The following is a 56,189-nucleotide window of genomic DNA, read 5'->3' as shown; positions in this document are numbered from 1 at the left end:
CCGACCCGGGGCACCCTGGCGCTCCGGATCGGGTTCGTGCTCGTCGCGGTCTCCCTGTTCGCCGTCGCGGCCCCGGTCACCGCCGTGCACGACGGCGTCCCGGTGCCGCTCGCCCTGCTCGTCACCGCCGTGCTGTCGGCGAGCATCGGCCTCGCGCCCCTCTTCCCCCGGACCGCGTCGGTCGTGCACCTCGCCGCCCTCGCCGGCCTCGGGGTCCTGACGGCGGACGGGTCCGTCGGACCCTGGCCGATCTCGGTGACGAGCATCATCGGACTCAGCCTGTTGCTCGTGGTGCTGGGCGTCCGCACCACCTGGCGGCTGACCGCCGTGGTCTGGGTCGCGGCGACGCTGCTCCCCCTGGTGCTCATCGGTGTGACGCCCGGCCGGTGGGGTCAGGTCGACGTCTGGGCGACGAGCTTCGTGGTGAGCGCCGGCGACACCCTCGTCCTGGCCGCCGCGGCGGTCGTCATCGGGCAGCGCCGGTCCGTGCGCGAGGAACTCGCAGCGGCCCGCCGCGACACCGAGCTCGAGCAGGCGCGGCGCCGGACGGTCGAGGAACGCTCCCGGATCGCCCGTGAACTGCACGACGTCGTCGCACACAGCATGTCCGTCGTGCACATGCAGGCCGAGTCCGCCCCGTACCGCGTGGCCGACCTGCCGCCCGCGGCCCGAGCGGAGTTCGCGGCGATCGCCGAGACGTCGCGCACGGCCCTGCGGGAGATGCGGCAGCTGCTCGGCACCCTGCGCGGCGACGCCGACGCCGAGCGTGCGCCGCAGCCGCGGCTCGCCGACCTGCCGGCACTGGTGCAGGCCACCCGCGCGGCCGGCATCCCCGTCGAGCTCCTGCTCGGCGACGACCTCAGCCTCGCCGACGACGACGACATCGACCACGTCGGGCGGCTCGCGCAGCTCACCGTGTACCGGGTCGTGCAGGAGGCGCTCGGCAACGTGGCCCGGCACGCGCCCGGTGCGGCAACCGTCGTGACGGTCGACAGGCACGGGTCGGCCCTCACGGTCGAGGTCGCCAACACCGCACCCCCGGCCGGCAGCATGGCCGGTGCGCCGCCGGACGACGGCGGCTTCGGTCTGGCGGGCATGCGTGAGCGGGTCGCCGCGCTGGGCGGCACCATCGACCACGGACCCGACCCGGACGGCGGCTTCCGCGTCGCGGTCAGCCTGCCCGCCCAGCCCACCGCGACCACGTCGCAGCCGACGGCCGAAGGAGGATCGCGATGACGCGGGTGATGGTGGTGGACGACCAGCAGATGTTCCGTGTCGGACTGCGGGCGATCCTCCAGGCCCAGGACGACGTCGACGTCGTCGGCGAGGCAGCGAACGGCGCCGAAGCGGTCGCGATGGTGACCGTGCTGCGGCCCGACGTGATCCTGATGGACGTGCGGATGCCGGAACTCGACGGCATCGAGGCGACCCGCCGGATCACCGCGGCGCCCACGGCGTCGCCTGTCCGCGTGGTGATGCTCACGACGTTCGACATCGACGACTACGTGTTCGACGCGCTCCGTGCCGGGGCGAGCGGGTTCCTGCTCAAGGACGCCAGCGCCGAGGAGCTCGTGCAGGCCGTCCGGACCGTCGCAGCCGGCGACTCCCTGCTCGCTCCGCGGGTGACCCGGCACCTGGTGGAGGCGTTCGTCGCCGGTCCGCAGCCGGCGGCACCCCGGACCGAGGTGCTCGACGTGCTGACCGACCGTGAGCGGGACGTGTTCCTGCTGATGGCGCGGGGGCGGTCGAACGGCGAGATCGCGGCGGAGCTGTTCATCGCCGAGCAGACCGTGAAGACCCACGTCGGTCGGGTCCTGGCGAAGCTGCAGCTGCGGGACCGGGTGCACGCCGTCGTGCTGGCCTACGAGAGCGGGCTGGTCACGCCGTCGGCGTGAGGTGCGGGCGCGGGACGCGACCGCAGACGGACAGGAGGCCCGGTGCCAGCTGGCACCGGGCCTCCTGTCAGAGGTGTGGTCGCGACTCAGGCGGCGAGGTGCGCCTGCAGGAACCAGCGGTCCTTGGTCAGTGCGCGCTCGATCTCGATCGCGACGTCCTGGCTGTTGAGGTCGACCTCGTCGAGGCCGTCGACGGCACGGCGGACCTGCAGCAGCGCTGCGTCGATCTGGGCGATCACCTCGGTGACGGTGACGTCGGAGTTCTGGAAGCCCTGCGACAGCGGCGGCAGGGTGGTGTTCGCTGCGACGGTCGCGATGCGCGAGTCGACCGGCAGGCCGAGGGCGACGATGCGCTCCGCAGCCTTGTCCGCGTAGTCCTGCGCGTGCTCGACGATCTCGTCGAGGAGCTCGTGCACGCCGACGAAGTTGCGGCCACGGACGTGCCAGTGCGCCTGCTTGCCGTTGACGACGAGTGCCTCGAGGTCGATGACGACGGGGGCGAGGAACTGGGCGACCCCGGCAGCGAGCTCCGGCGTGGTCGAGAACGGGGACGTGGTGCTCGTGGTGGTCGTGCTCTGCGTGGTCATGGGACAACCATGCCCCCGTCTTTTGCACACCGCAAGGAAGAGCAGGCTGCCCTTACCCGCCGTACTCGACCTGGACCTGCTGGCCGGCGTCGGTGAGTTCGAGCTGCACCATGGACCGTGCGCGCTCGATCCACGGGCTGTCGGCGCACCCGATCCAGACCGAGGTGCGGGGCTCGCAGTCCGTCACGCACCACTCGGCGGCCCACCCGGTCAGGGCGTGTGCCAGCGCTTCACCGTGGTCGGCGAAGACCAGCGGGGCGACGGCCGAGCTGCGGGCGCTCCGGACCAGCCACGTCACGGTGACGCGCGGCGGGGCCGGCAGCAGGCGGATCTGCTCGGCGAGGGCGACCTCGACGAAGACCTGTCCGTACGCGTTCTCGGGGAGTTCCGCGAGCTGGCGGTGGATCTCGACCAGGTCTTCGGCACCGCCCGCGATGAGGATGCGTTCGCTGGGCTGTCGCCGGGTCCGTGCCATGTGCCCACGGTAAGGGAAGCCTTACCTCATCACAAGGGGGAACGGCCGGTTCCGGCGATGTCCACAGCGGGCACACTGAGTTCGTGCGACAGGAACCGCCACATCCACGACAGGGCGACCGTGTTGGTGAGGCCCGGCACGCCCTGGGCGATCTGCGTCGCGACGCCGTCGCTGTACGCGGCGAGCTGCAGGGCGACGGTGTCGGCGTCGACCGGGTCGGTGCTCCCCGTCCTGTCGCGCGCGCCCCCGAACACGCCGGCGTCCACCCCGCGCCGGATGACCCGCACCAGGCAGGCCTCCCAGACGCGGATCCGTTCGGCGTACTCGGCGGCGACCTCGGGCCGACGCACCACCGCGGTCCAGTAGTCGGACCAGATCCGCCAGTGCTGCCGGACCTGCTCGGTGTCGCCGAACAGCGGCGCCACGAGCATCCGGAGTCCCACCAGCACGTCGGGTTCGGCGTCGACGGCCGTGACGATCGCGCCGTAGAAGCGCTCCGTCTCGAGCACCACGACCTCGTTGAGGATCTCCGCGACGCTGCCGAAGTGGTACGTCACGGTGCCGACCGAGACCCCTGCCTCGGCCGCGATGTCCCGGAGTCCCGTGGCACCGACGCCGTTCCGGACGATCACCGCGCGGGCGGCCTCGACGATCATCGCGCGTCGGACCTCCGGCCGCTGCCGCACCCGTGCTGCCGCGGTCACGCCGAGGTCCTCGGCACGTCGTCGACGAAGGTGCGCTCGGTGACGAGCACCTCGGGTTCGTCGGGTCCGCCGTCGCGGGCCCAGGCGCGCACGGTGTTGACGACGTGGAAGGCGTCGGCGTCGGCGGTGACCTCGGACGTGGTCTCGAGGCGCGCGGCCCACGCGGGCTTCGTCAGCCCGATCGCCCAGCGGGAACTCGCCCGTGCGCTGGTCGGGTCGTCGGAGCGGATCCGGTAGGTCTCACGGGCGTCCTCGGTGAACACCAGGCCGTCCGGGTAGACCCGCCCGCCGCCGTACCCGGGGTCGACGTCGAGCGTCCACTCCCCCGTCTCGACGTCGTGCGTCACCGTGCGCTGCGGCAGCGGATCGGCGGGGGCGACGCGCTCGATCACCAGGGGCTCGGACCGTTCGGGCTCGGCGAAGGCCACGCCGTCGTCGGTCGTCCGGGTCCAGGTGGGCAGGGTCACGCTCGAGGCGGTCGGGTCGATCGTCACCGTGGCCTCGACGCCGTGCGGCCACACCCACGGCCAGTAGGACGACGAGACGGCGATGCGCAGCCGGTGTCCGGCGGCGAACCGGTGGCCGGTCGAGACCAGGCGCACGGGCAGCTCGGCCGGCGTCCCGGGCACGAGCACGTCGTCGCGGTCCATGCCGTCGCGTTTCGCGGCGTTCAGCACCCCGCGGGTGACGAGCGTCGACGAGCCGTCCGGGGCGACGTCGCAGAGCCGGACGGTCAGGGTGGCCCGGGGCTGGTCGCTCGTGACCGACAACCGCACGAGCACGTTGCCGAGCAGGTCGAACGCCTTGCCGACGGGCAGGTCGAACGTGACCGACCGGCCGTCCTCGGCGCGCTGGTCCGGTGGCAGGTCGGTCGCGTTGCCGAAGGGGAAGAACCGGCCGGCGTCCATCCCGGTGTGCTGCGGCGACCGCACGACGACGGGCCCGAGGTCCCCGCCCCGGAGTGCGGCGAGGGGCAGGACACGTTCGTGGGTCGCGGCGGAGGGCCACGCCTCGGCACCGATCCAGCGACCGCGGCGACCGGCGTAGTACGGCGCTGGGGCCTCGCCCTCGTTGATCCAGGCCCGCAGCGCGGGGTCGTCCTCGACACCGGTGTCCACCCCGAGCAGCCAGCGGTCCCACCAGCGCAGGGTCTCCTGCAGGAACCCGATCGACGGACCGGGCGCCAGCCCACGGTCCGGGTACTGGTGCGACCACGGGCCGACGATGCCCTTCACGGGGGCGCTGACGTGGTCGACGAGCCGGAGCACGGCGTCCCGGTAGGGGTCCGCCCAGCCACCGACGGCGAGCACCGCGGCGCGGATGCCGTCGTAGTCCTCGGCCGCGCTGCCGTGCCGCCAGTAGTCGTCGCGCTCCTGGTGCGCCAGCCACACCGGCGTCATCGGTCGGTTCGCCTCGAGCCGTTCCCGCCACCGGTCGACCCAGCCGGAGCCGACGACCTCGGGCCGGGGCGGCCGGGAGTTGAAGGCGAACATCGTCGCACCCCAGGCCGCCATGTCGATGCCGAGCACGGCGCCGCCGACGTAGTGCACGTCGTTGTCGTACCGGTCGTCGGTCGAGCAGACGGTCACGATGGCCTTGAGCGCGGCGGGTGCCCGAGCCGCGAGCTGCAGCGCGTTGAAGCCGCCCCACGAGATGCCGAACATGCCGACCGCACCGGTCGACCACGGTTGCTCGGCGAGCCACGCGATCACGGCCTCGCCGTCGAGCAGCTCCTGCTCGCTGTACTCGTCGTCGAAGAACCCGTCGGACGAGCCGGTCCCGCGGATGTCCACGCGGACCGAGGCGTACCCGTGCTGGGCGTACCAGGGGTGCCGCTCCGAGTCGCGCGGCGCGGTCCAGTCGTCGAGCCGGTACGGCAGGTACTCGAGCAGCACCGGCGTCGGGTCGCTCGGCGCCCCCGACTGCGACTGCGCCGGCGCCCAGATCCGAGCGTGCAGTCGCACGCCGTCGGGCATCGGGATCCACTCGTCGCGGACCGTCACGCCCGCGGGCAGCGAGCCGGGGTCGCCGATGGCGGTGAAGGTGGCGGCGGCGGTGCCGTGGTGGGTGCCGTCGTCGGTGGTCATGCGTCCTCCCAGTTGCGGGTGCGGTGTCCGTCGCCGTGGTCGGTCCAGCCGTCGGCGTGCCGCCAGCGCGGTACCCCGTCACCGACGTCGGGCAGGGTCGTGCTGCCGGGTTCGAGCGTCGCCGCGAGCAGCGTCGACGTGTACGGGTGGTTCGGGCCGGTGAACACGCGTTCGGTCGGTCCGATCTCGACGATCCGGCCGCCGGTCATCACCGCGACCTGGTCCGCCACGCCCCGCACCACGGCGAGGTCGTGGCTGATGAACAGGCAGGCGAGGCCCCGCTCGCGCTGCAGGTCGGCCAGCAGCGCGAGGATCCCCGCCTGCACCTGCACGTCGAGCGCGGTGGTGATCTCGTCGGCGATCACGAGGGACGGCTCCGCCGCGAGTGCGCGCGCGATCCCGACGCGCTGCCGCTGACCGCCGGACAGCTGCGCGGGCAGTCGGTCGGCGAACTCCGGCCCGAGCCCGACCTGCGTCAGGAGCGTCCCGACCCGCTCGCGCGAGGACGAGCCGCTGAACAGCCGGAGTGGCCGTGCGATCGCGGCGCCCACGGTGCGCCGCGGGTTGAGCGACGTGTCCGCGTTCTGGAACACGAGCTGCACGGCGCGCCGCAAGTCGGCCGCACGACCGGCGATCGGCACGCGCAGGTCGCCGTGGGTCGTGCCGTCGTCGTAGGTGAAGGTCCCCGACTCGGCGGGCACCAGCCCGGCCAGCGCCGTCGCCAGTGTCGACTTGCCGCTGCCGGACTCGCCGACGACGGCGAGCGTCTCGTGCGCGGCGATCGTGAACGAGACGCCGTCGACGGCGGCCGGCAGGCCGCGGCCGTAGCGGATCACCAGGTCGTCCGCGGTCACCACGGGGCGGGCTGCACGCTCGGGAGGCGCGGTGCGGGTCGCCGTGGAGCCGACCGTCCCCGGGACGGTCGCGTCGTCGGGCACGTGGCCCGCTCCTCCCGGCCGTCGCCCGTCCGGCACCGCGGCCAGCAGGGCGCGCGTGTACTCGTGCTGCGGCGCGGCGAAGAGCGCCGCCGTGGCGGCGTGCTCGACGACCTCGCCGTCGCGCATCACGGCGATCTCGTCCGCCATGGCGGACACGACCCCGAGGTCGTGGCTGACGAGCAGGACGGCCATGCCGAGCTGCTCGCCGAGGTCGGCGACCAGGTCGAGGACCGCAGCCTGCGTGACGACGTCGAGGGCGGTGGTCGGTTCGTCGAGGACGAGCACGCGCGGCCGGGCGGCGACGGCCATCGCGATGGCGATGCGCTGCTGCTGCCCACCGGACAGCTGGTGCGGGTACCGGCGGACGATCGCGTCGGGGTCCGGCAGCCGGACCAGCCGGACCAGCTCGGCGACGCGCTCCGGGCCGTCGGGCTCGCCGTGCGCGCGGAGGGCCTCGCGGATCTGCTCCCCGACGCGCATCGACGGGGTGAGCGCCTGGCCGGCGTTCTGGGCGACGACCGAGGCGGTGCCGCCGCGGAGTTCCCGGCGACCGGACGGCGACATGGCGAAGACGTCGGCGCCGTCGACGCGGACCGTCCCGCCGTCGATCGCCGACCCGGCCCGCAGGTGCGCGAGCAGCGTCCGCGCGACGGTGGACTTGCCGCTGCCGGACTCGCCGACCAGGCCCAGGGTGCGACCGGCCTCGATCGCGAACGAGACACCCCGGACGACGGGGACGCGTCGCTTGCCGGCGGCGTACGAGATGGACAGGTCGTCCACGCGGACGATCGCGTCGGGCACGGTCGCTGTCGCTGCGGACGTCGAACCGGTGTCGGTGCGGGTCATGCGCTGACTCCCTGCTTGGCGCGGTCGACACCGAGCGACTTGCTCAGGCCGTCGGCCGCGAGGTTCAGTCCGATCACCAGCGTGGCGAGTGCCACGATCGGGGCGAGGGTGCCGAGCGGCACCACGGTGAGCGCGGTGCGGTTCTCCTGCACCATCAGGCCCCAGTCCGGGGTCGGGGGGTTCGCGCCGAAGCCCAGGAAGGACAGCGACGCGACGAGCAGGACGATCCACGAGGCCCGCATCGCGTACTCGACGAGCACGACGTCGAGCACGTTCGGCAGGATCTCGCGGAACACGATCGACAGCGGTCGCTCGCCCCGGGCACGTGCCGCGGTGACGTAGTCCTGGGTGATCACGGTGCGGGCGGCGCCGCGGACGACCCGGGTCACCGCGGGGGCGTAGACGACGGTGACGGCGAGGACGATGACCCACAGGCCGGCGTCGAACACCGTGACGACGACCAGGAGCGCCAGGATCGACGGCACACTGAGCAGGGCGTCGACGACGCGCATGACGACCTCGTCGAACCAGTTGTCGGCGTACGCCGTGACGCAGCCGAGCACGGTGCCGACCGCGACGGCGATCGTGGTGGCGAGGAACGTCACCGACAGCGCGTACCGGCCGCCGTTCAGGGTGCGGGAGAGCACGTCGCGCCCGTACTGGTCGGTGCCGAGCCAGTGCGTCCACGTCGGACCGGCGAGCACGTCGCCGGCGTTCGTGGCGACCGGGTCGTGTCCGGCGATGACCGGTGCGAGCAGGGCGAGGACGACGTGCAGGGCGATGAGGCCGAGCCCGATGCTCAGCGCCGTCGACCCGCGCAGGGGTGCGAGCGCGCCGGCGAGGACGTCGCGCCCGGTGCGGCGGCGGGGTGCGGTGGCGGTCATGCGGCGGCCTTCCTGGTGCTGCGGGCGCTGCGGGTGCGGGTGCGCGTGCGCGGGCGCCGCTGGCGGGTCCGCAGCTTCGGGTCGAGTGCGAGCGCGACGAGGTCGGCGGCCAGGTTGCACACGACGTAGATCAGGGCGCTCAGCAGGGCGATCGCCTCGATCGTGGGCAGGTCGCGGTTGAACACGGACTCGAGCATGAGCTTGCCCATGCCCGGGTAGTTGAAGACGTTCTCGACCACCACGACACCGCCGAGCAGCCACGCGACGTTGAGCGCGACGACGTTGAGCGTCGGCAGCAGGGCGCTCGGGACCGCGTGCTTCCAGACCACTCGGCGCATGGTCAGGCCCTTGAGCTCGGCCGTCGTGACGAACTCCGACGCCATCACGTCGATGGTCGACGAGCGGGCCGTCCGCACGATGTAGGCGGCCATCGCGAGCGTCAGGACGATGATCGGCAGCCAGATCGTGGGCAGCAGCTCGGCGACGGTGGCGTCGCTCCCCCGCAGCACGACGGCGGGGAAGACCGGCAGGCCGATCGCGAACAGCAGCACCAGGACGGTGGCGACCATGAACTCCGGCACGCTCATCACGACCAGGCTGACGATCGAGATGACCTTGTCGCTCGGACGGCCGCGGCGGACACCGGCGACGACACCGAGCGTCAGGGACACCGTGACGCCGACGAGCATCGCGGGCACGGCGATGAGCATGCTGTTCCGGAACGCCGTGAACAGGGTCGGGGCGACCGGTTCGCCGCTGACGAGCGAGGTGCCGAAGTCGCCGTGCACGACGCCGCCGAGCCACTGCAGGTAGCGGAGCCAGACGTTCTGGTCGAGGCCGAGCGTCTCGCGGAGTTGCTTGACGGCGTCGGGGGTGGCGTTCTGGCCGAGCAGCTGCTGGGCGACGTCACCGGGGAGCGCCTGCACCGCCAGGAACACGAAGAGCGAGGCGAGCACCACGGTCAGCAGGGCGATGCCGACCCGGCGGAGGACGGGGACGAGGACGTCCGACGGTGTGTTCGTGGTCGTCATCGGCGCAGTCCGATCCGCAGGTAGTCGAACTCGAAGCCGTACTCCGAGTAGTTCACGACGTCGCGGGACAACCCCACGAGCCGGTCGCCGAACATCGGCGTCATGTCCGCTCCCTGCTCGACGACGAGCCGCTGGGCGTCCTGGTACAGGGTGAGCCGCTTGGCGTCGTCCATCTCGGCTCGGGCGTCGTCGAGCAGCCCGTCGAAGGTCTCGTTCGACCACGCGCTCTCGTTGTACGACGAGCCCGAGCGGAAGATCTGGTTGAGCAGCTGGTCGATCGGCCGCCCCGTGAACCAGTAGCTCACCATGAGCGGCTTCTGCATCCAGATCTGCGTGTAGTACGAGTCGGAGCTCGCGTTGCGGACGGTCAGGCGGATGCCCGCGTCGGCGACGGCGTCCCGGTAGGCCACGGCCATCGGGGTGAACACCGACTCGTAGCTCGACGTGTAGATCTCGGCGCGGAAGTCCGCACGCCCGGCCTGCTTGAGCAGCGCCCGGGCCTTGTCCGGGTCGTACTCGCGGTGGTCGTCGACGAACGCGGCGAGCTGCGGCGGCACGGGGTTGTCCCAGCCCGCCGAACCGGTCCCCTGCAGCGCCGTGTCGACGATCTTCCGGGGGTCGTAGGCGAGCTTCATCGCCTGGCGCACCCGTGGGTCGCTGAACTCGTCGCTCGTGGCGAGCATCGGGATCGTGTACCACTGGGCGTTCTTCGACCGGGCGACGGTGGCCCGGCCGGACGCCGACACCACCCGGGCGGTCGCGAAGTCCAGGTTCGTCTGCGAGATGAGGTCGATCTGCCCGGCGAGCAGGGCGTTCACCCGCGCCGTGGTGTCCTGGATCGAGTAGAAGTCGATGCCGTCGAGTGCTGGCCGGCCGGCGAAGTGGTCCGCGTAGGCCTCGACGCTGCCCGCGCCGGCCGGGGTGAAGGACGACAGCCGGAACGGCCCCGTCCCGATCCCGGTGCGGCCGATGTCGGCGACGGCGTCTGCCGGCACGATGTAGCACTGGTACGCGGTGAGCAGCGAGGGGAACTCGGCGTTCGGCTTCGTCAGCGAGAAGCGGAGCGTGTACGGGTCGACGGCGCGCATCGAGTCGGCGTCCATGACCTCGCCGAGCACGCCGGCCTGCGGGCTGCCGGTCTTCTCGTCGAGGATGTGCCGGATGCTCGCGATGGCGTCGTCGGCGGTGAAGCGGGAGCCGTCGTGGAAGGTCACGCCACGGCGGAGCGCGAAGGTCCACTCGGTGCCGTCGGCGTTCGCGGACCACTCCTCGGCCAGGTCCGGCACCGTTGTGCCCTGCTGGTCGAGCTTGACGAGCCGGTTGTACAGCGCACCGAGGTACTCGTAGGCCGACAGCGAGCTGGCGGAGTCGAGGGTCTCGGCGGCCGAGGCCGCCGGCCGGGCGATGCGCAGGCGCCCGCCGCGGCGTGCGACACCGGTGGCTGCGGTCTCGGGGATCGTGGGGGTGCCGGCGGACGCGCCGGAGCTGCACCCGGCGAGCGTGAGCAGGCCGAGGCCGGCCAGACCGGCGGCGCCGGTGATGAGCGCCCGACGGCTCGGACCGTGGGCACCTCGGGGTTCGGGGACGATGGGCTGCATTCGGGGTGACCCCTCCTGTAATCGTTCCGGTGAACGATAGAGGTCCCCGGCCGATCCCCCAAGCCCGCTCCCGGCGGTCGACGCGGGACCAGGGGCGCCGGGAACGGCGGACCGGTGCGGATCCGCCCCCGAGGACGACCGTTCCGTGCACGGGTGGAACGTTTACCAACCCGTTACACGGCGCGCTCCGGCACGCGGCATGATCGGGAACGCACCGACGTCCCCGAGGAGGACCATGGCCACGTTCACCCGCGGGTTCGGCGGTCGCCGTGCCGACCGCGACGACACCCGCATCCCGCCCGGGCAGACCCTGGTCCGTGACTGGCCCGTCCTGTCCGCCGGCGCGACACCCGACATCGAGCCGACCGACTGGGCCTTCTCGATCCGCACCGAGTCCGGCCTGCACCAGTGGACCTGGGACGAGGTGCACGCGCTCGGCGTCGAGGACGTCACCGTCGACATCCACTGCGTCACGCACTGGACCAAGCTCGACATGCCGTGGCGGGGCGTCCCGCTCGACCGCCTGTTCGAGGACGTCGAGACCGAGCTCGACTACTGCATGGTGCACAGCCACGGCGGCTACACGACCAACGTGCCGCTCGACGAGCTGCTCGACGGCAAGTCCTGGATCGCGTTCGAGGCCGACGGTGCGCCCCTGACGCCCGAGCACGGCGGGCCGGCCCGCCTGCTGGTCCCCCACCTGTACTTCTGGAAGAGCGCCAAGTGGGTGCGCGGCATCGTCATGCAGTCCGACGACGAGCCCGGCTTCTGGGAGAACGCGGGCTACAACCTGCACGGCGACCCGTGGAAGGAAGAGCGGTACTGGTGACGCTCCCCGACACCGGCCTGGAGGCACGGATCACCCCCGCCACGCGACCCGCCGCACGCAGGCGGCCGGCCTGGCACGCCGCCACCGTCGCGTCCGTCGTCCGCGAGACGACGAACGCGCGCCGGATCGTCCTCGACGTCCCCACCTGGCCGGGCAACGACCCCGGGCAGCACCTGGACCTGCGGCTGACCGCCGAGGACGGCTACCAGGCCCAGCGCTCGTACTCCATCGCGTCGGCCGGCCCCACGACCGATGTCGTGCTCGCGGTCGACCGCGTGGACGGCGGCGAGGTCTCCCCGTTCCTCGTCGACGCCGTCGAGGTCGGCGACGCGCTCGATGTCCACGGACCCCTGGGCGGCTGGTTCGTCTGGCGGCCGGGCGAGTCCACCAGGCCCGTGCAGCTCATCGCCGGCGGCTCCGGCATCGTGCCGCTCGTCGCGATGGTGACCGCCCACGCCGAGGCGGACGACCCGGCGCCCTTCCGGCTCCTCGCGGCCGTCCGCACGCCGGGCGACGTGTTCTTCCGTGCGGAACTCGACCAGGCGCTCACGAGCCGGGCACCGCTCGAGGTGACCCACGTGTACAGCCGCACCGCGCCTCCAGGCTCGACCGTGCCGGCCGGACGGCTGACGCGGGACGCGCTCGCTGCGGCGGTGTTCCCGCCGGACGCGGGTGCCCTGGTCTACGTGTGCGGGTCGACGCCGTTCGTCGAGCAGGTGCTGCGCTGGCTCACCGAGCTCGGGCACGACACGAGCGACGTCCGCGCCGAACGGTTCGGGGGCAGCTGATGGTCGTCGTGGACGGCAACGCTCTCGCGGGGACGCTGGCCGACAGCCTCGGTCCGGAGCCGACCGGCGTCTCCCTGCGCTGCTCCGGGTGTGGCTCGCTCGGGGTGCTCGGGCAGACCACCGTCCACCGCACCGCGATGGGGGCGGTGGCGCGCTGCCGTGGGTGTGACACGGTGCTCGTCACGGTCGTCGAGTCCGGTGCCCGGCGGTGGGTGGGGTTGCCCGGTGCTCGCACGATGTCGGCGTCTCTACCGGACGGCATCGAGTAGCACAAGGCTCGCGCGGCGGGTCGTGCGGGGTTCTTGCGGGTTCCCGCAACCCTGGATCCGGTCCCCACCCGAACGGGGGTCGGCTCCGGATACATCCTCGGAACTGCGCCGGGCCACCCACCCGGTGCGTGCCGGTGGGGGCAGGGTCGCCTCCGCGCCCGGTGGGCGCGGGTACCCGAAGCCTGCGCCCACTGGGCCCCCACGCCTTCGGCCACGGTGATCCCGCCCGCCTTCGGTGCTGCGCCGCCCCGCGACGACGGAACCCCCGCCGCTCTTCCGAGCGACGGGGGTTCCGGTCTTCCTGTTCTGAGCGGATGACGAGATTCGAACTCGCGACCCTCACCTTGGCAAGGTGATGCGCTACCACTGCGCCACATCCGCATTCCACACGCCGTGCTGGCCGTGCGGAGATGACTCTACCCGATGACGGGCGGCATCACCGGTTCCACCCTGGTTCCCGGCGTGTCCGGCGCGGCGCGGGCGGTCCGTCAGGTCGACGGAGTTCGATCAGACCATGAGCTACGTGCACGACAACCCGGGCGGGACCGAGGCCCACGGCGTCGACCTGGTCGACGGCGACGCCCCCGCCATCCGGATCCTGGTGCACGGCGACCTGCCGACCACGATCGAGCACGAGGGCCGCACCTGGCTCGCCACGGGTGACGCCCACGACGCCGGCACCGACGACACCCCGCCGATCGCGATCTACCGCCCGGTCTGAACCGACCCAGGGCGGCCCGGTCAGTGACCGCGGACGTCGCCCGTCAGGATCGCGTGCTCGACACCCGCTGACAGCTCGTCGTGCAGGGCGTCCGCGAAGAACTCGCCGGCACCCAGGCTGATGAGGTGCGCGACCGCGGCCTCCGCCGCCGGGAACCCGGGCTCCCACTCGTCGTGCAGGAACGCGCGGACGTGTCCGGACTCGTGCACGACGACCACGCCGATGTGCTCGTGCCGGGTCCCGTCCTCGAGTACGGCGTCGAAGACGATGGGTTCGGTGTCCTCGCCGAGTTCCTCGAGCAGGACGGTGCCGGTGCCCGGCCACTCCGTCCGGTACGGCGGCAGGTCGGGGGCGTGCAGGTGCCCGGCGAGCTCGTCCGACGCCGACTCGATGTGCCCGGTGGACAGGTACTCGTCGACGACGTCGTGGATGCGGGCGTGCAGGTCCGGCTCGTACTGCCACCAGCGCTGGTGCACGGTGCGGAGCCACTCCTGGGTCGCGGGGTCGGCCGATGCCGAGATCCCCACGAGCTGCGGTGCGGTGCCCGGCGAACCGACGACCTCGAGCTGTTCGTCGTGGGTCTCGACCGTGATCGACCCCGTGGTCTCGTCGGGGTGCACGCCGTGGACGTCCTCGGGCGCGGCGGCCCAGATGCTGGCGGGGAGCTTCGGTGGCAGGTCGAAGGGCACCGCGATCGCCGGCTGCGTCATCGCATGGTCGATGGCGTCGCCGAGGTGCACCTCGTCCGCCCGGGACCCCATCACGATGCCCCCGGCCGGTGGCACCAGCGACAGGCGTTCCAGGTCGTCCGGCGCCGCGTTCATCGACGTGAACACCACGGTGTCCGCCCACTGGACGAACGCACCGGCCGACCGGTCGTCCTCGCCGAACGGCACGTCCCACGCCGTCGGGTCGGCGAGCACCCACGATGCGGTGCGGCCGGCCGGTCCGTGGCGGACGGCGTCGACGATCGCCGGCACCAGTCCGGGCAGCTGCCGGTACGCCGGGCGGACCGTGAGCCGGTCGACGGCGAGCAGGTCGGGCTTGCCGAGCATCTCGGCTGCGTGGGTCTGCAGCGAGAAGAACGTCTCCCCCGTCGCGTCCTGCGCAGCGACGGCGGAGGCGAACGCCCCGGCGACGTCGGAGACCTGGTAGCCGAGCACCAGCGCCTCGAGCGACTCCGGCGCCCGGCTCGTGAACGCGGTGACCTCGGCGACGGAGACCGCCTCGGTCTCGTCGTCGTCGGTGATCGGGACGCGGACGTCGATCACCCACCGGTCGACGTCCTGCCCGGGGTAGGCGTCACCGTCCTCGTCCGAGATCGTGATGTGCACCAGGCGCAGGGAACCGTCCCAGGCGTCGTGGACGTGCTGGGCGATGGCGGCATCGGGGTCGTCGTTCACGGATGCAACGGTACCGGTGCGATCGGCAGCGCCACGCGGACGGCGACCAGCGCATCAACCCGCAGCCTCGCCGTCGGGGGCTGGCGAGGGGGGTGCGATGCGCACCACGTTGCCGACGGCCGCAGTGCTCGCTGCGGCGACGCTGCTCACGGCGACGGGCTGTTCTTCGTCGTTCTTCGAGCCGATGGCCGACCCGGTCGGGACCTGGACCCTGACGCCGGACGGGGGCAGCACCATCGTCCTGCGGCGGCAGGAGCCTCGGCTTCCGGGTCGGGGATCGTGAACGCCCCGACCCGACGTACGAGTACCGGCACGACTGAAGCGTCCGAGGACCCTGAGCGAGCGCGGGCAGCGTCGGGCACTGACGGTGCGGCTCTGCGACGCGACCCCGGGACGGACGGGAGGCCCGGTGCCGGCTGGAACCGGGCCTCCCGTCCGTCTCGCTGCCGTCACCTGCCACAGCACTCCGATCGGTCGGTCGTCAGCCCGGAGCGCTCGGCGCGCTCGGCGCGCTCGGCGCGCTCGGCGCGTTCGGCGCGCTTCGCGACGAACACCGCGACCTCGTCGGCCACCGCGACGGGCGCGTCGATCACCGGGAGCCGCGGCCTTCACCGGCGACCGACATCCTTGCCGTTGAACGGTCAGCGCATCACGGACAATCCCGGGACGGCGTCAGGGCAGCCACGCTCATGGTGGATCGACAGGAGCGACTCCGTGGTCCCGACCGGCACGATCGCGCGGTCGTCGCTCCCGTCCCGTGATCCGCACCGATGCGACTCAAGGAGGCCGCGATGGAACACACGAACCCCCGGCGGTGGGGCGCGAACGCGCCCGCTGCTGACCGACTCTTCGCTGGGACACCACGATGAGGGCCCGGAACCTCGCCGCCGCTGCGATGGTGACGGCTGCTGTCGGCATCGTGGTCTCGCGCCGCCGACGCGGCGCACCCGGGCCCGCACGGAAGGTGCTGGCCGAACCGCGTTCCGGCTGGCACGCGGTCACGGTGAACCGCGGTCGGGACGCGGTGCTGCCAGGCGGACGAGTCCCCGCGCCGCTCACGGCGTTCGGGCAGGACGTCGAGGTGGAGGCCCGTCCCGCGCCCGGCGATCGCGGCACCGAGCTCCGTGCCCGGTTCCGAGGCGGAGCCCCGGATGCACGAGGCCGGTTGCGGGCCGCGCTGCGCGAGGCGAAGCAACTCATCGAGGTCGGCGAGGTGCTCCGGGTGGATCCGGTCCCCCACGGCCGACGGAAGGCCACACCCACCGGCGCGTTGGTGGACGTGGCGACGAGACGGAGCAACGAGGAGGGTGTGCTGTGAAGGCGCTCTGTTGGACCGGGGTCAACGAGACCGCGGTGGAGACGGTGGAGGACCCGAAGATCCTCAACGATCACGAAGTGATCCTGAAGGTGCGTCTGAGCACCACCTGCGGGTCGGACCTGCACCTGCTCGGCGGGTACATCCCGACCATGCGGTCCGGTGACGTCCTGGGGCACGAGTTCATGGGCGAGGTCGTCGAGACGGGATCGGCCGTCACGAAGCACAAGGTGGGCGACCGGGTCGTCGTCTGCTCGTTCATCGCCTGCGGGCAGTGCTGGTACTGCACCCACGGGCAGTTCTCACTCTGCGACGACGGCAACCCGAACCCGGGCTTGACCGAGGCGATGTGGGGATCGTCGATCGGCGGATGCTTCGCCTACAGCCACGCGCTCGGCGGGTTCGCGGGCAGCCACGCCGAGTACGTCCGCGTGCCCTACGCCGATCAGGGGGCGTTCACGGTCCCCGACGGCGTCTCCGACACGGCCGCCCTGTTCGCCTCCGATGCCGCACCCACCGGGTGGACCGGAGCCGACCTGGCCGGGATCACCCCGGGTGACACCGTCGCAGTGTGGGGCGCCGGAGGTGTGGGCCAGATGGCCGCTCGTGCGGCGATGCTCCTCGGCGCCGAGCAGGTGATCGTGATCGACCGCCTGCCCGAACGGCTGCGACAGGTACGCGAGCACATCGGTGCCGAGACGCTCGACTACACGAGCGACGCCGTGCTCCCGGAACTCAAGGAACGCACCGGCGGTCGGGGTCCCGACGTCTGCATCGAGGCCGTCGGCATGGAAGCGCACGGTACCGGACCGCTGTACCTGTCCGACCAGGCCAAGCAGCAGCTTCGGTTGCAGACCGACCGGCCGACCGCCCTGCGCGAGGCCATCTACGCCTGCCGGAAGGGCGGCAGCCTGTTCTCGCTCGGGGTCTTCGGTGGGCTCGTCGACAAGTTCCCGTTCGGCGCGATCATGAACAAGGGCATGACGGTCCGCGGCGCCCAGCAGCACGGGCACCGCTACATCCCGATGATCCTCGACCGCATCGCCGCGGGAGAGCTCAGCACCGAGCACCTCGCCACGCACGTGATGCCACTGTCGCAAGGGCCGCGCGGGTACGAGATGTTCAAGAACAAGGACGACGGTTGCGTCCGCGCCGTCTTCACCCCCGGCATGTGACGACCGACCACGCAACGGAGCGGAGGAAGGAACGATCATGAGGGCACGACGATGAACGATCGGATTCTCTCCACGCGCCGGGCGCTCGTCACCGTGGGGATCGGGGTCCTGGTCGGGGTCGCGTTGACCCTCACCGGGGCTCCGTCCCTCGGGCCGCTCGCGGCCTGGTGCACGGCCGGCCTGATCGCGCTGGTCCAGGTCTGGCACAAGTGCTGGCGCCAGGACGCCGACGGCACCGAGCGTCTCGCACGCGAGGAGTCCGAGACACGGGTCAGTGACAACGCGCTCATCGTGGCCTGTTTCGCGAGTCTCGCCGCCGTCGTCCTGGCGCTGAGCGAAGCCAGCCAGGCGCGAGATCCGGCTTCGGTCGCGGCGGTCATCCTGGGTGTGCTCGGCACGATGGTCGCGTGGGCGTTGGTCAACACGGTCTACGCCCTGAAGTACGCCCGGACCTTCTTCCTCGACCACCGGGGCGGCGGGTTCGACGTCAAGCAGGACGGGCGACCGACCTCCAGCGACTTTGCCTACTTCGCCTTCACGATCGGCATGTCGTACGCGGCACCAGAGGTCGAGCCGGACGACAGTGAGACCCGGCGGAAGGCGTTGCCGCACGCGCTGCTGTCGTACTTCTTCGGAACGGTGCTCATCGCGGTGGCCATCAATCTGGTGACGAACCTCGGTCAGGGGTGAGCGGAGGGATCCTCGTCGACCCTAGGCTGACCGACGTGACCGACCTCGCTCCTGACCAGACCGCGCCGAACGCCGCAGGGTTCCCCGCATCGGCAGCCGTGCCGCTACCGCCCCTCAGCCTGCTTGCGGTGGTGGCGATCGCTCTCGCGTTCGTCGCGCCGATCGGCGGTCTCGTCGTCGGGTTCATCGCGCGGCGCGACGTGCGGCTGACCGGTGAGCGGGGTGACGGCATCGCGTTCGCGGCGATCCTGATCGGGGCGACGCTGACGTTGTTCGGGATCATCGTGCCGCTGTTCCTCGGCGGCGCGGGGATCCTCGACCTGGACCTGCGGCTCTGATCGCTAGCCTTCCGGCATGGGGAACCACGACGGCGCGATGCCCATCCGATCGGCGACGGTCCACGATGCCGGGGCGATCGCCCACGTGCACGCGGCCTCGTGGCGTGAGACGTACGGCCGGTTCGTCGACGATCCGGACACGAACCCGTGGTTCGACGTGGGTCGGCGGAACGACATGTGGCGGTCGATGCTCGCCGACCCCTCGACGTGCCGGGGCGTGCGTGTTGCGCTCGACGACACCGGCGTCATCGGCTTCGCTGCCGTGCAGCCGACGCCCGGACCCGAGGCCGCCCGACCCGAGGAACTGACGATGCTGTACGTCCTCGCCCGCGCGCACGGAACCGGCACCGGCCAGGCGCTGCTCGACGACCTGCTCGCCGATCGTCCGGCGTCGCTGTGGGTGGCCGCGGACAACCCTCGGGCACACGCCTTCTACCAGCGGAACGGCTTCACGCCCGACGGCGCGGAATCGGCGTTCGGACCGATCCCGCTGACGGTCCGGCTGGCGCGCTGAGGATCAGTCCGCCACGGGAGCCGACAGGTCCCAGACGGTGTCGGCCTCGTACTGCTCGGACCAACCGCGCCGCATCCGGGCGGCGGCGCGGTCGAAGGCGTCGACGACGTCGGTGTCCGGCGTCAGGAGCGCCTGCAGGCGGAGCCCGTCGAACAGTGCGACGAGCTGCTGCGCGCCGCGGATCGGGTCCATGGTCGCGGGCTCACGGCCGGCGTGGACGTCTCGCTGCAGCGCGGTCCGGACCGTCTCGCGGAACTGCAGGTAGGCCGACCGGTAGTAGTCGGCACCGTCGGTGGACGGGTCGGTGGAGACGGCCAGCGTGGCGGCGATCAAGCGCATGAGGGCCGGATCCTCGGCGTGGGCCGCGAGCAGCGCGTGCAGGAACGCCACCGTCCCCTTTTCGCCGGCGAGCGGGAGCAGCGGGGCCGACACTGCCCGGGTCCACCGCATCACGGCGGCAGCGAGCAGCGCGGGCTCGGACGGGAACAGCTCGAGGATCTCCGCCTGCCGCATCCCCGACCGGGACGCGACGTCCTCGAGCGAGAAGCGTGAGAGTCCACCGTCGTGCAGGACGGCGATGGCGCCGTTGATCGCCCGGGTGCGCGGGACTTCCTCGTCCGCGGCGTTCTGGTTCGTCAGCGGTGCCAGCGGGTGCTTCCGGAACCAGTCCAGCAGCGCACGTGCGCGGGACGCCCCGAACGCCGGGTCGGTCGGACGACCGGCGGTGAACAGGTCGCTGAACCCGGGAACGTCCTGCATCAGCGGGTCGAGCGACTGGAACGCCATCGACCAGTCCGGGAACGAGCGCCGGGCGATCGGCTCGTCGAGCAGCACCCGGACGTTCGTGTGCCGCGGGTCGGCCTGGACCTGGTCGAAGCGCTGCCGGACGACGTCGTCCTCGCCCTCGATGATCCCGATGCAGTTGTCGTCGCGGTGCGCGAGCATGCCCGTGACACCGAGTCGTGTGTTCTTCTCGCGGCCGACCGCCAGGATCTGGGCGAGTTCGGAATCCGTGATCGGACGGGTCTGGGTGCTGGTGTAGACGAGTGATCGCATGGTGCTGCTTCCTGGTCGGACGGTCCCCCGGTGTGTGGGAGGCGCCGCCGTGTCGAACCCGAATCGACTCGACGGCACCTCGTGGTCACCGTAACCAGCGGTGACCACCTTCACTGCGACGCAAGACGGTCCGTGGCTGTCCGGCACCCGGAGGATGCCGACCTCTGAATGGAACCATCCGACGGTCCTCGGCGGTACCCCCACTACGGGGAACGCTCGTTCTCCGGCGGTCGCTCGTGGCGCTCGTGGCGCACGTCAGGTTGCGCGGTCGCCTGTTCCAGGCGTCTCGACGATGCGGTCACCCGTCGTCGGGTCCCATCCGACCGTGCGGGGTTCGGCTGCTCGAGGACGCCGTGCATCCCGCGGGAAGAACGGTCGTGCGCTCGGCAGGTAGCTGAGCACCGCCGCGACGACGATGCAGACGGCGTCGACGAGGCTCCGGTCCATGCCGTCGGTGGCGATGGTGATCACCGCGCTGCAGGCGGTCAGCCCGGCGATGATCGCGAGCCAGAGTCGCGCGTTCCCGGAGCCTCGTCCCATCAGCGTCGCAAGCCACAGGAACAGTGCCGACCAGGCGAGGACGAAGAGGAGCCCGAGCGACGCCCCGATGATCGCGCCGCCGGCTTCGCGCATGGACACGACGATGCCGGGCGCCGCGGCCGCGAGGCTGATGACGACGGAAACCCACCAGAGCGCCACGGCGACCGTGACGACCCGCGGTCGTGTGCGCTGTTCGGTGCGCTGTTCCATCAGGTGCTCCCCCGTCGTGCCGGATCCGGCACGACGATCCTACGGTGACGGCTGACGCACTCCGGCCATGCGCGATCGGCGGAGGATGACCAGTCCCACGGTCAGTCCGGCTGCGAGTAAGGCGAAGGTCAGGAACGACGCGAACCCGATCGTCACCAGCCGGTCGTGCGGCGCACCGACACCCAGGAGCAGCCGAAGCGTGAGCAACGGCACCACGACGGCGGCCGTCCACGAGGCGATCACCAACACCGAGAGCAAGATGACCGAGCCCCGGTGCGGAGCCGTTCCGGGGGCGTTGGTCATGCGACCATCCAACCAGTGGCCTGGTGCGAGCCCCTAGGGGCGGTAGTCCTCACGACGCGGCAGGAGCTCGGCCGCGTGGGAATCGATGTACGGCTTCGCGCCCAGCATCCCGCCGATCGTCTTCGCGACCGTCGTGAGCAACGCTCCGAGCCCCCGTGCCACGATGCTCAAGATCCTCATGGTGCCCCCTCGTCGGACCGACCTGCGGTGTCGGACTCTTCCCGTCACACCGTACGCGGAAGGCCGTGCCCCCGCCAGGGACGGCAGACTCTCGGGCCCGTCGTCGATCGTCGTCGCGCATAGGCTGGACGCCCGACCGGGGAGGAGCCGCGATGCCGGTGGTCCGCGAGCGAGTGCCGTTGTGGCGCACGCCCTGGTGGCACCCTCGCCGCTGGGAAGCGCGCATGTGGGTGCTGCTCGTCGCTGCTGCTGCTGGCGGCGTCCTCCGCGAAGTGGCGCATCCGTTCTACGACGACGGGGTCGAGGCGATCGTGAACTGGCTCGGCCTCTGCATCCCGGGATGTGTGATCGCGTACGTCGTGGTCGGTCGGTGGAAGAAGGGTCTCACCACGCTGTGGAAGCCGTCCTGGCGCGAGCTCCGACGGATCCTGGTCGCGGCACCGCTCGGGGTGCTGGCCCTGCGGCTGCTCATCGAGGACGACGACGCGTGGTTGTGGCTGCTCGCCGGGGTGTCCGCCGCGCTGCTCGCGCTCGCAGTGGCTCGCTGGGGCGCTGCCCACCGCGATCGTCGACGTCGGACGAATGCGTACGGGACGGTGTCCGCTGACCCCTACGCGTAGCTCCCGATGGGGTTCGTCGATCCCTACGCGTCCTGTGCCGAGTCGGTCTTCGACGGCAACCGCGATGCCACGAGCGTCCCGACCAGCGCCACCACCGCGAAGGCCGCGAACCCGAACGGCAGCCCGATCGCGCTGCCGACACCACCGACGACGAGCGGTCCGACGGCGTCCCCGGTCTCGCGCCCGAGCTCCGCGGAGCCCATGGTGCGACCGAACCGATCCGGCGGAGTCGTCCCGGCGAGGTGCGCGAACGCAACGGGCGTCAGCGTGGCGACACCGGCCCCGGCGAGCAGGGCCGCGATGAAGACGGCCACCACCGAGGGTGCCACGGCGACCACCAGGAAGGCCGCGGCAACCGCGGCCGTCCCGGCCACACCCGCGACCCCGGTACCGAGGCGCCCGGCGTCGTGCAGTCGACCGGCGACGGGCTGCACGAGCGACGACGTCACGGCGAGGACGGCGACCGCGAGCGTCGAAACCAGGAGCGGGATGCCGGCCTCGGTGCCGAGCGCCGGGAGCATCCCGGTCAGCGCGCCGATCGCAGCGCTGCCGACGGCCAGCACGACGACCGGGATCAGGAACTGGCGGTCCGTGGCCGCTCGGACCATCACGGCGAGCGTGGCCCGCTGCCGGGGCAGGGGCACGATCGGCTCGACGGCGACGAACACCGCCACCGCGGTCACCAGGGCCATCACGACGAGGATCCCGAAGAGCCACTGCGTGCTGCCGAACTGCACCACGAGTGCACCGATGACCGGTCCCCCGGCGTAGCCGAGACCCTTCCACGAGCCGTACCGACCGAAGTACGTCCCCCGACGGTTCGCCGGCACGAGACGGGCGACCGCGGCGGACGATGCCGGCGAGAACGCGGAGGCGCCGGCACCCTGCAGCAGACGCGCGAGGCCGAGCCAGAACGGTCCGGTCCCGAAGACGCCGATGAGTGAGGCCGCTGCGAACACGACGAGTCCGCCGACGATCACCGGTCGCGGCCCGATGCGGTCGGACAGTGCGCCGAAGACCGGCTTGAGGACGAGTTCGGCGACGTCGTAGAGCGCCAGGAAGAGCCCGAGCCACGCGAGCGTCAGGCCGAGTTCGAGGTGCTCGCCGCCGACCGCTGCGGCGATGCTGTTTGCCCCGAAGGCGGTCACGAACCCTGCGGCGTACAGCGGCGCGAGCCGAGGGGCAGTGGTCGTCGACGGGGCGGTCACGTGCTCACCTTGGCCGACCACGGGCCGGACCGCCAACGCTCACGATCATTCCTCGTGACTGCGTGACGCTCTGCCTCGTCCACGATCGGCCATCCCTTCGCCGGTGTGTCTGCGGTGTCCACGGGGTGGCGCAGCCTCGGATCAAGCGTGTCGAAACCCTCACTGTTCGGCCTCGATCGACATGACGTTGACGAATCGTCAGCGACCGCGACGCATGATGGGTGGCATGAAACAGTGGACTTCCGCAGAGACCACCGAGCTCATCGTCAAGAGCTGGTTGTGGATGACGCTCCTCACCGCGCCGGTCGCCACCGTCATCGCCGTCGCGTGGTGGAACCCCATCGCCCTCTCCCTCTTCGTGCCGGCCTCGCTCATCTTCACCGGCATCGGAGCAGCCATCGGCGGCATCGCCTCCATCCCCTTCTCCCACGGACTCGGCCGAGCCCTGATGCGAGTCCGGAGCCGCCTCGTCCATGCCATCGCACACTCCCTGCTCGCCGGCGCGCTCGCGGCAGCCTGCCTCGCGCTCTTCCTCGTCATGAACGATGGGGACGACCTCTCGACGTGGCCGCTCATCGCGTCCGTAGCCGCCGGCATCGCCGCGGCGATCGCACGGTGGCGGCTCGACCGCACCAGGACGACGGCAGAGCCGACAGCAGCGGACGTCGTCGACGACGCCGGGGCCTAGCCGGACCACGACCAGCGCCCGTCGGGACTGTCAACGGGAAAGAGGGGTGTCGGCGCCGGTGCCGGGGGATGTACTCGAGTTCGTCTGAGGTGGCGACGGCCACGTCCGACCGGTCGATAGGGTCGGTTCGTGGGGAACTCCGTGACGCTGAACGTGCTGGCCGCTTCGTCGACGACGGCGGGAGACGACCCGGCTGTCCGCGCCGGCGAGGTCGACCTGGACGCGGTCACCGGTGAGTGGGAAGTGCAGTGGCTCCTGCCGTTCCTGTGGATGGGGCTCGTTCCCGAACCCTGGTTTGCAGCGCACGCTGACCGGCTCCTCGCAGCGCTTGCAGCTGGTGAAGACGAGAGCCCGGGCCTCACCGATGTCGTCGTGCCCTGGCCCACCGCTGCTGAGGCGTTCCGAACGCGGCTGCCAGCGGTGGTCGCCGTGTGGCCGGAGTTCGCTGAGCCCGCGAACCGGTTCCTCTCGGATGTCACCTCGGTGGCGGAGCGGACAACGAACCCCGTCATCCGACTGCAACTCGACGAGCTGGTCACGGCGTCGTGGGGCGGGTCTTCGTTGCCGCGTGACGAACCGGTGCCGTTGCCGGCTCCGAGCCGGGCGGCACCATCCGCGCCGCACGATGCACGCGTCGACCGTCAGGCGGAGACGCCTCGGGTGCCGAGACCTTCGTGGATCAACGAGCGGCAGTGGGCCGGCCGCTACGGGATCCATGGTGAGGACCTCTGGCAGGTCGCGGCCTTGGCCGCAGCTCGGAAGGCCCGAGCGCAGGCGAACGTGTGGCCGTGGCACTGGATGGTGGCGATCGCGGTGACGTTCGCAGTCGTGACGTGGCTCATCGTCGGCATGTTCTCCGACAGCATGCTGTGGGCGACCATCGCTGGAGCAGTCGTCCTCGTCAGCGTTGCTGCGATGTGGGGGCGTGCTGCTGGTCGAGCTCGCCGAAGCTAGCGCAGCGGACGTCGCTGGGTCGACCGGGCGGTGCTGATGAACCGGTCGAGTGCGTCGCCGACGTCGTCGTGCCAGGAGCCGTCGGACCAGGCGCCGGCTTTCTCGTCGGTTGCCCAGACGTGCCAGCGGTCACCCTCTTCGTCAAGCGCTGTCGCGTCGGCGGTTCCCCGCTCGCCGGGCCAGAGGACCCGCAGGCGTTCGTCGGCGACCACCGCGCGAGCTTCGTCCAGGTCGGTGAACGGCAGCGGTTTCCGCCACTGGTCGATGACGACGCCGATGCGCTTGCTGGGGGTGCCGTCCCAGTCGATGTCGAGTCCTCGGTCGGAGAGGACGCTGGCGACCCGTTCCCCTGCGGTGAGCTGGGACCGTTCGTTGACGGCTGCTTCACCGCGGGTGGAGAGCATCGACTTCGCGACCAGGTCGGGGTCGATGTCAGGCGCTGGGCGGAACGACCCGTACGCGAGGCGCAGAACGCACCGTTCCAGGGCGAGCCCGTCCGTGTCCTGCTCATGGAAGAACACGTACGCCCACTCTCGCTGTCCGTCGGGCGCTGTCTGGTCCGGTGTTCGCCGGTCACGCGCTTCCAGGAACCCGTCGCTCTGGTCGACGCCGAGGTTCATCCCGGTGACGAAGCCGTCACGGGCGAGCTCCGCGAAGGCGAACTGGAGACGGTCGTACTGGCTGCTGCGCCAGTCCCAGGTTGCCTCCTCCTGCCGGCGTGCATCCCAGATGAGCCGGGTGCGCGCGAGGACGGTGCGGCGGAGCTCGTCAACGTCCGGTACGTCGTCCTCGTACCATTCGACGACTGTCTCGACGACGTCGTCGAAGCGGCGGAACCCGGGCAACATCTGCTCGGTGACCGTTTCGTCGATCATCTGCTCGTCGGGTTCGACCTCGTCGAGGATGTCGTAGTCGGTCTGGTCGATGCTGTCGTCCGGCTTCCGCCGCCGCCACTTGTCGAAGATCCCCACGGACGGATCCTATGCGGCGCTGGTCTCGCGCCGCCGGGACGCGGACCGGTCCGGGAGTGTGGTGCAGCAGCTCGAGGTCCTGCACCGGCAGGCCGGTGACGCTGGCTCGAGACGGTCGACCGGAGCGGAATCTTGCGGTTCGCGGTCTACGTCTGCGTGAGGACCTTCGCGTGACCGTGGCCGTCGGCGAAGACGTACGCGGATCCGCCGCCGAAGTTCACGCCGAGGGGGTCCTCGTCGAGCATCGCGACGAACCGGTATCCGTCCGGAGTCTCGTCGTTCTGGATCCACGCCGGTCTCCCGCCCCACTGGCCGGCGACGGTGACACCGTCGGCGCGCGCCTCGGCCAACGCGTCGGAGTAGTCGTCCGCGGCTGCCTGGTGCACGCCGAGGAGCCACGGTGCACCGGCCATCACGGCGGTGCCGGACGATGATGCCGGCCGTCCGGCCGGGTGCAGGTCGCGTCCACCGACGACGATGGCAGCGTTGCACCCGGCGTACGGGTCCCAGGACGGGCAGGAGCCCGGGTCTGCCTGGCAGATGAAGACGAGGATGAGGCTGCCGTCGTGCTCGAGCTGCGCGGTGAACTGCATCGGCTCGTGGTGTTCAGCGCACGTCGGCCAGTCGAAGCCGTCGGGAACGCTGGGCTGCCCGCCGAGTCGTGAGGACACCAACGGTGCGGTGAGGTCCGACCGGTACGCGCCGAGGAGCCGAACACCGGCTCGGGTTCGACGTACTGCGACAGCGTCGTGACTCCGGGTCGACGACGACGCGGCGCTGAGGCGGATGCTCTCCGGCGTGCCGCTGCGGATGGCGGCGACGACGAAGGACGGGTCGTCGGTGGGGAGGTCCCATCGCAGGAGGGACTGGTAGGGCTCCTTCCCTGTCCCGGTGTACGGGGCAGGGCCGTTGTCCTCCGCCAGGAGCATCCGCTCGACCTGCCAGGCGTCCAGGAGTGGGTACCCGGCGCCAGTTGCCTCGGAGACGATCCGGGTTGCGGTTCGCCGAGCGATCGCCTGCCGGCGCTGGCGGCCGCTCCGGTACAGGACGAAATGGAGCAGGTGCGCGACGATGGGGAACGGGAGCACCCACACGGCCGCGAGGAGGGACGACTGGCTCTGACTGCGGTAGTCGAACGCGTCGTAGTACACGGAGAGGGCGATGTAGGCGATGACGCCGAGGGTGTACACGAGTGTGTACACGGCGCCGAACACCCGCAGGCCCGGCGGGGTGCGCACCGCAGCAGCAGCGCTGGTGTCGATGATGACGTCCGGCGGCAGATCCGCTGTCAACGGCGGGGACCGAGCGTGTGACGCGAGACGACGGCGGAGACTGCCACGCCGACGAACGATGCGGCGGCGTCTGCACCGGTGAGGACACCCGCGGACGGACGGTGTCGGTGTGGACGGTACGTGCTCATGCTGCTCCCCCGAGAGTGCTGTCCCTCCACGCTACCGCCATGCCGGTGGTCGCCTGCCCACCCCACTCGAGCGCTCCACCCACGCAGCCGCTGATCAGATGTCGGGAAGCAACGGGCCGACACGAGCACAACAGCTCGAGTCAGACCGATGCAGCGAAGACCGCCGACGGAGTCGCCGTCGCCGGATCCGTGCCGGGTCCGCGGACCGGCCCATCCGGCCACCCTTGGAACGACGAAAGCCCCCGACCGGACCTGGTGGTCCTGCCGGGGGCTCCGTGGTGGTGGGCGATACTGGGATCGAACCAGTGACCTCTTCCGTGTCAGGGAAGCGCGCTACCGCTGCGCCAATCGCCCAAGTCCCTGTGTGGACCGGAGTCCATCAAGGTCTTGGAGGGTGGATCTGGAGGTGGGGACGGGATTCGAACCCGCGTGGACGGCTTTGCAGGCCGCTGCCTAGCCTCTCGGCCACCCCACCATCGAGGTTCACGTCTCCGTGAGTACCCGAACGGTGGGATACCCTCTGGTGAGTCACGGGCCTTCGAGAAGACCCACACTCGAGCGGATGACGAGATTCGAACTCGCGACCCTCACCTTGGCAAGGTGATGCGCTACCACTGCGCCACATCCGCACTTGTCGTTCCGCTGTCGCGGCGACGACGTAAACTCTATACGCACCGGGGCACTTCCACCAAAATCCTTCCCGTTCACCGGGCGTGTCCCCCGAGTTCATGCGGATCGGGGCGGTTCGGCGCCCCCTGCGGACAGCGCGCCACACCCGGGCCGCGCGATGTGTTCGATGCGTCGCCGGACTTCCGCTAGTATCGATCCGCACGAACAGTGCAGGGGGCGATTGGCGCAGTTGGTAGCGCGCTTCGTTCACACCGAAGAGGTCATCAGTTCGAGTCTGGTATCGCCCACACAGCAACACGAACACCACTGACAAGAGCCCGACGCAGCAGCGTCGGGCTCTTGTCATCTCATCAGGCCGCAGCACGCGGGCCAGACCACCAGCACGATCGGACGAAGGGGCGCATGACCGACGTCGACCTCGAGTTCGCCCGGGTCCGAGCGGTCCTCGACCGTCCGACCCTGCGGCTCATGTCCCGGCCGACCAGCGCCACGGTCCTCGCCGTGTTCCGCACGGTCTTCGACCGCGACGTGCAGTACGTCCCCGCCGACCGCATGCACCTGCAGGTCGAGGAGCACGTTGCGCGCCTGCAGGCAGCGGGTGCCCGCGTGCCCGCCAGCGACCAGGCGGTGCCGACGGCCAGTAAACAAGCCGACACCGAACAGTCCGACGGTGAGCAGGAGGCCCGCCCGAACGGCCGCGCCCTGTGCCGCGAGTGGGTCGGCGCCCAGTGGCTCGTCCGCTCGAACTCCCCCGACGGCGACGAGCAGTACTCCCTTACGAGCCACGCGCTCGAAGCGCTGAGCCTCGTCGACGCCCTGTCGGCCGACCGCGCCCTGATCAGCGAGAGCCGGCTGGCGATGATCGTCGACGCGGTGCACCGGTGGGCGGCCCGTGCCGAGCCGGACCCCGACGTGCAGATCCGACGGATCGACGCCCAGATCGCCGAGCTGCAGTCCGAGCGTGCACGCCTGGAGCACGGTGACGACGTCGTGGCGGTGGACGACGACCGGATGCGCGACGGGTACACCAACATCTCCGACCTGATCCGGCAGCTCCCGAGCGACTTCAAGCGCGTGGAAGAGGCGGTCGCGACGATGCACCGCTCGATCGTCGAGGACTTCCGGCAAGAGGTCCGCCCGATCGGCGAGATCCTCGACGACTACCTGGCCCGCACCGACAACCTGATGGAGGCAACACCCGAGGGCCGTGCCTTCGAGGGTGCCTTCGAGCTCCTGCGCGACGATGCCCTGCTCCTGCGGCTCCGGGACGACATCGCGACGATCCTGGCGCACCCGTTCGCGCAGGGCCTCGGAGCTAGCGAGCGTCGGGCCTTCCGCAACACCGTGACGATCCTGCGCCAGGGCATCGAGGACGTGCTCGCCCAGCGCCGTCAGCTCACCGCCACGCTCCGCGACCAGATCGTCGCCCACGACGTGGTGCGCGACCGCGAACTCGACGCCGTGCTCCGCTCGATCAACCGCGGCCTCGCCACCCTGATGGACCAGGGCGGCGCGCGTGACCGGATCCCGCTGCCGCTCCTGCCGGCGGCGGCCGAGGTCGGCACGCTGCGCGAGCGCTTCTACGACCCGGACGCCGAGTCCGTACCGCCGCCGATCGAGGAGCCCGACGACGACGTCTTCGAGGACCTCGACGTCGAGATGCTCCGCAAGCACGGCGGGCCGCTGCTGACCGAGCTGCGCGCTGCGCTGCGCTTCGCCGAGGCCGACTCCAGCGTCGACGCGTTCCACGGGCTGCCACCCGAGCAGCGCCGGCCGGTCGAGCTGTTCGGCCTCGCGCACCTGCTGACGGGGCACGAGGACTTCGAGTCGGCCGCCCACGTCGCCGAGCACCGGACGGTGCGTCCCGACGGCACCGCGATCACCTTCCAGATGCCCACCGCTGCGCTCGACGACGAGCGCACTCCGGTCGGCGACGCACACGACGAGAACGCACAGGAGGCACGGTGAGCGACACGACGCCGGCACCGGTCGACGACACGGTCCCCTACGATGACCCCGCATCCGTGATGCAGGACGACGAGCGTGACGAGTCCAGCTTCGCCCTCTTCGAGGGCGACGAGGGCCGGCTCGACGAGCACCAGCGGCGCGCCCTGGTGGCGCTGCTCCGGCACTCGTACGTCAGCTCCCGCACGCACCCCGACGAGTGGCGTGCCGTGCTCGACGCCGAGTACCAGCTGCGGTCGCGCCTGAACGACCTGTTCCTCGAGCTGCACGTCGACCGTGACCGCGAGGTCGCCTGGAAGCGCCAGGCCCGGTCGGAGAGCCAGCGCCGCACGTTCCCGACCCTGCTCCGCGACCTGCCGTACACCCGCGAGGAGACGATCGTCCTCGTCTACCTGCGGATGCGTCTGCGCGCCGACGCCCGACCGGGCCCGGACCAGGTCGTCGTCGACCGCTCCGAGATCCTCGGGCACGTGGCGGGCTTCCGTCCGGCGACCGCGACGGACCGCACCCGCGACGAGGGCCGGGTCGCGAAGGCGATCGAGCGCCTCGTGACGGCGCGCATCCTGATCCGCACGTCAGACCCGGACCGCTTCCGGGTGGCGAGCGTCGTCGAGGTGCTGCTCCCCCTGGAGCGCCTGCTCGAACTGGACGCCTGGTTGCGGACCACCACCGCACAGGACGAGGCGACCGCCCCGGGCGGCGAGCCGACCGACGGGGACGACCCGGGCCTCCCGGCAGACGGCGAAGCCGAGACCGACACCGACGACGAAGGCGAGACGGAAGCGTGACCGACACGTTCGAGATCCCGGCGCTCTTCGACACGGTCGCGCAGTGGCGCGCCGAGTCGATGCAGGTCGTCAACTGGGGTGGGTTCCACGGCCACCGGCAGGTCGAACTGTCCGGCACGGCGACGCTCATCTCCGGTGCCTCGGGCACCGGCAAGTCCACGCTGATGGACGCCTACCTGGCCGTGATGATGCCGTCCGACGTGCCGTTCAACGGCGCCTCGAACGACGCCACCACCGGCCGCGCCCGCAGCGCCGACCAGCGCAACCTGCTCACGTACCTGCGCGGCAAGGTCGACACCCGGCGCGACCCGGAGACCGGCAGCCTGCGCGACGTGAACCTGCGCGGCGACGACCAGACCACGTGGGGCGCGGCGGCGGTCACGTTCCGGAACGACGACGAGCGACGCTTCACGGTGCTGCGCGCGTACATCGTGCCGAAGCGTGCCCGCGGGGTCGGTGACATCCAGATGACCATGGCGACGGTCGACGACACCTTCGACCTGCGCCGGCTCGAGGAGTTCGTGCCGTCGCGGTTCCACCACCTCGAGCTGACCGGCCGCGTGCCGGGGCTCGTCATCCGCGACACCTACCAGGAGCTCGCGTACACGCTGCAGACGCGGCTCGGCATCGGTGACTCCGGTGGCGGCAACCGGGCGATGCGCCTGCTCGCGCGGATCCAGGCCGGCCAGCACCTGCCGACGGTCGACGCGCTGTACAAGTCGCTCGTGCTCGAGACCCCCGGCACGTACGAGGCGGCCGACCGGGCGCTCGCGCACTTCTCCGCCCTCGACGAGGCGTACGAGGCGATGGACACCGAGGAGCGCAAGGTCCGCATCCTCTCCCCCATCACCGACCTGCACGACGAGATCTCGCGCGCGACCGAGGCCGCAGCGGCCCTGGACGGCATCGCCACCGGTGCCGAGGTGTCGCCGTTCGCGCACTGGACGGCCTCGCGGAAGCGTGACCTGCTCGACGCCGAGGTGTCGCGCAACGCTCGCGAGCGCACGGCATCGCGCGCCGAGGTGGCCGCGGCTGAAGCCCGGCACGCCGCCGTCGAGATCGAGCTGCGCGACGCCGAGGCCCGACTCCGCGACCAGGGCGGCAACGCGCTCGCCCAGCTCGAGGACCGCATCGAGCGGCTCACCCGGGAGCGCGACGGGGTCGTCCGGACCCGGGCGACGTTCGACGAACGGACCGCCGTGCTGGGCACGTCCGTCGCGACCGAGGCCGACTTCACTGCCGCGCAGCGCAGCTCGCACGAGTTCCTCGGGTCGTACGCCGACGCCCGCACCGCGCTCGATGAGCGGCGCGACGCCCTGACCCGCGAGGAGTACCCGCTCCTCGACCGCGAACGGTCCCTGCGGCAGGAGCGCCAGTCGCTCGAGCACCGGCAGGGCGCCATGCCGCTGCCGATGCACGAGGCCCGGCTCGCGATGGCGCGTGCCGCCGGCATCGACCCGGCCGAGCTGCCCTTCGTGGCGGAGCTGCTCGACGTGCTGCCCGGCGAGGAGCGCTGGCGCACGGCCATCGAGTCCGTCCTGGCGCCCGTCGCCCGCACGCTGCTCGTCGACCAGGACCGCCTCGGCGACTTCAGCGAGGCGATCGACGCACTTCGCCTGCCCGTTCGCGTGCAGTTCGAGGGTGTGCCGACCGGCCCGCACCTCGACCTCGACGGCGACCCGGCCATGGTCTCCGGCAAGCTCGCGATCAAGCCGTCGCCGTTCAGCACGTGGGTGCGCGAGCGGATCGAGTCGGACCGCACCGATGCCCGCTGTGTCGCCTCGGCATCGGACCTGGGCGGTGGTGGCCGCCGCGTCACCGAGTCCGGGCAGCTGCGCGACGGCCGTCGTGGCGCGCACGGTGACCGCCGGCAGTCGAACGTCATCGGGTTCACGAACGAGGCCCGCGTCGCCGCGGTCGAGCAGGAGCTCGCCTCGATCGCCGAGGACCTCGCGACGCTCGAGGCACGCCGCACCGACGTCGCACAGGACCTCACCGCGCTCGACGTGCTCCGCGCCGCCCACCAGCACGTGGTCGACGCCACGTGGGCGGCGATCGACGTCGACGGGTTGGGCGCCTCCCTCGCCCGGCTCGACGAGGAACGGCAGGCACTGCTCGCCGCCGACGACGGCCTCCGGACGCTCCGGGCCTCGGTCGCCCGGCTGCGCAAGTCGCTGGACGAGGCTGCCGACCGCCGCTCCGCCGCACGGCTGTCCGTGCAGCGGCTCGAGGAGCGCCACGCGGTGCTCGTCGACGGCCAGGACGCCGCCGCCGAGATCCTGGAGCGCTTCGAGTCCTCGCCCGGTTCGCTGCCGGACGACCAGCAGGCCCGCCTGCTCGAGGAGACCTTCGAGGAGATCGGTGCGCCGGACGGCGTCGACGGGTTCGACGACGCCACGCGACGGCTGAAGCGTCGGCTCGAGGAGCGGCTCTCCCAGGCCCTCGACGGCGCTGCGGCGGCCTCGACCTCGTTGACGCTGACGTTCCAGCGGTACCAGGATGCCTGGCCCGACCCGAACCTCGGCACCGGCGTCGCGTCGTACCCCGATTACCACGCGATCCTCGAACAGATCGTGGCGACCGGCCTGCACGCGCGTCGGAGCGAATGGCGTCGGCGCCTGTCGCAGTGGAGCGGCGAGGACCTCGTCCCGCTCGCCGGCGCCTTCGACCGCGCCGTCGTCGAGATCGAGGAGCGCCTCGAGCCGGTCAACGAGATCCTGCGGGAGCTGCCGTTCGGCGCGAACCGGGACCGCCTGAAGATCCAGATCCGCCGGGTCACCCGCGAGGACGTCACCGCGTTCCGCCGCGAGCTCCGCGCCCTGTCCGCCTCGGTCGACACCGAGCTGACCGACGACGTGCTCGAGACCCGGTTCCGACGGCTCCGGCGCTTCATGGCCGTCATCCGGCCCGACCCGGACGCCGCCCGTGGCCGCACCACCCAGCGCGACGCGGTGCTCGACGTCCGGCGGCACATGGAGATCACGGCGGTCCGGTACGACACCGACGGCAACGACCTCGGCGTGTACTCGTCGCTCGGCGACAAGTCCGGTGGTGAGACGCAGGAACTCGTGGCGTTCATCGTCGGCGCTGCGCTGCGGTACCAGCTCGGCGACGAGACCCGTCCCCGTCCGCGGTTCGCGCCGGTGTTCCTCGACGAGGCGTTCATCAAGGCGGACTCGGAGTTCGCCGGCCGTGCGGTCACCGCGTGGCTCCGGCTCGGGTTCCAGCTCGTCGTGAGCGCGCCGCTCGACAAGGTCACGGCGCTCGAACCGTCGATGGAGCGGCTGCTGTCGATGCGGAAGCACCCCGAGACGGGCCACTCGTCCATCACCGAGATCGCCCGGGTGGAGCCGGCGGCCGTCTGACGCGGGCGGGGGTGGTCGCGGGGTGGTCGCGGGCTGGTCGCGGGGTGGTCGCAACACCCTGCTCAGGTTGGCCGAGTGGTCATGAACTGTCGCCTGGCGGCGGCGCCGCCGACACTTCGTGACCGGCCGACGCGCTCCAGGCGGGGTGTCCTGACCACCCGGGCCGCGCTCTGGACGCGCCCAACAGTGGCCCGGAGGCGCGGCGCGGGCCCGCCACGCGCCTCCCGGCCGCCGTCCCGCCGGTCGCAACACCCCGCTCGCCTTCGCCCGCTGGTCATATACCGTCGGATGGAGGCCGCGTCGCCGACGGTCTGCGACCGCTCGGCGCTCGCACGGCGGGGTGTCCTGACCACCCGGCGGGGTGTCCTGGGGTCACGATGACGGTCTGGAGGCGCGGCGCGGGCCCGCCACGCACCTCCCGGCCGCTGGTGGGCCGGTCGCAACACCCCGCGCACCTTCGCCCGCTGGTCACATACCGTCGGATGGAGGCCGCGTCGCCGACGGTCTGCGACCGCTCGGCGCTCGCACGGCGGGGTGTCCTGACCACCCGGCAGCGGGGCCGTCAGCGTGTCGGCAGGCGCCGCACAGACGTTCCTTGACCGCCCGACGCTACGGTGATGGCGTGTTCGGACGCCACCGCTCCCCCAATCCCCGCCCCGACGACGCTGCCGGTCTCGGCATCGGTGCCCTCGTGCAGGTCATCGACACCGATAAAGGTGGCGAGCAGTGGGCCGACGAGCCGATCGGGGTGATCGTGGCTCCCGGTGGGAGCCAGATCGGCGGGACACAGCGCACGTGGACTGTCGCGTTCGAGGAGCCCGTGTACACGAAGGACGGCCGCGGCCCCTTCGAGCGCGCGACCGTCCTGAGTCGTCAGCTGGTGCCGGTCACGACCGACAGCGGCGAGTAGTCCGGGTCAGGGACTCAGTACTCTTCGGAGCCGCTCTTCATCATGGCTGCGACGGCCATGCAGCACCCGACGCCGCCGAGGACGCCGACGCCGATGATGATCCCTGCGATGAGTTCGAGCATGGGTGGTGACTCCTTGGTTGCTTCGGCGTGTGGCTCCGCTCAGGTTACCGGATGCCGCGCATGAGCCGCAGCACCGGCTTGGCCAGGATCAGCAGGACCACGCCCACCGCGACGGCGACCAGGCCGAGGATCGTGAAGTACGGGGCCTCGTTCGACGGGTCGTAGTACCGGGACAGCACCCCGGTGACGGCGGTGCCGAGTGACACCGACAGGAAGAACAGCGCGACCATCTGGGTCTGGAACTTCGGCGGCGCGAGCTTCGTGGCGACGGACTGACCGACGGGCGAGAGCAGCAGTTCGGCGAGGGTGAACACCAGCAGGATGCCGACGAGTGCGAGCAGCGGCGTGCCGTTCTCGCCCGAGCCGACGAACGGCAGGAACAGCAGGAACGCGAGCCCCATGATCCCGGTGCCGAGCGCGAACTTCGTCGGGGTGGACGGCTGGCGGTCGCCGAGCTTGGTCCACAGGGCCGCGAAGACGCCGGACAGCACGATGATGAAGATCGGGTTGATGGACTGCACCCACGACACCGGCATCTCCCACCCGAACAGGGAGCGGTCGAGCCGCTGGTCCGAGTAGACCGTCACGACGGTGAACTGCTGCTGGTACAGCGACCAGAACACGGCGCTGCCGATGAACAGCGGGATGAACGCGAAGACGCGCGACCGCTCGTCGCGGGTGATGCCGCTCGACAGGATGACGACGAAGTACCCGATGGTGGCCAGCACGACGACGACCACGACGACGGTGGGCAGGTTGCCGACGTTCAGCAGGCCGGTCAGCACGGCGATGACGATGACGACGAGTGCGACGATGACGCCCGCACCGATCAGGGGCAGCCGGCGACGGTCGACGGGGTTGGCGACGTGCCGGACCACCTCGGGCAGCTTCCTCCGCCGGATCGCGTACTGCACCAGGCCGGCGGCCATGCCGACCGCGGCCAGGCCGAAGCCCCAGTGGAAGCCGAGCGAGCTCTGCAGCAGCCCGGTGAGCAGCGGCCCGAAGAACGCGCCGAGGTTCACGCCGAGGTAGTAGAGCGAGAAGCCGGCGTCGCGTCGGGGGTCCTCGCGGCTGTACAGACCGCCGACGATCGTGGTGGCGGTAGCCTTGAGTCCGCCGGAGCCGAGCGCGATCAGGACGAGGCCGACCCCGACCCCGGCCACCCCGGGGATGAGCGCGAGGGCGATGTGCCCGAGCACCACGACGATCGCGCTGCCGAACAGCGTGCGGTCCGCGCCGATCAGCCGGTCGGCGATCCACGCCCCGATGATCGTGAACAGGTAGACCGCGCCGCCGTAGGCACCCATGATGCCGGTGGCGATGCCCTTGTCGATCCCCAGACCGCCCTGCGTCAGGGAGTAGTACATGTAGATGAGGACGATGCCCTGCATCCCGTAGAACGAGAACCGCTCCCAGAGCTCCACCGCGAACGGTGTCGACAGTTCGAACGGTTGCCCGAAGAAGGTGCGTCCGGGACGGGCTTCGCGGTCCGCGGGGGTGGTACGTGACATGGCGGCAAGTCTGCCCCCGGGCGGCCGGGCGCGCCCAATCGTCGAACACCCCTCATTTCTTTGGAGGGTTCCCACGACGCCGTGACGGCACCGACGACACCGGGTTGTGCGGCGTGCACGGCGTTCCCGCCACTGTCGGCAGGGGTGTCTAGCGTGGACGGTGCAACACGGACACCGCAGTTCAGGAGGACTCCGACCATGGTCGACACCGCACCCGCCCAGCGCACCACCCCCGCCAGCGGCAGCGACACCGCGCCGGACGTCGACGCGAAGAACGCCGCGCAGCACGCTGCACCGAACGCCGACGCCGCCGGCGACCCGGCAGCGGGCACCCCGACCGCCGGCACCGACACCGACGTCCACATCGACGTCGAACTGGTGCAGGAGCTCCTGCTCGGACGCTGGGCCGAGGACCGCCGGATCTCCCGCCGCCTGGCGCTCGACCCAGCGATGCAGAAGATCGAGGGCCAGCCGATCCCCGAGCACCGGGCACGCGTACTCGAGCAGCTCCGCACCCTGGTCGACGCCGGTGCCATCCAGCGCCCCTACCCCGCCGAGTTCGGCGGCCAGGACAACCACGGCGGCAACATCGCGGCATTCGAGGAACTCGTCGTCGCCGACCCGTCGATGCAGATCAAGGCCGGGGTGCAGTGGGGGCTGTTCGGCTCCGCCGTGCACCACCTGGGCACCGAGGCGAACCACCGTGAGTTCCTGCCGGGCATCGTCTCGTTCGAGGTCCCCGGCTGCTTCGCGATGACCGAGACCGGCCACGGCTCGGACGTCCAGAGCATCGCGACGACGGCCACGTACGACCCCGCGACCCAGGAGTTCGAGATCCACACGCCGTTCCGTGGCGCGTGGAAGGACTACATCGGCAACGCGGCCTTGCACGGTCACGCCGCCGTCGTGTTCGCGAAGCTCGTGACCGCGGGTGTCGACCACGGCGTGCACGCGTTCTACGTGCCGCTCCGCGACGTCGAGGGGGCGTTCCTGCCCGGTGTGAGCGGTGAGGACGACGGGCCGAAGGGCGGCCTGAACGGCATCGACAACGGCCGGCTCGCGTTCGACCACGTCCGGGTCCCCCGCACGAACCTGCTGAACCGCTACGGCGACGTCGCCGCGGACGGCACCTACTCGTCACCGATCGCCTCGCCCGGCCGCCGGTTCTTCACGATGCTCGGCACCCTGGTGCAGGGACGGGTGTCGCTCGACGGCGCCGCGGTCGTCGCGCAGAAGATCGCGCTGCAGATCGCCCTGACCTACGCGATGCAGCGCCGCCAGTTCCCGACCGGCGACGGCACCGAGGGCGTCCTGCTCGACTACGGCCGACACCAGCGTCGTCTGATCCCGCGCCTGGCGACGGTGTTCGCGCAGTCGTTCGCGCACGAGAAGCTCCTGCGCACCTTCGACGACGTCTTCAGCGGGCGGAAGGACACCCCGGAACGACGCGAGGACCTGGAGACCCAGGCGGCCGCGTTCAAGTCGATGTCGACCTGGTCGGCGCTCGACACCCTGCAGGAGGCCCGTGAGGCCTGCGGCGGTGCCGGGTTCCTCGCCGAGAACCGTCTGACCGGGCTCCGCGCCGACCTCGACGTCTACGTGACGTTCGAGGGCGACAACACCGTGCTGCTGCAGCTCGTCGGCAAGCGCCTGCTCACCGAGTTCCGCGCGAAGGCCCCGAAGGACCCGGCGTCCACCGCGAAGTTCGTGGCGGCCGTCGCCGCGTCGAAGCTCGCCGACGCGTCGGGCATCCGTCGGCTCGGCCAGACCGTGGCCGACCGCGGCTCGCTGGCCGCGAGCGTCGCCGACCTGCAGGACCCCCGGACGCAGCGGGAACTGCTCGCCGGTCGGGTCGACACCATGGTCGCCGAGATCGGGATGCGCCTGGCGTCGGCCGGCAAGGACCGCGCCCGCGCGGCCAGACTGCTCAACCGCTCGCAGCACGAGCTCATCGAGGCGTCCAAGGCGCACGCCGAACTCATGCAGTGGGACGCCTTCACCGAGGCGCTCGACGAGGTGACCGAGGGCGACACCCGCCGCGTGCTCGTCTGGCTGCGGGACCTGTTCGCGCTCGGCCTGCTCGAGCAGCACCTGGACTGGTACCTGCTGCACGGCCGGCTGTCGGCGCAGCGTGCCCGTGCGGTGTCGGCGTACGTCGACCGGCTCGTCGCCCGGGTGCGTCCGATCGTGCCGCAGCTGCTCGAGACCTTCGGCTACGAGCCGGGTCACGTCCGTGCGCCGATCGCGCTCGGTGCCGAGCAGGCCCGACAGGACGAGGCTCGTGCCTGGTTCGCCGCCGAGGCCGCCGCCGGCCGCCTGCCGGAGCAGGAGAAGAAGCCCCGTCCGTGACGGACGCGCAGCCGCGCCCGTATCGGAGGAGCGGCCGCGCCCGTGACGGGCGTGGCCGCTCCGGACGACTAGGAGTCGGCCGGCGCGGAGTCGGACGGTGCGGACGAGGCCGGGCCGTCGGCGGCAGCCCCGCCACGTGCCCCGAGCGCCGCGCGCAGCTGCGCCTCGGCGTCGTCGCCGGCGGCAGCGGCCTCGGCGTTCGCCTCGGCGACCGCACGCACGACCTCTTCCCGCTGGATCTTCACGCCGCGCGGGGCGTCGATGCCGATCCGGACGCCGTCGCCCCGGGAGTCGAGCACCGTGATGACGATGTCGTCGCCGACGAGGATCCGCTCGCCGACCTTCCGCGTGAGTACCAGCACCCGTTCAGCCTAGCGACACGACGGGGAGCCCCAGCAGGTCCGCCGACCCGGGCGTGGCGGTCTCCCCCGCACCGATCGCGACCACCCCGACCACGGGCAGCCGCGACGCCACCGCGGACACCATCGCGGCCGAGTCCTCGGGCTTCCGCCCGACGTCGACCACGACCCACACCTGGTCGGCCTGCAGCCCGTCGCTCGTCGCGAGGTCGTCCCACGCGGCGACCGCGAGCACGGCGTGCCCGTCACGGACGCCGTCCGCCCGCGCCAAGATGGCTGCCCGGCGGTCGGCGGCGTCCGTCGGCCGGAGCGCGTGCCGCACCGCGAAGAGTCCGGCGGCCGCGTCGACGTCGTTCGGCCGCCCGACCAGGAGCACCAGGTCGCCGTCCGCGGACCGCACCGCCGGTGCGGTGGGCCGGGCCACCGGTGCCGGCGAGGGCGTGTCGAGGACGCGGGACGGGCCTCCCGACCGGGTCTCGGTGACCGCGTCGACGGCGGCCTGGAGGCGCGGGTCGACCCCCGCGGGCACGTCCGGCTCGGACGGGGCGCGCGTCGGGCGCGGGGCGCTCGTCGTGATGCCGTCCGCCTGGAACCCGTCGAGCACCGACGCGAACGCGTCGGCCCGCGTCGCCCTGGTGCCGTCGGTGCCGGCGATGCGTGCCTCGGCCGCCTCGGCGTCGGCGAGCAGCGCGGCGATGCCGACGCGCTGCTCGGGCGAGTCGGCGATGACCACCCGGGCGGTGGGCTGGTCCCCCGGTTCCGGCACCTCGACGGTGGCCTCGACGTGCGCCTTGCGGAACAGCCCGCCGAAGCCCGGCGTGGTCACGCGTTCGGCCGCGACGATCCGTGCACCCGCGCCGAACTCGGTCCGGACCGCGTCGCGGAGGGACTCGAGCGTGGCGCCGCTACGCTGCAATCGGGTCGGCGGCACGGACCACTCCCACGGTCTCGATGGTGGAGCCCGCGGCGGTGGCCTCCTGGTACGACAGCACCGGGAGCCCGTTCGACTGGGCGGCGACCATGCGGTGCACGGCCGGGCGGAGCTGCGGGGCGCAGACCAGGACGGCGGAGAGCCCCTGGTCCTCCACCGAGCGCACGGCGTCACGGACGGAGCCCAGGACCTGCTCGATGCGGTGGGCGTCGAGGACGATCTGGCTGCCCTGCTCGGACGGCCGGAGCCCCTCGAGCATCGACTGCTCGAGCATCGGGTCGATCATGATGACGCGCAGCGTGCCGGCGTCGGTGTGGCGGGCGGCGAGGGCCGGTCCGAGGGCGGCGCGGGCGGACTCGACGAGCCCCTCGGGGTCGGTCGACACCTTGGCGCGGAGCGTGAGGGCTTCGCAGATCCGGCCGAGGTCGTTGATCGGCACGCGCTCGGCGAGCAGGCCCTGCAGCACCCGCTGCAGTTCGGCCATCGAGAGCATGCCGGGGACGAGTTCCTCGACGGCGGCGGGGTTGACCTGCTTGACGCCCTCGGTCAGGACCTTGACGTCCTCGCGGGTGAGCAGGCGTGCGGCGTTGTCGCCGATGACGGCCTGCAGGTGGGTGACGAGCACGGAGACACGGTCGATCACGGTCGCGCCGGTCATCTCGGCGGCGTGCCGGAGTTCGGCGGGCACCCACTTGCCGGTCAGACCGAACACCGGCTCGACGGTCGAGGTGCCGGGCAGGCCGTCCAGGTGGTCGCCGAGCGCCAGGACGCTGCGGGCGGGGGCGGTGCCCCGACCGGCCTCGACACCGGCGATGCGGATGGCGTAGGTCGACGGCGGCAGGTCGATCGAGTCGCGGGTCCGGACCGGCGGGAGGACGATGCCCATGTCGATCGCGATCTTGCGGCGGAGTGCCCGCACGCGGCCGAGCAGGTCGTCGGACGCGCCGGACACCATGTCGACCAGGTCGGGGGCGAGCAGAATCTCGAGGGCGTGGACGCGCATCTGCTCGAGCAGGTCCTCGGGGGTGTCACCGGTCGGTGCCGCCGCCTCGAGCGCCTGCTGCTGGGCGGCGTCGGCCTCGGCGCGGGCGGCGTTCCGGCCGATGCGCCAGCCCGTGAACAGCAGGGTGGCGCCGACGAGCAGGAAGGGCAGGATCGGCATGCCGGGGATGAACCCCATCGCGATCGCGGCGACACCGGCGATCATCAGGGCGTTCCGCGACTGCGACAGCTGCGTCGCGGCCGAGGACCCCATCTCGGACTCCGCGCCGGAACGAGTGACGATCATGCCCGTCGAGACCGCCATGAGCAGCGCCGGGATCTGTGTGACCAGGCCGTCGCCGATCGTCAGGATGCCGTACTTCGACAGGGCGTCGGTGGCGGACAGTCCGTTCTGCAGCATGCCGATGGCGATGCCGCCGATCAGGTTGATGATGATGATCAGGATGCCGGCGATCGCGTCGCCCTTGACGAACTTCGACGCACCGTCCATCGCGCCGTAGAAGTCGGCCTCGGCGGAGACGGCGGCGCGGCGCTCCTTGGCTTCCTGGTCGGTGATCAGCCCGGCGTTGAGGTCGGCGTCGATCGCCATCTGCTTGCCCGGCATCGCGTCGAGGGTGAACCGCGCCCCGACCTCGGCGACGCGTTCCGCGCCCTTCGTCACGACGACGAACTGGATGACGATGAGGATCAGGAAGATGACCGCGCCGATGATGATCGACCCGGAGACGGCGACGTGGCCGAACGCCTGGATGACGTCGCCGGCGAAGCCCTCGCCGAGCACCAGCCGGGTCGACGCGACGTTGAGGCCGAGCCGGAACAGCGTCGCGACGAGCAGCAGCGACGGGAACACCGAGAAGTCGAGCGGCTTCTTCACGAACAGCGTCGTGAGCAGGATCACCAGCGCCAGCAGGATGTTGATGATGATCAGGAAGTCGAGCAGGAACGACGGCACCGGCAGGATCAGCAGCAGGATGATGCCGACGATGAACACCGGGACGACGAGCTTCGGCAGGTCCTTGCGGTTCATGCGGGGAGTCCTTCGGTCTGGTTCTCTGCGATGCGCGGTGGGCGGAGCTTGCGGGGGCGGAGGTCACCGGTCAGGGTGGCCGGGTCGATGACGCTCGCGACCTCGTCCGGAGTGGTCGGCCGCGGTGGAGCGTGCGTGCCGGCGGCAGTACCGCGGGCCTTGAGCGCCATCACGAAGGACAGGACGCGGGCCACCGGGGTGTACAGGTCGACGGGGATCTCGTGTCCGAGCTCGCAGGCGGCGTGCAGCGCTCGGGTGAGCGGGACGTCGCGGACGATCGGCACCCGCTCTTCCTCGGCACGCGCACGGATGACGTCGGCGACCGGGCCGGCGCCCTTCGCGACCACCCGGGGCGCGGACTTCCCCGGCTCGTACTTGATCGCGACGGCGTAGTGGGTCGGGTTCGTCATCACGACGTCCGCGGTGCCGATGGCCTGGATCATCCGGTTGCGGCTCATCGCGAGCTGGCGGGAGCGGCGCTGCGACTTCACCAGGGGGTCGCCGTCGCTCCGCTTGTTCTCGTCCTTGACCTCGCGCTTGGTCATCATCGTGCGCTTCCGGTTGCGGCGGATGACGACGAACACGTCGAGTGCCGCGAGGACGAGCCCGGCGACGATCGCGGCGCGCAGCAGGGTGCCCGAACCGGCTGCGGCGGCCTCGAGCACGGCCGACAGCGGCAGCGAGCCGCTCGACATCAGGACCGGCATGAGTCCCTGCACCGCGAACCAGAGGACGAGCCCGACGACGGCGGTCTTCAGCAGCGCCTTCGCGCCGTTCCAGAGCGCCTGGGTACCGAACACGCGCTTCAGTCCGGCCACGGGATCGAAGTGGTCGGGCTGCGGTGTCATCTTCCGGAAGTGCACCCCGCCCTGGGTGACGGCGGCGGCCAGCACGGCGACCGCGACCACGGCGAGCATCGGGCCGAGGGTCGCACCCATCGAACCGAGGGCGTCGGCGAGCAGGGCCCGCACGGCACCGATCTCCGGGTCTTCGATGACCCGCTGCACGGCGAGCAGCTGGTCTTGCCCGGCGGCGGCGGCGTTGCCGATCGCGGCGGGGATCATGAGCGCCGCGACGGCGATGCCGATCCACGCGCCGAGGTCCTGCGAGCGGCCGACCTGGCCCTTCTCGTGGACCTCGCGCATCCGCTGTTGGGTCGCCTGTTCGGAGCGTTCTCCGCTGTCGGACACGTCGTCACCCCCGTCCGGTGATCGCCTCGACGGCGTCGCCGGTCAGCGACGACACCACCGACGGCAGGGCCATGAAGAGCGCGCCGGCGAACAGGACGGTCAGACCGATCTTGATCGGGAACCCCATCTGGAACGCGTTGAGGGCCGGTGCGACGCGGGTGAGCAGCCCGAGGCCGACGTCCGCCAGGAACAGCACGACGACGAGCGGCCCGGCGATCTGCAGGGTGGCGAGGAACATCTGGGACATCGCCGCGACGAGCATCGAGGCGAGCCCGTCGACCGCGAACGTGCCGGTGAGCGGCACGGCGTCGAACGACCGCACCAGCCCACCGACGATGAGCTGGTAGCCGCCCGAGGTGAAGAGCAGTGCGAGTGCGGTCATCTGGAACAGGCGGGTGAACTGGGCGCCGTTGACCTGCGACTGCGGGTCGAACGCCTGCGCGAGCGTGAACCCGCCGAACAGGTCGATGAGCGCACCCGCCGACTGCACGGCGGCGAACACCAGGAACACCAGGAACCCGAGGGACAGCCCGACCACGAGCTGGGTGAGCAGGGCGAGCAGGAACGGCCCCGTGTCGAGCGCTTCGTAGCCGACGGCGACGCGCGGCGCGACGCCGATGGCGAGCCCCAGGCCGAGGATCACCTTCACGGTGCCCGGGAACGCCCGGTACGAGAACGGCGGCGCGATGACGAAGAACGCGACGAGCCGGACGCCGGCGAGCATGGTCGCCTCCAGACGGTCGGCGTCGATGGCGAGCTCCATCAACCGGCCCCGAGCAGCTTCGGGATCATGTCGAAGGCGACGTGCGTGAAGGCGATCATCTCCGAGATCATCCAGTTGCCGCAGACCACCAGGGCGATCGCGACGGCGACGGCCTTCGGCACGAACGACAGGGTGACCTCCTGGATCTGCGTCACCGACTGGAACAGCGAGATCGCGAAGCCGACGACGAGCGAGGTGACGAGGACCGGGGCGGCGAGCTTGCCGGACACCAGGAGCGCCTGGAGCACGAGGTCGATGACGGCCTGCTGGTTCATGCGTGCCCCCTAGACAACGTGGTAGCTCTCGATGAGCGACGTGATGATGAGGCCCCAACCGTCGACCAGCACGAAGAGCAGGATCTTGAACGGCAGCGAGATCATGACCGGCGGGAGCATCATCATGCCCATCGACATCAGGGCCGCGGAGACGACGAGGTCGATCACCAGGAACGGGATGAAGATGACGAACCCGATGATGAACGCGCTGCGCAGCTCCGAGATGATGAACGCCGGGATCACCGTCGTCATCGGCACGTCCGCCATCGACTTCGGGTTGTCGAGCCCGGCGGCGCGGGTGATCAGGGCGACGTCCTCGTCGCGGGTCTGGTGGAGCATGAAGGTCCGCAGCGGCTTCGTGCCGATCTCGACGGCCTGGTTGAAGTCGAGGTGGCCGGCCAGGTAGGGCTGCAGGGCGTCGTCGTTGATGTGCCCGAGCACCGGTGCCATCACGAACAGCGACAGGAACAGTGCCAGTCCGGCGATGACCTGGTTCGGCGGGATCGACTGCAGCCCGAGCGCGTTCCGGGTCATCGCGAGCACGACGAAGATCTTGGTGAACGACGTCATCATGAGCATCAGCGCGGGCGCGACGCTCAGCAGCGTGATGCCGATGAGGGTCACCACGGCGGACGACGGCGTGCCGTCCGGGCCGTTCACGCTGACGCTGAAGTCACCGGTCGCGGGGGCTGTCGGGGTCGCCGGGGCGGTGGGTTCGACGACGCCGGCGGCGTGCGCACCGGTGGTCGTGAGCATCAAGAACCCGGCGACGACCGCCAGGCCGAGCAGGACGAGGGCGACGAGTCGACCCGACCGTGCCAGCCGGTGCTGCCCTGCCGCCGTCACCCGGCCCGCCGGTTCCGCAGCGCGGCCGCGGCCTGGCGCCAGGTGTCGACCGACAGGATCGAGCCCTGCAGCTGTTGCGCGCTCGGCACGGCACGCTGCGGACGACGGTTGCGCGGGCGCATCGGCAACGGCGCGACGGCGCCGGCCACCGCGGGCGCGTCGGTCGCGTCGGCAGCGGCTGCCGGGAGGCCGGCCCCACCAGCCGGTTCCGGATCGACGCGCCCGCGGCGCTCCGGCCGTGCCTGGAGGGACGTGGTGGCGTCCGACTGCAGCGCGAGTTCCTGACCGAACACGTCGGCCGACGGTGCGGGGCGCACCGGCAGCGCGACCGGTCCGGTCACGATCGTGAGTTCCGGCGCGGGCGCCTGCCCGCTGGTGAGCAGGGCGACCCCGTGCTCGGAGACGCCGAGCACGAGCCGCTCCCCTTCGACGTCGACCACGACGACGCTCGCCTTGCCGCCGATGCCCTGCCGACCGACGACCTCGACGGTCGCGGCGCGACGGCCCGACGGCTTGCCCGAGAAGCGCTTGCGGCTCGCGCGGTGCAGCACCCACATCAGGGCGAGCACGACGCCGAGCGAGAGCGCGACGCGGAGGGTGACGACGAGGGTGTCCACGTGCGGGTCAGACCGTTTCGGCGACGTCGAGGATGCGGGTGATCCGGACCGCGTAGTCCTGGTCGACGACGACGACCTCGCCGTGCGCGATGAGGCGGCCGTTCAGCAGGACGTCGGCGGGGGCACCGGCACTGCGGTCGAGCTCGACGACGGCGCCGGGCTCCATGCCGAGCACGTCACGGACCGACATCCGGGTGCGGCCGATCTCGACCGTCAGGGTCATCTCGACGTTGTTGATCCGGCCGAGGTTGCCCGCGGGCAGGTTCGCCACGACGGGCGCCGACACCGTGCCGTTCTCGCGGATCCGGATGCCGAACCACCCGGCGGGCAGCCCACCGGCGGTCAGTTCGAACACGACGGTGTCCGGGTCGGCCAGCAGCGACGCCGCCGACTCGCGGCCCGCCTCGCCGAGCACCCCGACGCCGAGGACCCCGGCCGCGGCCTCGAGCGACGGACGCAACACGTCCGTGACGGCCACGATCCCGTGGTCGGTGCCGCCTGCGGCCGTGATCGCCTCGAGGTCGGTGAGCACGAGTGCCAGGTCGGCCGACAGGCCGCCGACGAACGACGCGACCACGGCGTCGGTCGCCGCGTCGAGCACGACCGGTGTCGCGCCTCCAGGCAGGAGCACCGCGGTCAAGGGGGCGGCCGTCGGGAGCTGCGCCGCGAGCGACTCGGCCGCTGCGGTGTGGAGGGTGGTCGTTTCGGTCATCAGTGCTGCTCCGTGCTCGTGGTGGTGACGACGATGCCGGCGAGGCGCGAGCCGTTCGCGCCGACCGCGGCGGTGCCGACGGGTTCGCCGTCGACCGCGATGGTGAGGGGCCGGTGCTGCGGGTGCGGCAGCGGCAGGACGTCGCCGACGGCGAGCCGCAGGACCTGCGTCGGCAGGACCGCGGCCGGGGCGAAGCGCAGGCTGACGCCGACCGGCACGCTCTCGAGCTGCGCGTCGAGCAGGGCGCGGGCGTCGGCGGGCGACACGTGCGCGGCGGCCTCGCCGAGCTGCGGCAGGACGGCCTCGGCCGGCAGGGCCAGCGTGCCCGGAGCGATGCGGTCGCCGACCCGGATCGAGAACGAGGCGACGATCATCAGGTCGCCCTTCTGGGCGGCCTGGGCGAACTGGCTGTTGAACTGGAACCCGCCGACCGTGACGTCCTGCGCGAGCAGCCCGCCGAACGAGTACCGCAGGTCGTCGAGGGCGTCCTCGACGATCTTGCGCACCAGGGCCTGCTCGATGGGCGTGAAGGTGCGGTCCGGGGTCGGCAGCGGCTTCGAGGCGCCCAGCGCGTGCGACACCCACGTCAGGGCGGCGTCGAGCGGGAGCTGCAGCACGCCCTTCGAGGTGAGGTCGGTGATCGGCAGCAGCACCATGCCGGTGAGCGCGGGCAGCGACGCGGCGTACTCGTCGTACGTCGTCATCTGCACCTGCTCGCAGGTGACCTGGCTGACCGCACGGACCTTCGCCGTCAGCTGCGTGCCCCACTGGCGCGCGAAGGTCTCGAAAGCGAGCTCGAGCACCCGGGCGTGCTCACGGGCCAGCGTCGACGGGCGCGCGAAGTCGTACACCTCGGGCGCTGGCAGGGTCTCGGTCACGGGTGCGTCTATCGGTCACCTGTGGGGCACCCGTCAGTGCTGTACCCCGTAGTGGGGCGGTGGGGGCAGCGCTGGTGCGCTCCGCGCGGTGTGCGTCTCAGTCCTGCTGCGCTCCGTGCGGTGTGTGTCTCAGCCCTGCTGCGCTCCGTCCTGCGCCTTCGCCAGCGCCGGCATCAGGGCGCTGACGTCCTGGTCGGCGTTCGACAGGACCACGATGTCGACCCGCCGGTTCAGGGCGAGGTCCTGGTCGGTGCCGCCCTTCGCCAGCGGCCGGCTCGACCCGAACCCGACGCTCTGCAAGTGGTCGCCGGGCATCCCGCCCCGCTCGACCAGGTCGCGCAGGACCCCGGTCGCCCGTGCCGCGCTGAGCTCCCAGTTCGTCGCGTACGGGGCGGTCGAGTTCCGCTGGTCGGCGTGCCCCTCGACGCTGACGTCGTGGTGGCTCGTCCGCAGGACCGGGGCGATCGCGTCCATGATCCGGCGCGCCTGGTCGGACAGGTCGGCGCTGTTCGTCCCGAAGTAGGTCTCGCTGCCGACCAGCCGGACGATCAGACCGCGGGCATCGACGGTGAACTGCACGTTGGCGGTCTGGCCGGCCTCGGTCAGGTTCTCCTGGATCGCGCTCTTGATCGCCGTCAGGTCGTCGAGCTCACGCTTCGCCTCGGTGAGGTCCCGCTTCGACGCGGTCGTCGGCACCACGGTCGACGCGGGATCGACGTTCGTGTCCTTCGTGCCCGACGAGGCGGTGGAGTGGTCGGCCTGCGACTTGTCGGTCGAGTAGCCGGAGCCGTCCTCGACCTGGTCCTTCGTCACGACGGTGCCGCTCGCGGTGTCGATCTTCTGCGAGTCGACCTCGCCGAAGCCGGTGGCGAGCGACTGCTTCAGCTGGATGTACTTCTGCTGGTCGACGGTGGACATCGCGAACAGCACGAGGAACATGCACATCAGCACCGTGATCATGTCCATGTACGACGCCATCCAGCGCTCGTCGGGGTGCTCAGCCTCGTCGTGGGACTTCTTCGCGCGACCTCGGCCGCGGCCACGGGGGTTGGCGCTCACCGTCAGGCCGCCAGCTGCTGGTCGTCGGCCGCGTCGGCCTTGCCACCGGCCTTGGTGCCCTTGCCGCCCTTGCCGCCGGTGTCGGCGCGGGCGCCGGGCGGCACCATGGCCTTCAGGCGCTCACCGAGCAGACGAGGCTGGCTGCCCGCCTGCACCGCGAGCAGCCCCTCCATCAGGAGCGTCTGGCGGTCCGACTCGAGCTGGGCGAGCTTGCGGAGCTTCCCGCCGATCGGCAACCACATGAAGTTCGCGGTGAGCAGGCCCCACAGGGTGGCGACGAACGCGCTGGCGATCAGGGGTCCGAGCTCGTCGGGCTTGCCGAGGTTCGCGAGCACGTGGGTCAGCGAGACGACGGTGCCGATGATGCCGACGGTCGGAGCGAAGCCGCCCAGGCCCATGAAGAACGCGCTCGCGCTGCGGGTCGGGGCCGCGTTCGACTCGATCTCGTCCTCGAGCAGGATCCGCAGCTCGTCACCGTCGGTGCCGTCCGCGATGTTCTGCAGCGCCTTCTTCATGAACGGGTCGTCGTGCTTGTCGGCCTCCTGCTCGAGGGCGAGCAGGCCGTTCGCACGCGCCGTCTCGGCGAGCCCCACGACGTCGTCGATGACCGACGCCGGCGGGGTGACCTTGCCGGTGAACGCCTTCGGGACGGCCTTGAAGCTGGCGATCGCGTCCTTCAGGGTGGTGCTGGCGATGCCGCAGCCGATGGTGGCACCGAACACGAGCAGCATCGGGGCGGGCAGGAAGAGCCCACCGAGCTCGACGTGCTCCATCTGGACCATGCCGAACAGTGCGCCGAAGGCGAGCAGGATCCCGACGATCGTTGCGATGTCCACGTCAGCGACCCCCGTCCAGCGCGCGGCCGTGCTGCGTCGAGCGGAGGGCAGCGACCGGGGCGAGCGTCGGCTGCGAACCGGTGTTCGTGCTCGCGCGCGGGGCCAGGTCGGTGCCGTAGGCCATGCCCACGATGCGTGCGCGGTACGCGGCGATCAGGTCGATGACGTCGGCCATCGACTCCCGCACGATGTACTTCGCACCGTCGACCATGATCAGCGTCGTGTCCGGCGTCTCCTGGATGCGCTCCACGAGATCGGGGTTCACAGCGAATCCGCTGCCGTTCAGTCGTGTGACGACGATCATGGCCCGTCCTGGTTCTCGATCGTCCCGCCGCCGTCCGTGGGGCGGGATGCGGGCCCGTCCGTGGGCCTGCACCCAGGGCTATCGGCGGATGCGGCGCGTGCGTTAGTGGCCGTCAGTAGCCTGGTTCCGTGATCGATGCCTCGGACCTGCTCGCGCACCCGCGTGGCCGGCGTTTCTGCCTCGAGCTCGTCAGCGGTGTCCAGGACTCCGACGACCCGGCCGCCGTGCAGCTCGGCCACCTGCTCTTCTGGGCGGACTACCACCTCGGCGTCGAACGCGGCGACGACCGAACGCTCTTCGGCATCGGTGCCGCGATCGAACCCGAGCCGGCTCCGGACCTGGCAGCGGTGGCGAGCGCACTCGCGGCGGTGCCCCTGCCGTCCGTGGGCGAGGACGACGTCGTGGTCGCGCTCGAGTCGACTGCGGACAGCGCGCTGTGGTGGCAGCAACCCGATGCGCTGGACGCGCTCCTCGCTCGGACGGAACTGCAGGCCGCGTTCCGGCGGCTCGCTCGGTGGGCGGTCGACAGCCCGGTCGTGCGCCGGCTCTTCGACCCGCAGGGCGGAGCATGGACCGTCGAGTTCGACCAGGACGAGCAGCCCCGACGCCCGGGAGTGGCAGAGGCGCTCGCCGAATGGTCCCGGGAGCTGCGCCGCGAGGACGCCGAGGGGAACCCGGGGGTGACCAGCGGGGTGTGGTGGACGACTCCGCCGTGGCCACTCACGCAGCACACGCGAGCGCCGTTCCCGTCCGCCGGGCCGCTGGCGCTCTGGGCGGTCGAGGACTCCTTCGGGCAGGAACGCGCCGTCGTCTCGGCCGTGCCCGCCGATGTCGCCGCGCGGGTGTGCACCGTCGACGGGCCCGACGACTGGGCTGCGCTGTGCCGCCGCTGGCCGCTCGACGTGACACGGACCACCCGGCGGAACGACTGGGCCCTGGCGACCGGACGGCAGGGCGACTGGGTGCTGCCGGACTGGTCCGCGGTGGCCACCGAGTTCGACGTCGTGCACCTGACCGTCGCTGGTTGGTTCCGCACGTCCGGGCTCGCGGTGCGGGTCGACGACGACCGGGCGAGTGTCGTCGCCGGGTGGACGCCGGACTCCGCGTACCGGCTCACCGACCAGGGCGCCGGGGACGACGCCGTCACGGGCGATCCGGAGACCTGGTCGCGTCCCGGCAACGCCGGGGTCTGGCGCCGTCTCAGCTGATCCCCAGCAAACCGCTGCATCCGATCGAGGTGCTCCACCGGTAGTGGGGGTGCGACGTCGAGGACGACGCCGGTGGCAACTCCACCGCGGTCGCACGACTGCCGTCCTCCGACGACCTCAACCATCGTGAGATCGCCGAACGGCTCGAGAGCCACATCCACCGAAGCCTCGCTCGGCTCCGAACACGTCTCGAGGTGATCGAATGAAGCACGTCGACGACGAGACGTTGGCGATGCTCGCGGTCTCCGATCAGGTGGCCTCGGACCGGGTCGCCGAGCACCTGGCGTCCTGCGACCGGTGCCGCGACGAGGTGGCCGCGCTGCAGCGGGTCGCCGCGGTGACCCGGGCGTCCGAGGGCGTCGGGCTGATCGCGCCCCCGGAGCACGTGTGGGAGTGGATCGCGGCCGAGATCGCACGGACGCCGCAACAGGCAGCGCGGGCCACCGAACCCGGACCCGGAGCAGGGCGAGCGCCGGGGGCACACGAGCGGCGCGCCAGGGTCCCAGGCGCAGCGCCGTGCGGTGCCTCGCCGTCCGCGTCGTCGCCGTCCGCTCGCGGTCGTGCTCGCTGGCGTCGGCGTGCTCGCCGTGGTCCTCGGCGTCGGTGTGGCGACCGGTGTCGTGCCCGGACTCCCCCGCGGTGACGCCGAGACCGTGGCTGCGCCGCCCCGCTGGTCCGGGACGACCGGCCGCGCCGAACTCGAATGCGCGCTCCGGCGACTCGATCGTCCGTGGCACCCTCAGCGATCCCTGACCTGACCGGACCGTGCGGTCACTCGGACGTGCCGTGTCGCTCGACGCGCGCGAGCAGGTGCCCGTGGAGGAAGTCGTAGGTCCTGGTGAGGGCGTCGGTCCGCGTGCTCATCTCGGCGAAGTCGTGGTGGCCACCGTCGACGAGCATGAACTCGTGGGGAACACCCTGTTCTGCGAGCGTCGCGGCGAGGGACACGCTCTGCTCGACGGGCACGACCCGGTCGTCGGTCCCGTGGAGGAGGAACGTCGGCGCAGACTCGGCCGTGATGTGGTCTGCGGGTCGGAACCACCGACTGCCGTCCGCACCGGGTGCCCCGAACGCGGTGTACAGGGGCGACCCGGGGGCACGGAGCTCCGGTGAGCGGAGCGGATCGTGCATGCCGTACCAGCTGGCGACCGCGCACACCCGCTCCGGTTCCGAGGGAGCGGAGGCGCCGACGATCGTCGCGATGGTCGCGCCGGCGGAGTTGCCCCAGAGCGCGACCGCACCCGGATCCAGGTTGAACGCGTCCGCGTGTGCGCGGAGGAAACGGAGCGCTTCCCGCACGTCGTCGACCGGGGCAGGGAACCGCGCCTCGTTGCTGGTCCGGTACTCGACACTGGCGACGGCGACCCCGCGCTCGGCCAGGGCCACCAGCGCGGGGACGTACCGGGCTCGGTGGACGTTCCGGAACCCGCCGCCCTTGATGAACACGACCAGGGGCGTCGGTGTGGCGGTCGCGGGCTTCAGGAGGTCGAAGTGCAGCTGTCGTCCGCCCGGGAACAGGGCTCCGTCGCGGAACTGCGAGTACACGAGGTCCGTGTACTGCTCCACGAAGCAGTGCGTGGGACTGCCGAGCGCGACGGTGGAGGAGTGTGTCATGCGGTCCGTTCGGGTCGAGTCGGAGAACCGCGGCGACCGCTGGTTGCTCGGTCGTCCGGTCCGGGTGCCAGGACACACCATCTCCCTCGGACGAACCTCCGACCGCCGTCCGACCACCGTCCGACCACCCTCTGTTCGCCCTCTGTTCGCCCGCGGTCCGCACCGACGCCCCGGCACCGTCGCAGCTCCCGGACCTGCGTCTCTACTCGCCCCCGTACTCGCGGATGGTGATGCCGGAGAAGGTCGCGGTGCCGCCGTCGGAGAACAACGAGATGCCCGTGTCGCCCGTGTCGAAGTTCACCTGGTTCGAGAGGACCGTCGCGCCGTCGTCGACGAACACCTCCACGCTCTGCGTGTCCACGAGGATCCGCAGGTGCGAGGACCGTGTCGCAGGATCGACGGGAGCCGCGGCGCGGGTGTACGGCGAGAGCGCGAACCCGGCACGATCGGATCGCGCGCGGTCGACGTAGAGGTCGCCACCGGCCTTGCCGATGTTCGTGGACCGAGTGGCGTCAGCGGAGCGTCCGACCGACACCCCGACGTTCGTGGCGTCGGACCACGTCACGTCGAGTTCGATCTCGTAGGCCCGCCCGTCGTAGGGCAGGACCGTGGATCCGTTGACCGACTGGTCAGCGATCGGGACGGTCCGGGTCGCCGCGGTCCGGAGCGCTGCGACGGGCTCGCTGATGAGCGCGTAGCCGCCAGTGGACCGACGGCGCAGCGTGATCTCGCGGACGATCGATTTCTGACCGTTGTACCCGTCCGAGGCGTCGGTCGGGACCTGCCGGTCGGCGTACTTCCAGTTGTTCATCCACCCGATGCCGTAGCGCTTCGTGTCCGGCGCTTCGACCGCAGGCCACGTGACGGCCGCGTACCAGTCCCAGCCCCAGTCGAGCCACTGCGGTGTGAGGTCGTCAGCGGTGAAGAAGGTGCCGTCCCACGAGCCGGTCCAGTAGGCGTAGGTGCAGGGCAGACCCACGTTGTAGGCGTCCATGCTGCCGGCCAGGACCCAGTGCGTCGTCCCGTCGTCGGCGGTGATCTGGAACAGGTCGGGGCACTCGATGCCTCCGAGGTCGTGGTCGGGGTAGTCGAAGTTCCGTTGCAGGGTCCAGTCGACGAGGTTCTTCGACGTGTAGAACGCGGCGTACCGCTGCCGCCCGATGACGCAGACCCATTCGCTGCGGGCGGCGTCCCAGGCGACCTTCGGGTCACGGAACCACTCGGCGTTCGAGACCTCTGCGTCGGTGGTCGCTGCGCGGCCGTCGGTGTTGACGATGACGGGATCCGGTCGGGCGGTGAAGGTGAAGCCGCCGTCGGTGGAGAAGAACAGGTACTGCTCCTGGTACTTCCGCACACCCCCTGTCGGGCGGGTCGCGAGGGCGATGACGGCACCGGCACCGTAGCCGGCGGTGTCGTCGGTGTCGATCAGGGTGCACCCCGTCCACGTGGGCAGGTTGGTCTGCAGCGGGATGACCGTTCCCTCGAAGGTGAAGTCGACACCGTCGGTGGTGGAGACGTGGTCCCAGCCGCCGTCGCCGTTGTCCACGTCGGAGTGCAGGTAGTACAGCTGGTACGCGCCCCTGGTGAACACCGGACGCTGCGGATCGGACAGCCATCCGGCAGGCGGTGTCATGTGGTACCTGGCACGGAGCGAGGTGCCGGTCACTGCGGATGCTGCGGACGGAGCCCCGGGTCGGGACAGTGATGCGGCGCGTGCTGCTTCGCCTGGCGCGGTCGCGGCGAACAGCGCGAGCGCACTGATGCCTGCACCCTGGAGGAGTGCGCGTCGTCGGAATTCAGAGGTCATGGTCCACTCCGGTTCGAGGTCGGGATTGCGTCGGATCGTGCGCTTCGGGAGTCGCTCCCCGCACGGGGATCAGGTCGGTGGCGCTCGGCAGATCGGCTCCCCGCCGGGCGACGGTGATCGCCGCGGCACGGGTGCAGACACGTCCGAGTTCCGTGAGGGTCGGTTCGCCGAGCGAGTCGAGAACGGTGGCGTGGTCCCGCAGCTGCCAGACGAGCGTTGCCATGTAGGTGTCGCCCGCTCCGACGGTGTCGACGACGTCGACGCGTTCACCGGGGACCCGGACCCGCTCGGTCGCGGTCGCCAGGAGCGAGCCGGTGGCGCCCGTGGTGAGGACCGCGAGCTGGGCGCCGCAGCCGAGCACGCGATCGAGGACGGACTCCTCGGACAGCCCCGGGTAGAGCCACGCACCGTCTTCGTCGGAGAGCTTCACGACGTTCGCCGTCGCTGCACGGTGCTCGAAGGTGAGTCGCTCGTCGGCAGCCGCGCCGAGGAGCGCGGGACGGATGTTCGGGTCGAACGAGACGACTCCCCCGGCCGCCGCGGTGCGTCGCGCGAGTTCCGACACCTTGCTCGCCCCGGGTTCGAGGAAGACGCCGATCGATCCGACGTGCAGCCAGCTCGGCGTGCGTGGCAGCTCCGGCAGGTCCCACTCGACGTCGAACTCGTACGTCGGCTGGCCGTCCGCGTCGAGCCGGACGGAGGCGGAGGACGTCCGGCTGGCTCGGAACGTCCCGTCGACGAGTCGGACGCCGGAGGCCCGGAGGTGATCGGCGATGCGGTGTCCTCGGACGTCGTCCCCGAGCCACGTCGCGAACTCGACCGGTGCACCGAGCCTCCCCAACCCGAGTGCCACGTTCGCCGGGCTCCCACCGGGTACCTCACGCGGTGATCCGTCGTGCACGACGTCGACCAACGACTCGCCGGCAACGGTGATCAGGGGCCGGGTCATCTCGGACCCGCCACCGTCACAGCGCTCCGCAGTTCCCAGACCGACGCCTCGGGAGGAGCTTCCACAGTCCAGGGTGGTGCCTGCTCGGGGTAGACGCGCGTCGTGACGGATCGGCCGGCGCTGGTGAAGACCTCGACGACGGACCCGTCCACGAACACCCGCACCGCCGGCAGCTCGCTCCGCGGTCCGAACGGCGCCCGGACCACGGCAGGGCTCGTGTCCGCGCGAGCGTCCCCGCTGGCACGACTCCGATCGACGGTGAGGGTGTCGGCCTCCAGGTCGACACGGACGTCGAGGTACTCGGCCTCCGAGAACCGGAGACGGACGACGCCGGTGACCGGGGTCGGGAGCACGATCTCCACCTGCGCGCCGATCGTCGCCCCGTGGCCCGGACGCGACGTGCCTGCTCGCAGTGACTCCACCGCGGGGTGCGGTGCACTCGCGAGTCGTCCGTCGGTGAGCCACACCCTCCTGGGCAGGGAGACGGCACCGGACCAGCCCGCCTGCGCGGTCGCCTCCAGAGGACGACCTTCCGTGACCCACCCGAAGAGCACCGCACCCCACGACCCGGTCCGCATCACGGACGGCGCGTAGAAGTGCTGCCCGTGGTCGACCCGGTCGGGGTGCAGCGTGCCGGTCAACGGGACCGCGATGACCTCGCCCGGTCCGTCCTCGTGTGACCAGGACGCCATGAGGGCGACGTCGGTGCCGTCGACCGTGAGGATCTGCGGGCACTCCCAGCCTGCGCCGGTGTCGATGCCCTCGACCGTGGCACGGGTCATCGCGACCAGGTCGCCGGCGGACGCCCAGGTGACGCCGTCGGCGGATCGGTAGTGACGGACCGCCGCGGTCTGGTTCGCAGCCGCTGCTCCGACAACCATCGACCAGCCGTCCTCGTCCTGCCAGACGAACGGGTCGCGGAACATCGTGATCCC

Annotated in this window: 56 protein-coding genes and 5 tRNA genes (2 of these 61 only partly in view); 22 read left to right on the top strand and 39 right to left on the bottom strand. The window is 71.5% G+C overall.

Going from position 1 to position 56,189, the window contains the following annotated elements; genetic code table 11:
- Positions 1–1,236: the 3' portion of a sensor histidine kinase gene (locus ITJ50_RS15940; RefSeq protein ID WP_194590908.1), read on the top strand. 36 nt of this gene lie to the left of the window's left edge; only the last 1,236 of its 1,272 coding nucleotides appear in the window; its start codon lies off the left edge, out of view; the stop codon is at positions 1,234–1,236.
- Positions 1,233–1,895 carry a response regulator gene (locus ITJ50_RS15935; protein ID WP_042537158.1) on the top strand — a complete coding sequence of 221 codons (663 nt, stop codon included), beginning with the start codon at positions 1,233–1,235 and terminating at the stop codon, positions 1,893–1,895. The genes ITJ50_RS15940 and ITJ50_RS15935 overlap by 4 nt, the downstream gene beginning before the upstream one ends.
- Before the next feature lie 86 nt (positions 1,896–1,981).
- Here ITJ50_RS15935 and ITJ50_RS15930 read toward each other — a convergent pair whose 3' ends face one another.
- The 8 genes from ITJ50_RS15930 to ITJ50_RS15895 are packed head-to-tail and all read right to left on the bottom strand — an operon-like array spanning position 1,982 to position 11,045.
- Positions 1,982–2,482: a Dps family protein gene (locus ITJ50_RS15930; protein WP_056068605.1), complete on the bottom strand. Its 501-nt coding sequence runs from the start codon at positions 2,480–2,482 to the stop codon at positions 1,982–1,984.
- A gap of 52 nt (positions 2,483–2,534) precedes the next feature.
- Positions 2,535–2,957: an SIP domain-containing protein gene (locus ITJ50_RS15925; RefSeq protein WP_017887393.1), complete on the bottom strand. Its 423-nt coding sequence runs from the start codon at positions 2,955–2,957 to the stop codon at positions 2,535–2,537.
- A gap of 29 nt (positions 2,958–2,986) precedes the next feature.
- On the bottom strand, positions 2,987–3,661 hold the full coding sequence (locus tag ITJ50_RS15920) for a TetR/AcrR family transcriptional regulator (protein ID WP_017887394.1): 675 nt from the start codon (positions 3,659–3,661) through the stop codon (positions 2,987–2,989).
- Positions 3,658–5,748, bottom strand: a complete 2,091-nt coding sequence (locus tag ITJ50_RS15915) for a CocE/NonD family hydrolase (protein ID WP_194590907.1) — start codon at positions 5,746–5,748, stop codon at positions 3,658–3,660. Before ITJ50_RS15915 ends, ITJ50_RS15920 begins: the two co-directional genes overlap by 4 nt.
- Positions 5,745–7,532 (bottom strand): dipeptide ABC transporter ATP-binding protein, encoded by a 1,788-nt coding sequence (locus ITJ50_RS15910; protein WP_194590906.1) that lies wholly within the window; start codon positions 7,530–7,532, stop codon positions 5,745–5,747. The genes ITJ50_RS15915 and ITJ50_RS15910 overlap by 4 nt, the downstream gene beginning before the upstream one ends.
- Positions 7,529–8,416 carry an ABC transporter permease gene (locus ITJ50_RS15905; RefSeq protein WP_042537148.1) on the bottom strand — a complete coding sequence of 296 codons (888 nt, stop codon included), beginning with the start codon at positions 8,414–8,416 and terminating at the stop codon, positions 7,529–7,531. Before ITJ50_RS15905 ends, ITJ50_RS15910 begins: the two co-directional genes overlap by 4 nt.
- Entirely contained in the window at positions 8,413–9,447 is a 1,035-nt protein-coding gene (locus ITJ50_RS15900; protein ID WP_194590905.1) for an ABC transporter permease, read from the bottom strand. Before ITJ50_RS15900 ends, ITJ50_RS15905 begins: the two co-directional genes overlap by 4 nt.
- The gene (locus ITJ50_RS15895; RefSeq protein ID WP_194590904.1) at positions 9,444–11,045 is read right to left on the bottom strand and encodes an ABC transporter substrate-binding protein; all 1,602 of its coding nucleotides are present in this window, start codon (positions 11,043–11,045) and stop codon (positions 9,444–9,446) included. The genes ITJ50_RS15900 and ITJ50_RS15895 overlap by 4 nt, the downstream gene beginning before the upstream one ends.
- 235 nt (positions 11,046–11,280) lie before the next feature.
- Here ITJ50_RS15895 and ITJ50_RS15890 point away from each other — a divergent pair, with 235 nt between their 5' ends.
- From ITJ50_RS15890 to ITJ50_RS15880, 3 genes are read left to right on the top strand one after another with little or no spacing between them, the layout of a single operon-like run.
- The gene (locus ITJ50_RS15890; RefSeq protein ID WP_042537144.1) at positions 11,281–11,874 is read left to right on the top strand and encodes a molybdopterin-dependent oxidoreductase; all 594 of its coding nucleotides are present in this window, start codon (positions 11,281–11,283) and stop codon (positions 11,872–11,874) included.
- Positions 11,871–12,662: a ferredoxin reductase gene (locus ITJ50_RS15885; RefSeq protein WP_194590903.1), complete on the top strand. Its 792-nt coding sequence runs from the start codon at positions 11,871–11,873 to the stop codon at positions 12,660–12,662. Before ITJ50_RS15890 ends, ITJ50_RS15885 begins: the two co-directional genes overlap by 4 nt.
- Positions 12,662–12,931 carry a DUF6510 family protein gene (locus tag ITJ50_RS15880; protein ID WP_194590902.1) on the top strand — a complete coding sequence of 90 codons (270 nt, stop codon included), beginning with the start codon at positions 12,662–12,664 and terminating at the stop codon, positions 12,929–12,931. Before ITJ50_RS15885 ends, ITJ50_RS15880 begins: the two co-directional genes overlap by 1 nt.
- 309 nt (positions 12,932–13,240) lie before the next feature.
- Here ITJ50_RS15880 and ITJ50_RS15875 read toward each other — a convergent pair.
- Positions 13,241–13,312 (bottom strand) — tRNA-Gly (locus tag ITJ50_RS15875).
- Between the two features lie 133 nt (positions 13,313–13,445).
- Here ITJ50_RS15875 and ITJ50_RS15870 point away from each other — a divergent pair.
- The gene (locus ITJ50_RS15870) at positions 13,446–13,652 is read left to right on the top strand and encodes a hypothetical protein (protein WP_017887403.1); all 207 of its coding nucleotides are present in this window, start codon (positions 13,446–13,448) and stop codon (positions 13,650–13,652) included.
- 20 nt (positions 13,653–13,672) lie between these two features.
- Here the strand turns inward: ITJ50_RS15870 and ITJ50_RS15865 are convergent, their stop codons facing one another.
- Positions 13,673–15,055 carry a hypothetical protein gene (locus ITJ50_RS15865; RefSeq protein WP_194590901.1) on the bottom strand — a complete coding sequence of 461 codons (1,383 nt, stop codon included), beginning with the start codon at positions 15,053–15,055 and terminating at the stop codon, positions 13,673–13,675.
- A gap of 97 nt (positions 15,056–15,152) precedes the next feature.
- On the opposite strand from ITJ50_RS15865, the gene ITJ50_RS15860 reads away from it, so the two are divergent.
- Positions 15,153–15,338, top strand: a complete 186-nt coding sequence (locus ITJ50_RS15860) for a hypothetical protein (protein WP_139179664.1) — start codon at positions 15,153–15,155, stop codon at positions 15,336–15,338.
- A 166-nt stretch (positions 15,339–15,504) separates the two neighbouring features.
- Here ITJ50_RS15860 and ITJ50_RS15855 read toward each other — a convergent pair whose 3' ends face one another.
- Positions 15,505–15,648, bottom strand: coding sequence for a hypothetical protein (locus tag ITJ50_RS15855; RefSeq protein ID WP_194590900.1), 144 nt, complete (start codon positions 15,646–15,648; stop codon positions 15,505–15,507).
- A gap of 272 nt (positions 15,649–15,920) precedes the next feature.
- Here ITJ50_RS15855 and ITJ50_RS15850 point away from each other — a divergent pair, with 272 nt between their 5' ends.
- From ITJ50_RS15850 to ITJ50_RS15830, 5 genes are read left to right on the top strand one after another with little or no spacing between them, the layout of a single operon-like run.
- Positions 15,921–16,373 (top strand): hypothetical protein, encoded by a 453-nt coding sequence (locus tag ITJ50_RS15850; RefSeq protein ID WP_156463747.1) that lies wholly within the window; start codon positions 15,921–15,923, stop codon positions 16,371–16,373.
- On the top strand, positions 16,370–17,545 hold the full coding sequence (locus tag ITJ50_RS15845; RefSeq protein WP_194590899.1) for a zinc-dependent alcohol dehydrogenase: 1,176 nt from the start codon (positions 16,370–16,372) through the stop codon (positions 17,543–17,545). Before ITJ50_RS15850 ends, ITJ50_RS15845 begins: the two co-directional genes overlap by 4 nt.
- Positions 17,546–17,596: 51 nt before the next feature.
- The gene (locus ITJ50_RS15840; RefSeq protein WP_194590898.1) at positions 17,597–18,235 is read left to right on the top strand and encodes a DUF1345 domain-containing protein; all 639 of its coding nucleotides are present in this window, start codon (positions 17,597–17,599) and stop codon (positions 18,233–18,235) included.
- Positions 18,236–18,270: 35 nt separating this feature from the next.
- Positions 18,271–18,573, top strand: coding sequence for a DUF4190 domain-containing protein (locus tag ITJ50_RS15835; protein WP_017887409.1), 303 nt, complete (start codon positions 18,271–18,273; stop codon positions 18,571–18,573).
- 16 nt (positions 18,574–18,589) lie between these two features.
- Entirely contained in the window at positions 18,590–19,087 is a 498-nt protein-coding gene (locus ITJ50_RS15830) for a GNAT family N-acetyltransferase (RefSeq protein WP_228500338.1), read from the top strand.
- Between the two features lie 3 nt (positions 19,088–19,090).
- Here the strand turns inward: ITJ50_RS15830 and ITJ50_RS15825 are convergent, their stop codons facing one another.
- The 4 genes from ITJ50_RS15825 to ITJ50_RS15810 form a co-directional block, all read right to left on the bottom strand.
- Positions 19,091–20,143, bottom strand: a complete 1,053-nt coding sequence (locus ITJ50_RS15825) for a BLUF domain-containing protein (protein WP_017887411.1) — start codon at positions 20,141–20,143, stop codon at positions 19,091–19,093.
- A gap of 255 nt (positions 20,144–20,398) precedes the next feature.
- Positions 20,399–20,893: a hypothetical protein gene (locus ITJ50_RS15820; RefSeq protein ID WP_017887412.1), complete on the bottom strand. Its 495-nt coding sequence runs from the start codon at positions 20,891–20,893 to the stop codon at positions 20,399–20,401.
- 39 nt (positions 20,894–20,932) lie between these two features.
- Positions 20,933–21,196, bottom strand: coding sequence for a hypothetical protein (locus ITJ50_RS15815; protein ID WP_042537130.1), 264 nt, complete (start codon positions 21,194–21,196; stop codon positions 20,933–20,935).
- A gap of 33 nt (positions 21,197–21,229) precedes the next feature.
- Positions 21,230–21,376 (bottom strand): hypothetical protein, encoded by a 147-nt coding sequence (locus ITJ50_RS15810; protein WP_194590897.1) that lies wholly within the window; start codon positions 21,374–21,376, stop codon positions 21,230–21,232.
- Positions 21,377–21,600: 224 nt separating this feature from the next.
- Here ITJ50_RS15810 and ITJ50_RS15805 point away from each other — a divergent pair, with 224 nt between their 5' ends.
- Positions 21,601–21,996, top strand: a complete 396-nt coding sequence (locus tag ITJ50_RS15805; protein WP_042537128.1) for a hypothetical protein — start codon at positions 21,601–21,603, stop codon at positions 21,994–21,996.
- Between the two features lie 23 nt (positions 21,997–22,019).
- Here ITJ50_RS15805 and ITJ50_RS15800 read toward each other — a convergent pair whose 3' ends face one another.
- A complete protein-coding gene (locus tag ITJ50_RS15800) occupies positions 22,020–23,204 on the bottom strand; it encodes an MFS transporter (protein WP_259552507.1) in 1,185 nt (394 codons plus the stop codon).
- 226 nt (positions 23,205–23,430) lie between these two features.
- On the opposite strand from ITJ50_RS15800, the gene ITJ50_RS15795 reads away from it, so the two are divergent.
- Together ITJ50_RS15795 and ITJ50_RS15790 are read left to right on the top strand one after the other, a co-directional pair.
- Entirely contained in the window at positions 23,431–23,892 is a 462-nt protein-coding gene (locus ITJ50_RS15795; protein ID WP_152427273.1) for a hypothetical protein, read from the top strand.
- Positions 23,893–24,021: 129 nt separating this feature from the next.
- Positions 24,022–24,846 carry a hypothetical protein gene (locus tag ITJ50_RS15790; protein WP_194590896.1) on the top strand — a complete coding sequence of 275 codons (825 nt, stop codon included), beginning with the start codon at positions 24,022–24,024 and terminating at the stop codon, positions 24,844–24,846.
- On the opposite strand, the gene ITJ50_RS15785 is transcribed toward ITJ50_RS15790, so the two are convergent.
- The 5 genes from ITJ50_RS15785 to ITJ50_RS15765 all read right to left on the bottom strand — a co-directional run bounded on the left by ITJ50_RS15785 (position 24,843) and on the right by ITJ50_RS15765 (position 27,866).
- Entirely contained in the window at positions 24,843–25,817 is a 975-nt protein-coding gene (locus ITJ50_RS15785) for a DUF6891 domain-containing protein (protein ID WP_017887419.1), read from the bottom strand. The genes ITJ50_RS15790 and ITJ50_RS15785 overlap by 4 nt on opposite strands.
- Positions 25,818–25,963: 146 nt before the next feature.
- A complete protein-coding gene (locus tag ITJ50_RS15780) occupies positions 25,964–27,109 on the bottom strand; it encodes a DUF1963 domain-containing protein (RefSeq protein ID WP_152427274.1) in 1,146 nt (381 codons plus the stop codon).
- Between the two features lie 407 nt (positions 27,110–27,516).
- Positions 27,517–27,591: transfer RNA gene (locus tag ITJ50_RS15775), tRNA-Val, on the bottom strand.
- 47 nt (positions 27,592–27,638) lie between these two features.
- A tRNA-Cys gene (locus ITJ50_RS15770) sits at positions 27,639–27,712 on the bottom strand.
- Between the two features lie 82 nt (positions 27,713–27,794).
- Positions 27,795–27,866: transfer RNA gene (locus tag ITJ50_RS15765), tRNA-Gly, on the bottom strand.
- 215 nt (positions 27,867–28,081) lie between these two features.
- Here ITJ50_RS15765 and ITJ50_RS15760 point away from each other — a divergent pair.
- The 5 genes from ITJ50_RS15760 (at position 28,082) to ITJ50_RS15740 (ending at position 34,895) form a co-directional block, all read left to right on the top strand.
- Positions 28,082–28,154 (top strand) — tRNA-Val (locus ITJ50_RS15760).
- A gap of 115 nt (positions 28,155–28,269) precedes the next feature.
- Positions 28,270–29,835 (top strand): DUF3375 family protein, encoded by a 1,566-nt coding sequence (locus ITJ50_RS15755; RefSeq protein WP_194590895.1) that lies wholly within the window; start codon positions 28,270–28,272, stop codon positions 29,833–29,835.
- Positions 29,832–30,620: a DUF4194 domain-containing protein gene (locus ITJ50_RS15750; RefSeq protein ID WP_017887423.1), complete on the top strand. Its 789-nt coding sequence runs from the start codon at positions 29,832–29,834 to the stop codon at positions 30,618–30,620. Before ITJ50_RS15755 ends, ITJ50_RS15750 begins: the two co-directional genes overlap by 4 nt.
- A complete protein-coding gene (locus ITJ50_RS15745; protein ID WP_194590894.1) occupies positions 30,617–33,985 on the top strand; it encodes an ATP-binding protein in 3,369 nt (1,122 codons plus the stop codon). The genes ITJ50_RS15750 and ITJ50_RS15745 overlap by 4 nt, the downstream gene beginning before the upstream one ends.
- A gap of 622 nt (positions 33,986–34,607) precedes the next feature.
- On the top strand, positions 34,608–34,895 hold the full coding sequence (locus ITJ50_RS15740; protein ID WP_052481620.1) for a hypothetical protein: 288 nt from the start codon (positions 34,608–34,610) through the stop codon (positions 34,893–34,895).
- A 166-nt stretch (positions 34,896–35,061) separates the two neighbouring features.
- Here ITJ50_RS15740 and ITJ50_RS15735 read toward each other — a convergent pair whose 3' ends face one another.
- A complete protein-coding gene (locus tag ITJ50_RS15735) occupies positions 35,062–36,528 on the bottom strand; it encodes a peptide MFS transporter (RefSeq protein WP_194590893.1) in 1,467 nt (488 codons plus the stop codon).
- A gap of 198 nt (positions 36,529–36,726) precedes the next feature.
- Between ITJ50_RS15735 and ITJ50_RS15730 the strand changes: the two genes are divergently transcribed.
- Entirely contained in the window at positions 36,727–38,877 is a 2,151-nt protein-coding gene (locus tag ITJ50_RS15730; protein ID WP_071250795.1) for an acyl-CoA dehydrogenase, read from the top strand.
- Positions 38,878–38,945: 68 nt separating this feature from the next.
- Here the strand turns inward: ITJ50_RS15730 and csrA are convergent, their stop codons facing one another.
- The 13 genes from csrA to ITJ50_RS15665 all read right to left on the bottom strand — a co-directional run bounded on the left by csrA (position 38,946) and on the right by ITJ50_RS15665 (position 49,676).
- A complete protein-coding gene (gene csrA / locus ITJ50_RS15725; RefSeq protein WP_194590892.1) occupies positions 38,946–39,239 on the bottom strand; it encodes a carbon storage regulator CsrA in 294 nt (97 codons plus the stop codon).
- Positions 39,240–39,243: 4 nt separating this feature from the next.
- Positions 39,244–40,167 carry a hypothetical protein gene (locus tag ITJ50_RS15720; RefSeq protein ID WP_194590891.1) on the bottom strand — a complete coding sequence of 308 codons (924 nt, stop codon included), beginning with the start codon at positions 40,165–40,167 and terminating at the stop codon, positions 39,244–39,246.
- Entirely contained in the window at positions 40,142–42,196 is a 2,055-nt protein-coding gene (locus ITJ50_RS15715) for a flagellar biosynthesis protein FlhA (protein ID WP_194590890.1), read from the bottom strand. Before ITJ50_RS15715 ends, ITJ50_RS15720 begins: the two co-directional genes overlap by 26 nt.
- On the bottom strand, positions 42,193–43,386 hold the full coding sequence (locus ITJ50_RS15710) for an EscU/YscU/HrcU family type III secretion system export apparatus switch protein (protein WP_017887431.1): 1,194 nt from the start codon (positions 43,384–43,386) through the stop codon (positions 42,193–42,195). Before ITJ50_RS15710 ends, ITJ50_RS15715 begins: the two co-directional genes overlap by 4 nt.
- A 4-nt stretch (positions 43,387–43,390) precedes the next feature.
- On the bottom strand, positions 43,391–44,149 hold the full coding sequence (locus ITJ50_RS15705) for a flagellar biosynthetic protein FliR (RefSeq protein ID WP_042537113.1): 759 nt from the start codon (positions 44,147–44,149) through the stop codon (positions 43,391–43,393).
- On the bottom strand, positions 44,149–44,424 hold the full coding sequence (locus tag ITJ50_RS15700; RefSeq protein WP_017887433.1) for a flagellar biosynthetic protein FliQ: 276 nt from the start codon (positions 44,422–44,424) through the stop codon (positions 44,149–44,151). The genes ITJ50_RS15705 and ITJ50_RS15700 overlap by 1 nt, the downstream gene beginning before the upstream one ends.
- Before the next feature lie 9 nt (positions 44,425–44,433).
- Complete coding sequence (gene fliP, locus ITJ50_RS15695) at positions 44,434–45,270, bottom strand: flagellar type III secretion system pore protein FliP (RefSeq protein ID WP_017887434.1); 837 nt, start codon at positions 45,268–45,270, stop codon at positions 44,434–44,436.
- Positions 45,267–45,887 (bottom strand): FliO/MopB family protein, encoded by a 621-nt coding sequence (locus ITJ50_RS15690; RefSeq protein ID WP_017887435.1) that lies wholly within the window; start codon positions 45,885–45,887, stop codon positions 45,267–45,269. Before ITJ50_RS15690 ends, fliP begins: the two co-directional genes overlap by 4 nt.
- Positions 45,888–45,894: 7 nt before the next feature.
- Complete coding sequence (fliN, locus tag ITJ50_RS15685) at positions 45,895–46,599, bottom strand: flagellar motor switch protein FliN (protein ID WP_017887436.1); 705 nt, start codon at positions 46,597–46,599, stop codon at positions 45,895–45,897.
- Entirely contained in the window at positions 46,599–47,477 is an 879-nt protein-coding gene (locus tag ITJ50_RS15680) for a flagellar motor switch protein FliM (RefSeq protein WP_056068547.1), read from the bottom strand. The genes fliN and ITJ50_RS15680 overlap by 1 nt, the downstream gene beginning before the upstream one ends.
- A 129-nt stretch (positions 47,478–47,606) precedes the next feature.
- Positions 47,607–48,536 carry an OmpA/MotB family protein gene (locus ITJ50_RS15675; RefSeq protein ID WP_194590889.1) on the bottom strand — a complete coding sequence of 310 codons (930 nt, stop codon included), beginning with the start codon at positions 48,534–48,536 and terminating at the stop codon, positions 47,607–47,609.
- Positions 48,537–48,538: 2 nt separating this feature from the next.
- Positions 48,539–49,372 (bottom strand): motility protein A, encoded by an 834-nt coding sequence (locus ITJ50_RS15670; protein WP_017887439.1) that lies wholly within the window; start codon positions 49,370–49,372, stop codon positions 48,539–48,541.
- Position 49,373: 1 nt separating this feature from the next.
- Positions 49,374–49,676: a flagellar FlbD family protein gene (locus tag ITJ50_RS15665; RefSeq protein WP_017887440.1), complete on the bottom strand. Its 303-nt coding sequence runs from the start codon at positions 49,674–49,676 to the stop codon at positions 49,374–49,376.
- A 128-nt stretch (positions 49,677–49,804) separates the two neighbouring features.
- On the opposite strand from ITJ50_RS15665, the gene ITJ50_RS15660 reads away from it, so the two are divergent.
- Positions 49,805–50,884 (top strand): hypothetical protein, encoded by a 1,080-nt coding sequence (locus tag ITJ50_RS15660; protein WP_194590888.1) that lies wholly within the window; start codon positions 49,805–49,807, stop codon positions 50,882–50,884.
- Positions 50,885–51,655: 771 nt separating this feature from the next.
- On the opposite strand, the gene ITJ50_RS15655 is transcribed toward ITJ50_RS15660, so the two are convergent.
- The 4 genes from ITJ50_RS15655 to ITJ50_RS15640 form a co-directional block, all read right to left on the bottom strand.
- A complete protein-coding gene (locus tag ITJ50_RS15655; protein ID WP_017887443.1) occupies positions 51,656–52,498 on the bottom strand; it encodes an alpha/beta hydrolase in 843 nt (280 codons plus the stop codon).
- A 202-nt stretch (positions 52,499–52,700) separates the two neighbouring features.
- Positions 52,701–54,305 (bottom strand): glycoside hydrolase family 32 protein, encoded by a 1,605-nt coding sequence (locus ITJ50_RS15650; protein WP_194590887.1) that lies wholly within the window; start codon positions 54,303–54,305, stop codon positions 52,701–52,703.
- On the bottom strand, positions 54,295–55,254 hold the full coding sequence (locus ITJ50_RS15645; RefSeq protein WP_194590886.1) for a carbohydrate kinase family protein: 960 nt from the start codon (positions 55,252–55,254) through the stop codon (positions 54,295–54,297). Before ITJ50_RS15645 ends, ITJ50_RS15650 begins: the two co-directional genes overlap by 11 nt.
- A protein-coding gene (locus ITJ50_RS15640) for a glycoside hydrolase family 32 protein (RefSeq protein WP_194590885.1) crosses the window boundary here: on the bottom strand, positions 55,251–56,189 show its 3' portion. The gene runs 399 nt beyond the window's last position; 939 of the gene's 1,338 nt are visible here — the last part of the coding sequence; its start codon lies off the right edge, out of view — the gene reads right to left on this strand; the stop codon is at positions 55,251–55,253. Before ITJ50_RS15640 ends, ITJ50_RS15645 begins: the two co-directional genes overlap by 4 nt.

It is taken from the genome of Curtobacterium sp. VKM Ac-2889, from assembly GCF_015350855.1.
In the GTDB taxonomy this organism is placed as follows: domain Bacteria; phylum Actinomycetota; class Actinomycetes; order Actinomycetales; family Microbacteriaceae; genus Curtobacterium; species Curtobacterium poinsettiae.
The sequence above is the reverse complement of the archived record's forward strand: the minus strand, read 5'-3'. Positions and strand labels throughout refer to the sequence as shown.

Bases quoted from the DNA above. Each gene is read 5' to 3' on its own strand.
- ITJ50_RS15935 (WP_042537158.1), top strand. From the start codon at position 1,233: ATGACGCGGGTGATGGTGGTGGACGACCAGCAGATGTTCCGTGTCGGA.
- ITJ50_RS15930 (WP_056068605.1), bottom strand. From the start codon at position 2,482: ATGACCACGCAGAGCACGACCACCACGAGCACCACGTCCCCGTTCTCG.
- ITJ50_RS15925 (WP_017887393.1), bottom strand. From the start codon at position 2,957: ATGGCACGGACCCGGCGACAGCCCAGCGAACGCATCCTCATCGCGGGC.
- ITJ50_RS15915 (WP_194590907.1), bottom strand. From the start codon at position 5,748: ATGACCACCGACGACGGCACCCACCACGGCACCGCCGCCGCCACCTTC.
- ITJ50_RS15910 (WP_194590906.1), bottom strand. From the start codon at position 7,532: ATGACCCGCACCGACACCGGTTCGACGTCCGCAGCGACAGCGACCGTG.
- ITJ50_RS15905 (WP_042537148.1), bottom strand. From the start codon at position 8,416: ATGACCGCCACCGCACCCCGCCGCCGCACCGGGCGCGACGTCCTCGCC.
- ITJ50_RS15900 (WP_194590905.1), bottom strand. From the start codon at position 9,447: ATGACGACCACGAACACACCGTCGGACGTCCTCGTCCCCGTCCTCCGC.
- ITJ50_RS15895 (WP_194590904.1), bottom strand. From the start codon at position 11,045: ATGCAGCCCATCGTCCCCGAACCCCGAGGTGCCCACGGTCCGAGCCGT.
- ITJ50_RS15890 (WP_042537144.1), top strand. From the start codon at position 11,281: ATGGCCACGTTCACCCGCGGGTTCGGCGGTCGCCGTGCCGACCGCGAC.
- ITJ50_RS15880 (WP_194590902.1), top strand. From the start codon at position 12,662: ATGGTCGTCGTGGACGGCAACGCTCTCGCGGGGACGCTGGCCGACAGC.
- ITJ50_RS15870 (WP_017887403.1), top strand. From the start codon at position 13,446: ATGAGCTACGTGCACGACAACCCGGGCGGGACCGAGGCCCACGGCGTC.
- ITJ50_RS15860 (WP_139179664.1), top strand. From the start codon at position 15,153: ATGCGCACCACGTTGCCGACGGCCGCAGTGCTCGCTGCGGCGACGCTG.
- ITJ50_RS15850 (WP_156463747.1), top strand. From the start codon at position 15,921: ATGAGGGCCCGGAACCTCGCCGCCGCTGCGATGGTGACGGCTGCTGTC.
- ITJ50_RS15840 (WP_194590898.1), top strand. From the start codon at position 17,597: ATGAACGATCGGATTCTCTCCACGCGCCGGGCGCTCGTCACCGTGGGG.
- ITJ50_RS15830 (WP_228500338.1), top strand. From the start codon at position 18,590: ATGGGGAACCACGACGGCGCGATGCCCATCCGATCGGCGACGGTCCAC.
- ITJ50_RS15825 (WP_017887411.1), bottom strand. From the start codon at position 20,143: ATGCGATCACTCGTCTACACCAGCACCCAGACCCGTCCGATCACGGAT.
- ITJ50_RS15820 (WP_017887412.1), bottom strand. From the start codon at position 20,893: ATGGAACAGCGCACCGAACAGCGCACACGACCGCGGGTCGTCACGGTC.
- ITJ50_RS15815 (WP_042537130.1), bottom strand. From the start codon at position 21,196: ATGACCAACGCCCCCGGAACGGCTCCGCACCGGGGCTCGGTCATCTTG.
- ITJ50_RS15810 (WP_194590897.1), bottom strand. From the start codon at position 21,376: ATGAGGATCTTGAGCATCGTGGCACGGGGGCTCGGAGCGTTGCTCACG.
- ITJ50_RS15805 (WP_042537128.1), top strand. From the start codon at position 21,601: ATGTGGGTGCTGCTCGTCGCTGCTGCTGCTGGCGGCGTCCTCCGCGAA.
- ITJ50_RS15795 (WP_152427273.1), top strand. From the start codon at position 23,431: ATGAAACAGTGGACTTCCGCAGAGACCACCGAGCTCATCGTCAAGAGC.
- ITJ50_RS15755 (WP_194590895.1), top strand. From the start codon at position 28,270: ATGACCGACGTCGACCTCGAGTTCGCCCGGGTCCGAGCGGTCCTCGAC.
- ITJ50_RS15735 (WP_194590893.1), bottom strand. From the start codon at position 36,528: ATGTCACGTACCACCCCCGCGGACCGCGAAGCCCGTCCCGGACGCACC.
- ITJ50_RS15730 (WP_071250795.1), top strand. From the start codon at position 36,727: ATGGTCGACACCGCACCCGCCCAGCGCACCACCCCCGCCAGCGGCAGC.
- ITJ50_RS15715 (WP_194590890.1), bottom strand. From the start codon at position 42,196: ATGAACCGCAAGGACCTGCCGAAGCTCGTCGTCCCGGTGTTCATCGTC.
- ITJ50_RS15705 (WP_042537113.1), bottom strand. From the start codon at position 44,149: ATGGAGCTCGCCATCGACGCCGACCGTCTGGAGGCGACCATGCTCGCC.
- ITJ50_RS15700 (WP_017887433.1), bottom strand. From the start codon at position 44,424: ATGAACCAGCAGGCCGTCATCGACCTCGTGCTCCAGGCGCTCCTGGTG.
- fliN (WP_017887436.1), bottom strand. From the start codon at position 46,599: ATGACCGAAACGACCACCCTCCACACCGCAGCGGCCGAGTCGCTCGCG.
- ITJ50_RS15665 (WP_017887440.1), bottom strand. From the start codon at position 49,676: ATGATCGTCGTCACACGACTGAACGGCAGCGGATTCGCTGTGAACCCC.
- ITJ50_RS15655 (WP_017887443.1), bottom strand. From the start codon at position 52,498: ATGACACACTCCTCCACCGTCGCGCTCGGCAGTCCCACGCACTGCTTC.
- ITJ50_RS15650 (WP_194590887.1), bottom strand. From the start codon at position 54,305: ATGACCTCTGAATTCCGACGACGCGCACTCCTCCAGGGTGCAGGCATC.
- ITJ50_RS15645 (WP_194590886.1), bottom strand. From the start codon at position 55,254: ATGACCCGGCCCCTGATCACCGTTGCCGGCGAGTCGTTGGTCGACGTC.